The organism is Serratia sp. NFX21, assembly GCF_048517035.1.
GTDB classification, from domain to species: domain Bacteria; phylum Pseudomonadota; class Gammaproteobacteria; order Enterobacterales; family Enterobacteriaceae; genus Serratia; species Serratia quinivorans.
Genome location: NZ_CP183196.1, coordinates 2799182 through 2854964, shown reverse-complemented (window position 1 = coordinate 2854964; position 55783 = coordinate 2799182). Strand labels below are relative to the sequence as shown.

The following is a 55783-nucleotide window of genomic DNA, read 5'->3' as shown; positions in this document are numbered from 1 at the left end:
CTGCCGGTGATGTTCGCCATCGCCATTCCGCTGGGCATGGCGCGTGAAAACAAAGGGGTCGCCGCGTTCTCCGGCTTTGTCGGCTTCGCGGTGCTGAATCTGGCCACCAACTTCTATCTGACCACCACCGGTATTTTGCCCACTACCGATCCGCTGGTACTGAAAGCCAACAACATCCAAAACATTCTCGGGATCCAGTCGATTGATACCGGCATTCTGGGTGCGGTGATCGTCGGGATTATCGTTTATCAATTGCATGAGCGTTTCCACAACATTCGCCTGCCGGATGCGCTGGCATTTTTCGGCGGCACCCGTTTTGTGCCGATCGTCACTACCCTGGTACTGGGTCTGTGTGGTCTGGTGATCCCGCTGATCTGGCCGTGGTTCGCCGCCGGCATTACCGGTCTGGGCTGGGTGATCAACAGCGCCGGTGCCTTTGGCCCGATGCTGTTTGGCACCGGTGAACGTCTGTTGTTACCGTTCGGCCTGCAACATATTCTGGTGGCGCTGATCCGCTTTACCGAAGCGGGCGGCACGCTGGACGTCTGCGGCCATAGCGTGAGCGGCGCGCTGACCATTTTCCAGGCGCAACTGTCTTGCCCGACCACCACCGGCTTTGCTGAAAGCGCCACCCGCTTCCTGTCCCAGGGCAAGATGCCGGCCTTCCTCGGCGGTCTGCCGGGTGCGGCGCTGGCGATGTACCACTGCGCCAAGCCGGAAAACCGCCATAAGATTAAGGGCCTGCTGATCTCCGGCGTAGTGGCCTGCGTGGTCGGTGGCACCACCGAACCGATCGAGTTCCTGTTCCTGTTTGTCGCGCCTTTCCTCTACCTCATTCACGCCGTCCTGACCGGGCTGGGCTTCACCGTGATGGCGCTGCTGGGCGTGACCATCGGCAATACCGACGGTAATATCATCGACTTCGTGGTGTTCGGCATTCTGCATGGCACCGCCACCAAGTGGTATCTGGTGCCCGTCGTCGCAGCCATTTGGTTCGCTGCCTACTACGCCATTTTCCGTTTCTCCATTCAGCGCTTTAATATCAAAACGCCGGGCCGCGAGAGCGAAACCACCGCCAGCCAGAGCGCATCTGCAGGCCCGGTCGGCAAATCCGGCTATAACGTACCGGCCATTTTGGCGGCGCTGGGCGGCAGTGAGAATATTGTTTCGCTGGATAACTGCATTACCCGTCTGCGCCTGTCGGTCGACGACATGAGCAAGGTGGATGACGCCGCGCTGAAGGCCAATCGCGCCATCGGCGTGGTGCATCTCAACGAGCACAATCTGCAGGTGGTGATCGGCCCGCAGGTGCAATCGGTGAAAGATGAATTAGACTCACTGATAGCGGCAGCGCCTCCTGCTGCGGCCCTGCAGGGAGCGTCAAATGTTTGATTTTTCCACCCCGGTTGATCGCCACGGCACCTGGTGCACGCAATGGGATTATATCGCTGACCGCTTTGGCAGCGATGACCTGCTGCCGTTCACCATCTCCGATATGGATTTCGCCACCGCCCCCTGCATTCTCGAGGCGCTGCAACAGCGCCTGCAGCATGGCGTGCTGGGCTACAGTCGCTGGCAGCATGAAGATTTCCTCGGCGCGGTGCGCCACTGGTATCAGCAGCGCTTCAATACGCCCATCGACACCCAGATGGCGGTGTATGGCCCGTCGGTGATCTACATGGTGGCGCAGTTAATCCGCCTGTGGTCGGCACCGGGGGAATACGTCGTCACCCACACCCCGGCCTATGACGCGTTTTATAAAGTGATCCTCGGTAATCAGCGCCAACTGCTGGCCTGCCCGTTGCACAAAGACGGCAACGACTGGCAGTGTGATATGGCCCACCTGGAGGCGTTGCTGGCACGGCCGCAAACCAAAATTCTGTTGCTGTGCAGCCCGCATAACCCGACCGGTAAGGTGTGGCGCACAGAGGAATTACAGCAAATGGCCGAGCTGTGTGAACGCCATGAGGTGCGGGTGATCAGCGATGAGATCCATATGGATATGGTCTGGGGCGAGCAACGCCATACGCCGTGGAGTCAGGTTGCCAGCACGCCCTGGGCACTGCTGACCTCCGGATCCAAAACCTTCAATATCCCGGCGCTGACCGGGGCCTACGGCTTTATCAGCGATGATGCCACGCGCGACGCCTACAACCAGCAGCTCAAGGCCCGTGACGGGCTGTCTTCCCCGGCGGTGTTGGCGGTAGTGGCGCATATTGCCGCTTATCACCACGGCGAACCCTGGCTGGACGCGCTGCGCGATTACCTGCAGGACAACCTGACCTACGTCGCCGAAAGGCTCCATCAGGCGTTCCCGCAACTGGCCTGGCAACCGCCGCAATCGACCTATCTGGCCTGGATCGATCTGCGCCCGTTGGGCATTGACGACCAACAGTTACAGCAGGTGCTGATCGAGCGTGAGAAGGTCGCCATTATGCCGGGATTCACCTACGGCGAAGAAGGCCGTGGCTTCCTGCGGCTGAACGTCGGTTGTCCGCGCAGCAAGGTAGAGGCCGGTATGGATAAGCTGATTAACGGACTGAAATTTGTGTTGGACGAGGTTTAATCCACAGAGGCAGGCGAAAGCCTGCCTTTCCAGATGCTTACAACGCCACCTGCGGAATATCGTCCAGACGGTAATAAACGCCTAATCCTCGCTCATTGGCCAGCCGCACGTCATTATCTGCCCCCGCCGACGCCCCCTCAATACGATAGACCGCCTGGCACTGAGCAATCAGCCGATGAGCCACCGGATAGAGATACTCCTCGCAAATGGCATCGCCATGTTGGGTTGAACCGGCCGCCGCCGCCAGTGGTAACGCCAGCCATTCGCCAATCACCGGGACATGACCGCGCTGGTAGACCTCCAGCGCCACCTGCTCCAACCGCTGTAAATTAGCAGCAATCCGCTGCGCGTCGCCATCGGTGCCGCTCCGATAAGGGCCGGCAATCAAAATCAGTTGAGCTTTCATAACACATTCCTCAGGGTGTGATTCAGGGCGACAAACTGCAACAGCATGATGGTTTTGGCATCGACGATGGTCCCCTGCGCAATAGCGCTCAAGGCCTCTGTCAGTGGCAGTTCAATCACCTCCAGGTCTTCGCCTTCCGCTTCCACCCCGCCGCCATCACTGACCCGGTCGGCGGCATGGTATTCACCGACAAAGAAATGCAACTTCTCGGTGACGGAGCCTGGGCTCATATAGGCCTCAAATACCTTTTGCACGTTCTGCACGATATAGCCGGTTTCTTCTTCCGCTTCGGCGCGGATACGCTCTTCCGGCGAAGCGTTGTCCAACAGACCGGCGGCAGCCTCGATCAGCATGCCGTCGTGGCCGTTGACGAACACCGGGAAGCGAAACTGACGCGTCAGCACTACCGTCTGCGCCTGCCGGTTAAACAGCAAAATGGTCGCGCCATCACCGCGATCGTAGGTTTCGCGACTTTGCCGCTGCCATACGCCATCGCGGCGTAAAAAATCAAAGGTGGTTTTTTTCAGCAGATACCAGTCATCGGACAACACCCGGGTTTCGATAATGCGAACCCGTTCTTTGGTGGTTATCATGTTGGTCAACTCCAGGGCCAGGAAAGGAAATTGATACTATCGTGCAGTTTCGTGTATGATCAAGGTATTTCGTGCAATGAAAATTTAACGGGAAAACACCATGCTCACCAGCCAACGTAAAAAAATCATTCTGGAAAAACTGGCCGAGGACGGACAGGTTGTGGCCAAACAGCTCAGTGAGATGTTCGGGTTATCCGAGGATACTCTGCGGCGTGACTTGCGTGAGCTAGACAGCGAAGGACTGTTGCAACGGGTACACGGCGGTGCGCTGCCGGTCTCCCCGGCGATTGCCACCTTTGCCGAGAGAAACGGCCAGGAATCCACCGCCAAGCGGGCGATTGCCAAAGCCGCGGCGGCCATGATCGCCCCCGGGCAGGTGGTGATTATTGATGGCGGTACCACCTCCGCCGAGTTGGTGAAACACCTGCCACCCACGCTGGAAGCCACCATCGTCACCCACAGCCCCAGCGTGGCGGTCGGCCTGGTTGATCACCCCAAAGTTGAGGTGATCCTGATTGGTGGGCGGTTGTACAAACATTCGATTGTCAGCGTGGGCGCGGCGGCGGTTGAGGCGATGTCGCACATTCGCGCCGATCTCTACTTTATGGGCGTGACCGGCGTACACCCGACCGCCGGCCTGAGCACCGGCGATCTCGAAGAGGCCTATATCAAACGCGCTCTGGCAGCGCGCGCAGCCGAAACCGTAGTGTTGGCCTCTGCCGCCAAGCTGAATGCCGCCTCACAGTATGCGATTGGCGATCTCAGCCTGGCACAGAGCATTATTGTCGAGCGTTCGACCGACGCCACGCTGATTGCCCCGCTGGAACAGGCCGGGTTGACGGTAATCAAAGCCTGAGTGGCCTGCGCAATTAAATGACCTAATAAATACGTGGCTATTAAAACTTCCGCGTATTTATTACGGTTAATCTCCGCACGTCGGATAAAAATGCGAGAACAATCACACTTCATTAAACTTATTTCCTCCTGGCGAGTCACTTTCCCCTTGGCAAATAATTTCATAACAACTCAAATGTAACGTGATGATTATTAATAAATAGTGTTTAAATCCCGGTTATAGCCCCCAAATAAAAACGAGATCTCCCTCTCAAAAACCTCACCCATCATCAGCATGTCAAGGTCATTCACGAAAATATTTGTGATTGTTTTGTGATATCGCCTGCAAATTTTAGCGATGCCAAAAATGACAATGAGCTCCACGGAACAGATTGGGAGCAGGCATATGAAAATCGGTGTGGTAATAAGCGGCGGCGACGTCACCGGTATCAATAACTTTATATTCCAGGTCGCGAGACTGACGCAGGCAGATATCATTCTGTTTAACGGCGGAATACCCGGATTATTGGCTAATCATCATCAAGCTATCAGTCATCGTGACCTGGTTGATTACGCTATTTCACCAATGCCAATAATGTCTTCCGGCCGCACGGCCAAAAAACTGGTCGCCAGTGAATATGAAAGCATCAGCAAACAGCTTAAGGCTTTGCACATTGACGTGCTTATTATGGCCGGTGGCGACGGTTCGCTGCAGTTTTTAAATACCCTCAGTGAATTTGGCGTTAACTGTTTTGGCGTAGGCATGACCATCGACAATGATGTTTTTGGCAGCCTTTACAGCATTGGTTTTTCCACCGCCTGCGAACAGGTGATCAAAGAGGTTTCCAAACTGCGTAACACCGGGCGCGCCCTGCCCGGGCGGGTGTTTATGATTGAACTGCTTGGCGGTTACTGCGGGGAACTAACGCTGCAGGCGGCGATCAAATCCAATGCAGACTTTGCCCTGATCCCGGAATGCCAACATGCCTTAAGCCAACTGGCAGATAAAATAAGCCAGCGACTGGAACAACAAAATAGCGTTATTATTTTATGTTCAGAAGGCTATACCAAAGAATATTCACCGGGTTTTCAGGGTGCCATCGACACCATGATTAAACAGCTTGAGCCAAAAATTGGTGTGCGCATCCGTAAAACCATTATGGGGTATGGCCTGCGCAATGGTGAGCCTACCTGCGAAGAGATTTATCAGGGCACTATTATGGCCAGCGAAGTGGTTCGCTGTATTCACTCCGGCATGAAAAACAAGGCGGTCATTATTAATTCCGCTAACCAACCCATCCCTATTGATTTAATCAGCATGCAAAAACGTTTGGTTGATACCGAAGGACACCATTATAAACTCGCCAGGCAATTAAATATAATCTGAGGAGAGACTCATGCTTAAAATACTGTGCGTATGTGGCTGTGGCCTCGGCTCCAGCTTTGCCATCGAAATGAGCGCAAGAGCGGTGCTGAAAAAATTAGAGATTGAGGCAGATATTGATCACACCACTATCTCTGAGGCCAGCGCCTTTAAATCAGACATTATTCTGACCCAAAAAACCTTCGCCGACATTTTAAATGCCGACGCCAGCGAAGAAGAAAAGAAACGGGTGATTATTCTCCACCGGCTCACCGATAAGGCGGAAATTGAGCAAAAGATTGTGGCCTTTTTGAAAGAGCGCGATATGAAGGAAGCCCACCATGAATAGCCTGATTGACTTTATCGTCAAGGACCTGCTCGGTCAGGCTTCGATCCTGATCGCCTTTATTGCCATGCTGGGGCTGATACTGCAGAAAAAATCCACCGGGAAAGTGGCCGAGGGCACCTTTAAAACCCTGTTGGGCTTTCTGATTATGATGGCGGGCATCAACATTATCGTCGGTGCCCTGACCTATTTGAACAGCATATTCACCCACGGCTTCGGCATGACCGGCTACATCACCGACGTCGCCGCCATTGCCGGCCTGGCCAACCGCGAACTCGGCTCGGAAGTGGCGATGACGCTGATGGTGATATTCGCGGTGAATATCATTATTGCGCGTATCACCCCGTTCAAATACATCTTCCTGACCGGGCAAGCCTTGCTATGGATGGCCACCATAGGGGCGGTGATCGGCTATAAAGCGGGGCTAACCGGCCTGCCGCTGATCCTGACCGGCGGCATATTTGGCGGCGTGATGGCGGTGTTAATGCCGGCGTTGGCGCAGCCGGTGGTGCGCAAGATTACCGGTTCGGATGATGTCGCTTTGGGGCATTTCTGCACCATCGGCTATCTGGTGCAGGCGGCGGTCGCCAAGGTGGTCGGTAAAGGATCCCGCTCAACCGAAGATCTGGAGCTGCCCGACAACTTCAAGTTCCTGCAGGACACCTACCTGTCGATGGCGGTGGTGATGATCCCGATGTATCTGATCCCCGCACTGGCCGCCGGCCCGCAATACATCGCCCAGTATGCCGGCGGCATGAATTATCTGATGTACTCCTTTATGCAGGCCATCCAGTTTGTTGCCGGGGTATTTATCCTCTACAGCGGCGTGCGTCTGCTGCTCAATGAGTTGGTCCCGGCCTTTCGCGGCATCGCCATGCGCATCGTACCGGACGCCAAACCGGCACTGGACTGCCCGGTACTCTTCCCCTACGCCCCTAACGCGGTGATCGTTGGCTTCCTGGCTACCACCCTGGGTTCCATCATCGGCATGATCGTTTTCCCGATGTTCGGGCTGGCGATGATCCTGCCCGGCCTGCTGACCAACTTCTTCGCCGGGGGCACCGCTGGCATCTTCGGCAATGCGCTTGGCGGCCGACGCGGCGCCATGATCGGCGGCGTGGTCCACGGCCTGTTTATCACCTTCCTGCCCGCCATTCTGGTGCCAATGCTGGAAAGCTACGGCTTTGTCGGCGTGACCTTCAGCGACTCCGACGTCATCAGTAGCGGCCTGGTGATGGGGCATGCCTTCCAGGGTAACTGGCTGTTCATCGCTCTGTTCATCATCTTCGTCACGCTGATTGCGTGGTTTGTTAACGGTAAATCAACCAAGCACCATGAGGAAAAAGTCCATGAAACTCTATAACTTCAACGAGCTGTTGTCCGTAGCCAAAGCCCGTGATTTCAAGGCAATAGGTTCATTCAACCTCCACTGTCTGGAGATGCTGCCGGCCTTTTTCAAAGCGGCCAGGGACACCCACAGCCCGCTGATGATCCAGATTTCAACCGGCACCGCCGAGTATCTGGGCTACAAACTGCTGGTTGATTCGGTACGCTCACTGGCAGAGAGTGAAGATGTGCCCACCTGCCTGCATCTGGATCACTGCTCGGATATCGCCTCCATCGTGACCGCGATCGACGCCGGTTTCAGTTCGGTGATGTACGACGGTTCTCACCTGGAAATGGACGAAAACATCGCCAATACCCGCAAGGTGATCGACATTGCACGCCAGCGCAACGTTTCGGTTGAGGCCGAATTGGGCGCTATCGGCGGCTCGGAGGACGGCAAAGCGGTGGCGGAAGAAGACATCACCTTTACCACGGTGGAAGACGCCAAACGCTTTGTCGATGAAACCGGGGTCGACATGTTGGCCGTCTCGGTCGGCACCGTTCACGGCATGTACACCGGCAAGGCACATATCCAGCATCAGCGGCTGGCGGAAATCACCGCGGCCACCCGTACCCCACTGGTCCTGCACGGCGGTACCGGAGTCAGCGATGAGGACATGCGACGAGCAGTGGCAGGCGGCATTGAAAAGGTCAATGTGGGCACCGAGATGAACGTGCAATGGGTCGGCCGCTGCATGCAAACATTCGAAAAGGGCAAGGTGAATGACAGCGTGCGCAAATTCCTGATCCCGGCCAATAATGCCGTCACCCAGGTATTAACGGAAAAGATCGGCCTGTTTAGATAATCACTGCCCCGTTTTCTTTTTAATATAACCCTACAACCCTGGTGCCCCGGCGCCCGTCGGGGCTGGAGAATACTATGCTTAATTTTATGAAATTACAGCGAAATAAAAAGGCCGCACCTGATGCGCAAAGCGATGCTGAAGCCAATGATATATCAGCCGAAATAACATTACTGGAGCAGCAATTGGCCGCCGCGCCGGCAAACGGCGAAATTCATAAAACATTAATGCTGGCCTATAATCGGGCATTAAAGATTTATGCCAAAAATAAAAATCACCGCCAGGAAATCGATGTGGTTTTTATCAAAATGGACGAGCTGCGCAATATTATCAGGAAGTCTCTTTGAGGGAACATGATGACCATTAAACAACTGTTGATCGAGGCCGGAGCAATACAGGTCGGCGTGCAGGAAACGGACTGGAAAAAGGTGATTGAGTTGGCGGCACAGCCTTTGGTCGAGAACGGCTATATTCACCCTTCCTATCACCAGGCGGTGATCAGTAATACGCTGGCCCATGGCGCTTATTATGTGTTTGATGAGGGGATTGCCATCCCCCATGCCCGGCCGGAATGTGGCGTGATCAAAGATTGTTTCAGCATGGTGCTGCTGGACCAGGCCATCGCCTTTCAGGACAGTGAAAAGGCCGATATTGTCATCCTGTTCGGCGCAACGGACAGCAACCGGCATATTGAAGAAGGCATCCGGGCGATTGTCGAGTTACTGGACAACAAACAGCGGCTCGATAAACTGCGCGCCGCCAAACTCTGGCAAGAGGTGGTAGAAATCTTATGACTGCGCTAACTGACAGCAGCGACAAAACCGTTATTTTGGTCAATGGCATTCCGGCTTCTGGCAAGAGCACCCTCGCCCGTGCGCTGGCGCAGCACTTTGGCCTGCCTTATTTGAGCCTCGACGGCATCAAGGAACCCTTTATGGCGCAGCTGGACAACGTGGATCGTGAGCTTAACCGTCGGCTAGGTTACGCCGCCTATCAGGCCATTTGGTCTATGGTGGCGCAGGCACCGCAGCGCTGTATCTATGTGATTGACGCCTGGTATGGCTTTCAACCCAGAGAGTTGCTGCGCAAATACCTGCGCGAAGCGGGCGTGACTCAGGTTTTGGAAGTGTGGAATCAGATCTCCGCGGAGTTGGCGGCCGAACGCTATGCTGCCCGCCTCGGCCAGCGATCGGCAGGCCACCCCGGCGCAGAATATTTGCCTGAGCTGCGGGCGCTGGCGGAACGTGCCATGCCGATGGCCATCGGTCCGGTGATCCGCGTTGATCAAGCGCTACCGCTGGAGATCGGCAAAATTACGCATTGGCTGGCGCTGCATGGCGTAGCCGATAACAACGATGAAAATATCACTAAACTGAGGGTCGGCTGATGGGGTCAACCCACAGTTTACCTGCCGGGTCGCGGGGGCGATTTTTCTCCCGCCTTCGCCTGAAAGTGCGGCACCAGTCGCAATTAATGTGATTACAGTCACTTTTTTATGCAACGACATGGCAATTTTCATCATTTTGTTTTTATACTGATCTGCACTTTACCTACAACAAAATAACGAGTGCACATCATGATTGACTCCCGCCTTCCGCTGACCGACATCCACCGTCACCTCGACGGTAACATTCGTGCGCAAACCATCCTCGACCTGGGCCGTCAGTTTAACCTTGCCCTGCCAGCCGACGAACTGGAAGCCCTGCGTCCGCACGTGCAAATCACCCATGCCGAACCGGATCTGGTCAGCTTTTTGCAAAAGCTCGACTGGGGAGTGGCGGTGCTGGGGGATTTGGAAGCCTGCCGCCGGGTAGCCTACGAAAACGTTGAGGATGCCGCTAACGCCGGTCTGCACTACGCCGAACTGCGTTTCTCGCCGTATTACATGGCGATGAAGCACCAGTTACCGGTGGCCGGGGTGGTGGAAGCGGTGATTGATGGCATTCGTTCCGGCTCCCGCGATTTGGGCATTGATGTGCGCCTGATCGGCATCATGAGCCGTACCTTCGGCGAGGCCGCCTGCTTGCAAGAGCTGGAAGGTCTGCTGGCACACCGTGACGGTATTACCGCGCTGGATCTGGCCGGTGACGAACTCGGCTTCCCGGGTGGCCTGTTCCTCAACCACTTTAGCCGCGCCCGTGACGCCGGGTTGCGTATCACCGTGCACGCCGGTGAAGCCGCCGGCCCGGAAAGCATCTGGCAGGCGATCCGTGAGCTGGGCGCAGAGCGCATCGGCCACGGGGTGAAAGCCGTTGAAGATCCGGCATTGATGGACTTCCTGGCGGAACACGGCATTGGTATCGAGTCTTGCCTGACCTCCAACATTCAGACCAGCACCGTGCCTTCTCTGGCGCAGCATCCGCTGGCGAAATTCCTGCGTCACGGCGTCATGGCGTCGATCAACACCGACGATCCGGCGGTTCAGGGCATAGAAATTGAGCACGAATACCTGGTAGCGGCACCACAGGCCGGGCTGACGCCGACTGAGATCCGCACCGCTCAGGAAAACGGCCTGAAAATGGCGTTCCTCAGCGAGCAGGAAAAGCAGGCGCTGCGCGATAAAGTCCGCGGCTGATTGAATGGAATAACGGGCGCTCTTACGCGTAATACTTACCAGTTGAGGCGATATTGTTCCCTCTCCTTTGGGAGAGGGTTAGGGTGAGGGGATGCATGCAGAATTGATGCAAAGCCCCTCACCCCGGCCCTCTCCCCATGGAGAGGGGGACGCCCACTTAAGCCACGACGTAGATTCTTATTACGCGATTTCGCGCCCATTTTTTACTTGGCTGTCTGCACCTCTGCGCGCTGTTTGGCGGTTTTGCGCGCATAGCGCTGGGCCAGCACGGCACACACCATCAATTGCACCTGATGGAAAATCATCAGCGGCAATACCATCGCACCCACTGCCGCCGCCGGGAACAGCACGTTAGCCATCGGGATACCGTTCGCCAGGCTCTTTTTCGAACCGCAGAACACTATGGTTATCTCGTCGGCGGTGTTGAATCCCAGCCAACGAGCGACATAGGTGTTGATAACCAGCACCACCGTCAGCAGTACCAAAGACATCACCAGGATGGTCAGCAACGACCAGCCGTCAATCTTGTGCCAAATGCCCTCTACCACCGCGGCGCTAAAGGCGGTATACACCACCAGCAAAATCGATGACCGGTCAGTGAGATTAATCAGTTTGCGGTGGCGATCGACCCATTTGCCGATCAGCGGCCGTGCCAGATGGCCCACCACAAACGGCACCATCAGTTTCAAAATGATCGAACCGATGGCGTGTAATACGTCAGTATCACCGCCCTGGGTGTGCATCAGTGCGCCCACCAGCAGCGGCGAGAGGAAAACGCCGAGGATGCTGGATGCCGAAGCGCTGCATACCGCCGCCGCCACGTTACCGCCCGCAGCCGAAGTGAAGGCAATCGCCGACTGAACCGTCGCCGGCAGCGCACACAGGTAAAGGAAGCCCATATAGACCGTCGGCGTCATCAGCCCCGGCACCATCAAATTCATCGCCAGCCCCAGCAGTGGGAACAGCGCAAAGGTACTGAGGAACACCACCAGATGCAGCTTCCAGTGGCCCATGCCGGCGATAATCGCCTCACGCGACAGCTTGGCGCCATGCATAAAAAACAGCAGCGCGATGGCAGCGGTGGTCAGACGATCAAAGAAGGTTTTCCATATCCCTTCGCAGGGGAAAACCGAGGCGACGATCACCACCAGAATCAAAACCAGCAAAAATTTATCAATGCGCAGACGTTGCAACCAGGACATGGAACCGGATCCTTCGAGGAGTAAGGCGGGTTCGGTCAGCCGAACCCGGATAGGAAAGCACGGCGGTTAGGCTACCGGCAGCGCTCTTTGCTGTTTTGCCGATTCCAGGCCCAGTTCGATCAGTTCCATCACCTGGATGGCATCGGCGGCCGGTACCGGGTTTTCACCCACACCGTTAATCGCATCACGCACAGCCGCGTAATAGGCTGGGTAGTTGCCCGGAATACTCAGCAGCGGTTTTTCCGCCAGCACGCCATCACGTGACAACGTCACCACACCGTCGCGCATATCATAACCCCAGTCGGCCTGCGGTAGACGCTCACCTGCTTTTAGCCGATCTTCCTGCGGATCCAGGCCAAATTTGATAAAGCTGCCCTGGGTGCCATGCACGATATAACGCGCGGATTCCGCCGCCGCCAGCATCGTAGCGTGCAGGACCACCCGACGTTTGCCGTAGTTGAGCACCGCGTGGAAATAGTCCACCGACTGCGCGCCTGGACGCAGTTCGGCCAAATCAACAAACAGCGTTTCCGGCTTGCCGAACAGTTGCAGCGCCTGATCGATCAGATGCGGCCCCAAATCGTACCAAATGCCGCTACCTGCGCCGCCCAACTCACGCCAGCGCTGACGCACTTCTGGCCGGAAGCGATCGAAATGAGATTCGAAATAAACCACCTCGCCGAGCGCGCCTTCTTTCAGCAGCGTCTTAAGCGTCAGAAAATCACTGTCCCAGCGGCGGTTGTGGAATACCGACAACAGCCGGCCGCTCTGCTCCGCCTGTTGTTTTAACGCCTGAGCCTGTGACAACGTCACGGTAAACGGTTTATCCACCACCACATGTTTACCGGCGGCCATGGCCTGCTGTGCCAGCGGGAAGTGGGTATCGTTGGGGGTAGGAATGACGATCAGATCGATAGAAGGGTCGTTAAACAGCGCCTGCGGATCGCTGACTACCGTCATCGACGGCCAGTCTGCGTGCACTTTCCCGGCATCGCTGCTGGAAACGGCGGCCAACTCTACGCCGGGAGTGCCAACGATCAGTGGCGCATGAAAGGTTTTGCTGGCATAGCCGTAACCGACCAGCCCAACCCGAAGTTTTTCTGCCATGGTGTTTCCTCTTACTGGCTCGCAATAGACCCATCAGATTTGACACCATGATGCAGGCGGGAACAAGAAGTAAATTTAATGTTAACTTGAGGCCGCCACATAAGGCTGTTCACGTTGATTTCTGGCCGGATAGTTTATCTCCAGGCTGCGGCGGCGGAAATCGCTCGGGCTAACGCCCACCCGCTTGCGAAATACCCGGGAAAAGTACAGCTGATCGTCATAACCCACCACCCGACCTATGGTGGCGATCGACTCCTGCGTAGTCTGCAACAGCAGCTTGGCGCGGATCACCCGCTGATCTTCGCGCCAGCGCAGAATATTGATACCCACCTGCTCGCGGAACAAATGCGCCAACCGCGATGGTGACAAACAGACATGGCGCGCCACCTCATCAATCCGCAGCTCTCCGGCCAGGTTGCCGGTGATAAACTGGCAGGCCTCAATGACTCGCGGATCCATAATTTTCTGTGGGCTGAGCGGGTCTTCCTCCATCGCGCGCAACAGCAGACGCTCCAGCAGGTTCATCCCCAGCTCTTCGGCAAAGCGGCGACCGGAACGCTGAGTCTGTTCGATATTGGCAAACAGCCGATCGAACTCCAGTAACAGGTTATTGTTCGGCAAGGTCAGCCGCCCCACTTCATGGGTTTTGCTGTGCCATTCCAGCCAGTCGGCCCAGTAGGCGCGCGGACGGAAATACACCCAGCGGTGATACCAGCAATCGCTGTCCGGCGAACGGCCGTAGTAATGCGCCGCTTTGGGCGGAAACAGCAGCAGATCGCCAGGATTGCAGTAAAGGGTATCTTCACCGTCAAACACCTTGCCCTGGCCCTTGATGGTCAGGTTTAGAATATAGCCCTTCATGCCTCCGGGGCGGTCGATAAAGAAATCCAGCGGACCGTCCGCCATGATCGGCGTCAGCCCCGCCACCAGATAAGCGTTAAAGGTGTAACCCGGTAATAGCGGGTTCGGTTGCGGTTCCTGTGCCATGCGATGATACATCGGTCCTCCCGGCAATCTTATAGCTTAGATATCAATCCTAGCTTAGCGGCCCGGTGGATAACTGCCCGGGCCGATAACAGAACTGTGAACAGGGTTGGCAATTTAAACGCTGCGCTTGGCCTGCTGTTTGTAACGGTCGAAAATCACCGCCGCCAGCAGGATCACGCCGCGCACCACATACTGCGAGAACGGCGAGATATTCAGCAGGTTCATGGCGTTTTCCACCGTGCCCAGGATCAGAATACCGGCGATAACGTAGGAAATTTTACCGATGCCGCCTTTCAGTGACACACCACCCAGCACGCAGGCGGAGATCACGATCAGCTCATAGCCAATTGAGGTCATCGGCTGGCCACTGGTCATGCGCGAAGCCAGAATGATACCGGCGGCGGCGGACACCAGCCCGGACAGCATAAAGATCACGATTTTGGTGCGTACCACCGGCACCCCGGCCAACCGCGCGGCCTCTTCGTTACCGCCAATCGCCAGCGTATTGCGGCCAAAGGTGGTCTTGTTGAGCAGGAAGCCAAACAGGATCAGACAGGCGACGGTGATCCAGATCGGCGCAGGCAGGCCCAGCCAGTTGGCGTAACCCAGGGCGAAGAAGCGTTCGTCCTCAATGCCCACCGCTTTACCGTCGGAGATAATATAGGCCAGCCCGCGGAAAATCTGCATGGTGGCCAGGGTGGTGATCAGCGCGTTGATTTTCAGCCGGGCGATAACGAAACCGTTAATCAACCCGGAGACCATGCCCAGTAACAGACCGGCGGCCACGCCGATCCACAGGCTTTCGGTCATGTTGATCACCACCGCGGTGGTCACCCCGGCGCAGGCAATCACCGAAGCGACCGACAGGTCAAAGTCACCGGAGGCCAGGCAGAACAGCATGCCGCAGGCCACCATGCCGGACATCGAAATCGCCAACCCCAGCCCTTTCATATTGATAAAGGAACCAAAGTTGGGCACAAACAGCGCGCAGGCTAAAAACAGCACCGCAAACACCACCAGCATGCCGTAGCTGTCCCAAATTCGCGCCAGCCCCAGGCCGTTGCGTTTTTTCACAGAATGGGTCGTTATGGTCGACATCTCTTTCTCCTTCACAATTAGGCCACCGCCGCAGCGGCATCTGGGGCTATATCGGGGGTGCGCAGCATCGCCAGGCTGAGGGCTTTTTCCTCACTGGCCTCGTCATGCCGTAATTCGCCGGACAGTGCGCCTTCACGCATCACCAGGATACGGTCAGCCAGCCCCAGCACCTCTGGCAGGTCACTGGAGGCGAACAGCACCGCAATGCCGCGCTGCGCCAGTTGGTAAATGACGTGATAAATTTCATGCTTGGCACCGACGTCGATGCCGCGTGTTGGTTCATCGAGCAAGATCACTTTCATCTCTTCCGACAGCCAGCGGCCCAGAATGGCCTTCTGCTGATTGCCGCCGGACAAATTCATAATCAACTGCTCAGGGCCAGGCGTTTTGATATTCAATGCACGAATATGATGATCGGCATTGCTGGCCTCCCACCCTTTGTTGATCAGGCAACCGGCGCGCAGGCTGTTGCGCCTTGCGCTGATGTTGATGTTGTCACGCACCGAGTGCACCGGGATGATGCCGTCCGCCTTGCGATCCTCCGGGCACAGCATGATACCGGCGCGGATCGCGTCAATTGGTGAACGAATGGCGATCGCCTGTCCATCCAGCATCAATTGGCCGGCACTGACCCGTGTGGCGCCAAAAATCCCCTTCATCAGTTCACTACGCCCGGCTCCCACCAGGCCGAACAGCCCGACGATCTCTCCGGCCCGCACGCTAAGATCGATCGCCGTTTTGACGCCCGGCGCTTTCAGCCCCTTGAGCTCCAGACGCACTGGCCCCAGCTCACGTGGCTGGTAGCCATAGACGTCACCCAGATCGCGCCCGACCATCGCCTGCACCAACTGCGCGTTATCCACCTGCTGCATATCGTCAAAGGTGCGCACGTAGCGGCCATCTTTAAACACGGTAATGGCGTCGCTGAGGGCAAATATTTCTTCCATACGGTGCGAGACATACAGGATCACCCGCCCTTCGGCACGTAATTCCCGGATCACCCGGAACAGTTGCTCAATCTCTCTGGCGGACAGTGAACTGGTGGGTTCGTCAAAGGCGATCACCTTGGCGTTGCGCGCCAGCGCCTTGGCGATTTCCACCATTTGCCACTGGCCGATCGACAGGTATTTCAGCGGCGTATCCGGATCAATATCCAGGCCGAGGTGTTCCAGTTGCAAGCGGGATTCATAGCGCAGCAGTTTTCTGTCCACCAGCCCGCGTTTGGTCGGCAACTGGCCAAGATAAATGTTCTCAGCCACCGTCATTTCCGGCACCAGATGCAGTTCCTGATAGATAATCGCCACCCCGGCATTCAACGCATCGGTGGTGTTGGCAAACTGCACCGACCGTCCCTGCAGCTGAATTTCCCCCTGGGTTGGCGCGTAATTGCCACTGAGAATTTTCAGCAGCGTGGATTTCCCGGCGCCGTTTTCCCCCATCAGCGCGTGGATCTGCCCGGCCTGGCAGCTAAAGCTGATGTCATCCAGCGCCTTCACGCCCGGGAAGGTTTTACCTATGCCTTTAAACGCCAAATACGGCAATGCGGCGGTCATGGTGTGCTCCTCCTGCAGTCAAAAATGCCGCCCGACAGAGTGCCGTGGGCGGCTCGCTTATTACATCAGGCCTTTTTTCTGCAGTTCGGTTTTAAAGTTGTCGCGGGTGATCAGCACCACGTCGGTCACTTCGGTGAACTTTTGCGGCTCTACGCCCTTTTCGACCCAGTCATGTAGCATCTGGATACTCTTGTAACCATGGATATCCGGGCTTGGCAGCAGCGAACCGTAGAAACCGGTGGCCTGTGCCTTGGACAGCTCGCTGACCGCATCCACGCCGTTGATGCCGATGCCGATCACGTTCGGCGCTTTAAAGCCCTGGCCTTCGGTGGCGCGCACGCCGCCCAGCACGGTGTTGTCGTTCATGCCGACAATCAGCCAGTTTTTCACTTCAGGATGCTGCACCAGCATTGAGTTGGCGGCGTCAAACGCCCCAGGGATATCGTTGGATTTGGTCGGCACGCGATAAATTTGTTTCTCCGGGAAGCCGGCCGCTTTCAGCGCGTCTATCGAACCACCGGTGCGACGACGTGCGGTGTCCAGCTCATCGGCGGTGATCGCCATTACCGCGGTGTCCGCTAATTTCCAACCGCGCTTATTCTGCTCTTTCCACAATTCCTGCCCCTGACGCTCACCGATTTTGGTGGCGGCCATCATCACTAACGGCACGCTGTCCATAGGTTTGCCCTTGGCGGTGACAAACTGGTCATCCACCGCAATCACTTTCAGGTTGTAACTGCGTGCCTTGGCGACAATCGCCGAGCCGAGTTTCGGATCTGGCGTACAGATAACAAAGCCTTTGGCCCCGCTGGCCGCCAGGCTGTCGATGGCATTGAGGGTTTTCTCCCCGTCCGGCACGGCGATTTTTATCACTTCAAAACCGAGATCCTTACCGGCCTTGTCGGCAAACTTCCATTCGGTCTGGAACCAGGGTTCCTCCGGCTGCTTGACCAAAAAGCCCAGCTTCATGGTCTCGGCGATAGCTGAATGTGACATAACGGCCGCCAGACTCAGTGTCACCAGCGCCTTAGTGAATTTATGCATGATGCTCTCCGCTATTTTGTTCTCTGTGGCGACGAAAGCCGCTCGCCGTGAAAACGTTATCATTAGGGTGTCTGCTGTCGGCGCGTCGCTTATCTCGCGACATTCACCCACAACAAGAGTAAGACGGCTTAAGTTTTAGCGGGTATTTGTTACTGAAATGTAGAGCGCTATCACATCCGTGGAATACAGCAGATATGTGCATATATTTAGCGAATTCCGCCAAGCGATAACTTATGACAGCCGTCACAAAACCACTGCGGGAAGCAGAAAAGTGCATACTTCCAGCTAACGGCTCCTCACCTGCCCAGCGCTTCGGCTCCTATGGTTGTCACAGCGTATTAACACATCAGGAGTCAACATCATGACGGCAGGTGCTATTGCCCTGGGATTGGACTTCGGCAGCGACTCGGTGCGGGTGCTGGCGGTCGACTGCCATAACGGCGCGGAACTCGATACCGAAGTGGTTTATTACCCCCGCTGGCAGCGCGGCGAATTCTGTAACGCGGCGGAAAACCGTTTTCGCCACCATCCGCTCGACTATATAGAAGCCATGGAACAGGCGATCGTCACTCTGGTGCAGCGCATGCCCCCGCAACAGCGGCTGCAGGTGATTGGCATTGGCGTTGACTCCACCGGTTCTACACCGGCGCCGATCGACGAGCAAGGCCAGGTGCTGGCACTGCGTCCGGAATTTGCCGATAACCCCAACGCCATGTTTGTTTTGTGGAAAGACCACACCGCCATTGAAGAGGCTGACGCCATCAACCGGCTGTGCCGCAGCGGCGAGTTTCCCGATTATTCCCGCTATATCGGCGGCGTTTATTCCTCTGAGTGGTTTTGGGCCAAGATCCTGCATGTCACGCGCCAGGACGCCGAAGTACGCCAGGCCGCCTCCTCCTGGGTTGAACTGTGCGACTGGGTACCGGCGCTGTTGTCCGCTACCACCGCGCCACATCAGTTAAAACGCGGGCGCTGTAGCGTCGGTCACAAAACGCTGTGGCACCCGGACTGGGGTGGCCTACCGCCCCAAGCCTTTTTTGCCGCGCTCGATCCTCTGCTGGTTGAACACCTGCCCTGGCCGCTGTTTGAAGACTGCCATACCGCCGACCTGCCGGTAGGTACCCTGAGCGCCGAATGGGCGGCACGCCTCGGGCTACCCACCACGGTGGTGCTGTCCGGCGGGGCCTTCGACTGCCATATGGGGGCCGTCGGTGCCGGTGCCCAGCCTTATACCCTGGTGAAGGTGATCGGCACCTCCACCTGCGACATTCTGATTGCCGATCGTCAGCGAGTCGACGGCCGCGCTATCGAGGGGATCTGCGGTCAGGTCGACGGCAGCGTAGTGCCGGGAATGATTGGCATGGAGGCCGGGCAGTCGGCCTTCGGCGATATGTATGCCTGGTTCAGCCGTCTGCTGAGCTGGCCGTTGCATGCAGCGGCAAAAAACCAACCTGAACTGCAACCGCAGCTACAAAAGATTGAAGCCGGCCTGCTGGCGGCACTGACCGATGCCTGGGTGGAAAACCCGTCACTGGATCATTTGCCGGTGGTGCTGGACTGGTTTAACGGCCGCCGGACCCCCTACGCCAACCAGCGGCTGAAAGGCGTGATCGCCGATCTGAACCTCGGCACCGATGCTCCGACGCTGTTCGGCGGCTTTATCGCCGCCACCGCCTTTGGCGCCCGCGCCATTATGGAATGCTTTGAACAGCAGGATATTCCGGTCGATAACGTGCTGGCGCTGGGCGGCATTGCGCGTAAATCTCCGGCAATTATGCAGGCCTGCGCCGACGTGATGAACCGACCGCTGCAAATTGTGGCCTCCGATCAGTGCTGCGCGCTGGGCGCGGCGATCTTTGCCGCCGTGGCCGCCGGCCGTTTCATCAGCGTGCCCGAAGCCCAGCGCCAGATGGCCTGCGGCATCGAACGAACCCTGCAGCCCGATCCGCAGCGCGTCGCTCGCTACCAACAACTTTATCAACGCTATCAACAATGGTGCCAGGCCGCCGAGCCGCGCTACGCCCCGACCTCCGGTTCAGCAAATTAAGCCTATACCCAATACAGAGGAGTCTTTTTTAATGAATGCATTCAAGCAGCGCGAAGTCTGGTTCGCCATTGGCAGCCAACATCTGTACGGCCCGCAAACCCTGCAACAGGTCAAGGCACACGCCGAACAGGTGGTGGACAGTCTCAACCGCGAAGCCGGCCTACCGGTAAAACTGGTGCTGAAACCGCTGGTCACCACGCCGGATGAAATCACCGCCCTGTGCCGTGACGCCAACTATCAACCGCAGTGTATTGGCATCCTGGCCTGGCTACACACCTTCTCACCGGCCAAAATGTGGATCGCCGGTCTGTCCGTGCTGCATAAGCCGCTGTTGCAGTTCCATACCCAGTTCAACGCCCAGGTGCCCTGGGACAGTATGGATATGGACTTTATGAACCTCAACCAAACCGCCCACGGCGGCCGTGAGTTCGGCTTTATCGGCGCCCGTATGCGCCAGCAGCACAGCGTGATTGCCGGTCACTGGCAGGATCCTGAGGCACACCGGCGCATTGGCCAGTGGATGCGTGTCGCCAGCGCCAAACAGGCCGGCCAGCAACTGAAAGTGGCGCGTTTTGGCGACAACATGCGCGAAGTGGCGGTGACCGATGGCGACAAGGTCGGTGCGCAGATCCAGTTTGGTTACTCGGTCAATGCCTATGGTATTGGCGATTTGGTCCGCGTCATTAACGAAGTCAGCCGTGGCGATGTAGATACGCTGATTGAAGAGTATGAGGCCAGCTATGTGCTGAGCGATGCGGCCAAAATCAACGGCGCAAAACGCGAAAATCTGATCGATGCGGCACGTATCGAGCTGGGCATGAAACGCTTCCTCGAACAGGGCAACTTCCAGGCCTTCACCACCAACTTTGAAGACCTGCACGGCATGAAACAGCTGCCGGGGTTGGCGGTACAACGCCTGATGCAACAAGGCTACGGCTTTGGCGGCGAAGGCGACTGGAAAACCGCCGCGCTGCTGCGCATCCTGAAAGTGATGGCCGATGGGTTACACGGCGGCACCTCGTTTATGGAGGATTACACCTATCACTTCCAGCCGGGCAACGATCTGGTGGTCGGCTCGCATATGCTGGAGGTCTGCCCGTCGATCGCCAAGGAGCCCAAACCGCTGTTGGATATCCAGCCGCTCGGTATTGGCGGCAAGGCAGATCCGGCGCGGCTGATTTTCTCTACTCCGGCCGGTCCGGCAGTCAATGCCAGCCTGATCGACATGGGCGATCGCTTCCGTCTGCTGGTCAATCAGGTGGACACCGTGGAACAACCGCACCCGCTGCCCAAGCTGCCGGTGGCGCGCGCCATCTGGCGGGCCCAACCCACGCTGGCGACCGCCGCCGAAGCCTGGATCCTGGCGGGCGGCGCCCACCACACGGTGTTCTCCCAGGCGCTGGACGCCGATATGCTGCGGCTGTATGCCGAAATGCATAACATCGAGTTCTTGCTGATTGACCAGGACACCACCCTGCCGGCATTCAAAAACGAGCTGCGCTGGAACGAAGCCTACTATCAACTTAACCGCCGTTAATCGCCCGGCTACCGGTGGCAAAATCGCCTGCCGGTAGCCAAACGTGCTGCCACGCCGCCTTGCTCCCGACCATCCGCTTGATATTGATGACGAAGCCCGCATTACCCGCTAAGCTATGCGGCTGTCACATTGGATCATGTCTTACCCAGGAAGCCGTTTATGTCTCAAGCTGATTACACCCGTATCGGCGGTTGGTTGCTGGCCCCGATGGCCTATCTGATTGTCACCCTGCTTAGCGCCAGTCTGATGCTGCTCCTGTATGGCATGGCGATTTTCGTGCCAGAATCGCGCGAATATCTGCTCACCAACGCCCAGGCGTTTAGCATGCAGTGGTATTTCTCGGTGCTGACCACTCTGGCGATGTGGTGCTTTACCCTGTGGCTGCTGTGGCTGTTCTGCCACCGTTCGCAGCGGTTCCCCAAATTGTTCCTGCTGTGGCTGCTGATTACCGTTTTGCTGGCGGTGAAAGCCTTTGCCTTTGCGCCGGTGCCGGATGAATTGGCGGTACGCAGTCTGGGTTGGCCTCTGTTGATGGCCGCGTTGCTGGTGCCTTATATGAAGCGTTCCAAGCGAGTCAAAGGCACCTTTACCGAGAGCTAAGCTATCCTGTGGCACGTTTTGTGCGGATAATTGTGTAAATTTTCGCCAAAAACAGGCAAAAAGGGTAATAACCCTGCTATCCCTATGTTGTGGTCAGGCCGCCAATTCCCGATAATAGGCGGCTTTTATTTTTTTAGGCATCGCAATGACCGAATACCTGCTCCTGTTTGTCGGCACCGTACTGGTGAATAACTTCGTCCTGGTGAAGTTTCTTGGCCTGTGCCCATTCCTCGGCGTTTCCAAAAAGCTGGAAAGCGCCATTGGCATGGGGATGGCCACCACTTTTGTTATGACGTTGGCCTCGGTCAGCGCCTGGGTGATTAACACCTTTATTCTGGTTCCGTTGGATCTGGTGTATCTGCGCACGCTGTCATTTATTTTAGTGATCGCCGTGGTGGTGCAATTTACCGAGATGGTGGTACGCAAAACCAGCCCGGCCCTGTATCGCCTGCTGGGTATTTTCCTGCCGCTGATCACCACCAACTGTGCGGTGCTCGGCGTCGCACTGCTCAACGTCAACCTCGGCTACAATTTCCTGCAGTCTGCGGTATACGGCTTCAGCGCCGCCGCGGGCTTCTCATTGGTGATGGTGCTGTTTGCCGCCATCCGTGAACGTCTGGCGGTAGCCGATGTGCCTGCGCCCTTCCGGGGCTCTTCCATCGCACTGATCACCGCCGGGCTGATGTCGCTGGCCTTTATGGGCTTTACCGGGCTGGTGAAATTCTAATGACCGCGTTATGGATTGCGATTGCTGCGTTAAGCGCCCTTGGCCTGCTGTTCGGTCTGGTGCTGGGCTATGCCGCGCGCCGCTTTGAAGTGGAAGAAGATCCGGTAGCCGAACAGGTCGACGAGATCTTGCCACAGAGCCAGTGCGGCCAGTGCGGTTACCCCGGCTGCCGTCCTTATGCCGAAGCCGTCGCCAACGGTGAGATGATTAACAAATGCGCTCCGGGTGGCGAGCAGGTGATGCTGAAGCTGGCAGAATTGCTCAACGTCGAACCGCAGCCGCTCGGTAGCGAAGCCGCCGCCGAACCTGTGCGCCAGGTGGCCTACATTGACGAAGCCAACTGCATCGGCTGCACCAAATGCATTCAGGCCTGTCCGGTGGACGCCATTGTCGGCGCTACCCGCGCCATGCATACCGTCATTACCGATCTTTGTACCGGCTGCGACCTGTGCGTTGCGCCGTGCCCTACCGACTGTATTGAAATGAGACCGGTCGCCACCACTACCGCCAACTGGAAGTGGGACATGAAGACGATACCGGTGCAAGTGATCCACGTGGAGCAACATGCTTAATCTGTTCGCCGCCTTCAAAAAAGACCGGATTTGGGATTTCGACGGCGGGATCCATCCGCCGGAAATGAAGACCCAGTCCAGCGGTGTCCCGCTGCGTACCGCCCCGCTGCCGGATAAGTTTATTATTCCGTTGCAACAGCATCTGGGGCCGGAAGGTGAACTGTGCGTCAAGGTCGGCGACGCCGTGCTGAAAGGCCAGCCGCTGACCGTCGGCCGGGGCCGTACCGTACCGGTGCACGCACCAACCTCCGGCACCATCAGCGCCATCACACCGCATATCACCGCTCACCCTTCCGGGCTGGCAGAACTGTGCGTGATTATTCAACCTGACGGCGAAGACCGCTGGTGCGAGCGTGCGCCGGTAGCCGACTACCGTCAACTGACCGCCAGCGAGTTGATCCAACGTATTCATCAGGCCGGCATCGCCGGGCTGGGCGGCGCCGGTTTCCCGACCGCCAGTAAGCTGCAGGGCGGCATGAACGGGGTGGAAACCCTGATTCTCAACGCCGCCGAGTGCGAGCCCTATATCACTGCCGATGACCGCTTGATGCAGGAACATGCCGATCAGGTGATTGAAGGCACGCAGATCCTGCGCCACCTGCTGCAACCCAAGGTCACGCTGATTGGCATCGAGGACAATAAGCCCGAAGCAATCGCCGCGTTGAAACTGGCGCTGCGCGGTCAGCCAGGTATTGCCCTGCGGGTGATCCCGACCAAATACCCTTCTGGCGGCGCCAAACAGCTCACCAAGATCCTGATTGGCAAGGAAGTGCCGCACGGCAAGCACTCTTCCGCTATTGGCGTGCTGATGCAAAACGTCGGTACTGCCTTTGCCATTAAACGTGCGATTGTCGACGGCGAGCCGCTGATCGAACGCGTGGTGACGCTGACCGGTGATGCTCTAAGCCTGCCGGGCAACCTGTGGGCGCGCATAGGCACACCGGTACAACACCTGTTGAAATTTGCCGGTTTCCAGCCTCAGGCTCAGCAAATGGTCGTGATGGGTGGTCCGCTGATGGGCTTTACCCTGCCCGCGCTCCACGTCCCCATCGTTAAGATAAGCAACTGTATTCTGGCCCCCTCGGTCAGCGAAATGGCACCACAAGAACAGGAACAGTCCTGTATTCGCTGTGGCCTGTGCGTTGATGCCTGCCCGGCGGGCCTGTTACCGCAGCAACTTTACTGGTTCAGCCGCGGCGAAGAACACGAAAAGGCCCGCAATCATAATCTGTTCGATTGCATTGAATGTGGTGCCTGCGCCTTTGTCTGCCCGAGCAATATCCCGCTGGTGCAGTACTACCGCCAGGAAAAGGCCGAGATCAAGGCCATCGATCTGGAAGCGGCACGCACGGCTGAAGCCAAGGCGCGTTACGAAGCCAAGTTGGCGCGTCTGGAACGTGAAAAACTGGCGCGTGAAGAGCGCCATAAGAAAGCGGCAGTCAAACTGACCGATGGCGACCAGGATGCGGTTCAGGCGGCCCTGGCGCGAGTTCGCAGTAAAAATGCTGTACCGGCGACCGGCACCATCAGCGGCGACGCACCGGACAACAGCGAGATGATCGCGGCCCGCGAAGCCCGTAAAGCGCAGGCTCGTGAACGACGTGCCCAGCAGGAAACTGCTATAGCACCGGTAGCAACATCGGCTAGCGAAGATGAAGACCCACGCAAGGCCGCAGTTGCCGCTGCGCTGGCACGAGTCAAAGCCAAGAAAGCGGCACAGCAGACGACGGTGGATGAACCCCCGGCAGAGGCACCGGCGGCAGTGACGGAAGAAGATCCACGCAAGGCCGCAGTCGCAGCAGCCATTGCCCGCGCCAAAGCCAAGAAAGCGGCGCAGCAGGCCGCAGCGGTGGAAACTCCTGCTGAATCACCCGCAGTGGTGACGGAAGAAGATCCACGCAAGGCCGCAGTCGCAGCAGCCATTGCCCGCGCCAAAGCCAAGAAAGCGGCGCAGCAGGCCACAGCGGTGGAAACTCCTGCCGAATCACCCGCAGTGGTGACGGAAGAAGATCCACGCAAGGCCGCGGTTGCTGCTGCACTGGCGCGAGTTAAGGCCAAGAAAGCGGCGCAGCAGGCCGCAGCGGTGGAAACTCCGGCCGAATCACCCGCAGTGGTGACGGAAGAAGACCCGCGCAAGGCCGCAGTCGCGGCAGCCATTGCCCGCGCCAAAGCTAAAAGAGCGGCGCAAAGTCTGACCACGGCGGATACGGATAAAGAGTGACGGTGAGAGGTGCCTTGCAGGGCGCAAGGCACTTTTTAATCGATAGAAATCAGATAGGTATAGTCAACGTCAATCTGGCGCATCTTGGAATCCAGACTCCTCGCCTTAGTTTGAATAATCTCCATCTCCACGCTCCCCTTCACCTCATGACGCAACCCTGGCATCACGTGGGTAATCAGATAAGCGAAAAATTTTGTACACTCCATGGCGCTTCCCTGATGGTTGATAGAGATATATTCACGCCCGACAATAGGGATGGTGTCGATATGGTGGCCCGACAAAATATCCTGTTTGTTCTCAGGATCCACCGCCATGATGTGGGTAGCCGAATATTGACTGTCATCCGTGCTGCGGACGGAATGGATGCTGTACACCCGATGGCAGTCCACACTCAGGCCACGGAAGAAGTCGGTAAAAATCTCGTCCTTCATCGCCATACAGGACGAATGTTCGATCTCCGTTTCCGAAGAGAAATCCAACTGCCGCGAGAACCCCACCAGTTGCATGTTCGGCAGCGTCAGGCGCTTCACCTCAGGGTAAAAATCGGCCGCAAAATCGGCGTCGAAACTAAAACGCGGCATCAGGTTCTTCACGTCCCAATGTTCCATCGAGCGGTAACGATTGGGGGTGGTTTCGAAGCGCTGTTTGAACATGCGGGTAAAGGTTTGCTGCGAGTCGAAGCCCAGTTCGTCTGATATATCGATGATGGAACGGTGGGTAATGCGTAACGCCACCGCAGCTCGCGTCAGAATGCGTGAACGGATATAGGTGGCGAGTTGAATGCCGGTGATGCGTTTGAACTTGCGTTGCAGGTGCCATTTGGAATAGCCGGAAATGCGCGCGACTTCGTCCAGGTTTGGCCGTTTCTCCAGATGTATCTCAACCCACTCAATTAACTCTTCAATAAAAAATACATCTTCATTTGTCATTAATTTACATTCACTAACTCAATAATACTCGGGATAATAACCCACATAGATTATGTAAAAGTTGTTATTTTGTGCGAAAAAACGAACCAAAAAAAACCATATCAATCCAGAGGTTATTGCCTGCCACCGGCCATAAATACCGGCAGTTTCGATCTTGCACTACCAATCTAGCCCGATTATATAACCAACAAAAATCCGATCGCGCCATAGGTCGGAGAAATTTAGGATTACATCCAGTGCTAAAAGGCTAATAGCCCTACAATTAAGACGTATTACCCTCCGGGTGATTCAGGTAGAATGCAGCGCTATAATTTTTCCTGCGTCTCCGCTGAGAGGCGCGTTGAACCTGCCGATGTCCGGCAAAGATAGGTGTAGTTCTCTATGAAGTTCAGGCCGGTACAACCCACAGCCAGCAAAGGCTTGCACATCGCCAGTTCCCCCTTCACCCATAACCAGCAAAGCACCAGCCGTATCATGCTGTGGGTGATGTTGGCCTGCATTCCCGGTATCGCTGCGCAGGTATGGTTTTTTGGCTATGGCACGCTGGTCCAGACCGCACTGGCGATGATCGTCGCCCTGCTGGCGGAAGGGATCATCCTTTCTCTGCGCAAATTGCCGGTGCGCACCCGGCTGGCGGATAACTCGGCCCTGCTGACCGCCCTGTTGCTCGGCATCAGTCTGCCGCCACTGGCCCCCTGGTGGATGATTGTCATCGGCACCTTCTTCGCCATCGTTATTGCCAAACAACTGTATGGCGGCCTCGGGCAGAATCCGTTCAATCCGGCCATGGTCGGTTATGTGGTGTTGCTGATCGCCTTCCCGGTTCAGATGACCAGTTGGTTACCGCCGGATGAACTGCGGGCTACCGCGCTGTCGTTCCAGGATACCCTGTTGGCTATTTTCAGCGGCCACACGACGCAGGGCGCCACCATCCATGAACTGCAAATGGGTATTGACGGCATCAGCCAGGCCACCCCGCTCGACGGTTTCAAAACCGGCCTGCGCAGCGGTCATAGCGTTGAGCAGGTGCTGCAACAGCCGCTGTTCGGTGGCGCATTGGCCGGTATCGGCTGGCAATGGGTTAATCTCGGTTTCCTGGCCGGTGGCCTGTTTATGCTGGGTCGTCGTCTGATCCACTGGCAGATCCCCTTCAGCATGCTGGCGGCCATCGCCCTGTGTTCCGGTTTGGCCTGGTGGCTTGACCCGGCGCAGCAGGCCTCGCCGCTGATCCACCTGTTCTCCGGTGCCAGCATGCTGGGCGCATTCTTTATTGCTACCGATCCGGTCAGTGCCTCCACCACGCCGAAAGGCCGCCTGATTTACGGCGCATTGGTGGGCGTGCTGGTGTGGCTAATTCGCGTTTACGGCGGTTATCCGGACGGCGTAGCCTTTGCGGTGTTGCTGGCCAACATTACTGTCCCACTGATCGACCACTACACGCAGCCGCGCGTGTACGGTCACCGCTAAGGAGCCATGATGCTAAATTCAATGAGAAAGCATGGCACCACGTTGGCGGTGTTTGCCGCTGTGACCACCGGCCTGACTGCGGTAGTCCACAGCCTGACGCAGAACACCATCGCCCACCAGGCCGCACTGCAGCAAAAGGCGCTGCTTGATCAGGTGGTGCCGCCAGAACATTACGACAACAATATGCAGACCGAGTGTTTCCTGGTCAGCAACCCGGCGTTGGGCAACGATGCGCCACATCGCCTGTATCTGGCGCGTAAAAATGGCCAACCCACCGCCGCTGCACTGGAAACCACCGCGCCGGACGGCTATTCCGGCGCCATTCAATTGCTGGTCGGTGCCGATTTCAACGGTACCGTGCTGGGTACCCGGGTGGTGGCACACCATGAAACCCCTGGCCTCGGCGATAAAATCGAACTGCGTATATCGAACTGGATCTCGTTTTTCAGCGGTAAAAAAATTGATGGCCCGGACGATAAACGTTGGGCGGTGAAGAAAGACGGCGGTATGTTCGATCAGTTCACCGGCGCCACCATCACGCCGCGTGCGGTGGTCAATGCCGTTCGACGCACGGCGTTGTATATGGAAACGCTGCCGCCTAAACTTGATAGCTTACCTGCCTGTGGAGCCAGCGAATGAGTGAAGCCAAAGATCTGATTGTCCAGGGGCTGTGGAAGAACAACTCCGCGCTGGTGCAATTGTTGGGGATGTGCCCGCTGCTGGCCGTGACCTCTACCGTCACCAACGCCCTCGGGCTGGGGCTGGCGACCACGCTGGTGTTGATACTGACCAACACCTCGATATCCGCAGTACGCCGCTGGGTGCCGAATGAAGTCCGTATCCCGATTTACGTAATGATCATCGCTGCGGCGGTGAGCATTGTGCAAATGCTGATCAACGCCTATGCCTTCGGCCTTTATCAGTCGTTGGGGATATTTATCCCGCTGATCGTCACCAACTGTATCGTGGTTGGCCGCGCCGAAGCGGTAGCCTCAAAAAAACCGGTCGGTCTGTCCGCACTGGACGGCCTGGCGATTGGCCTGGGGGCTACCGGCGTGATGGTGACGCTGGGTGCGATGCGTGAGCTGCTGGGTAACGGTACCCTGTTCGACGGTGCCGATATGCTGCTGGGCAGTTGGGCCAAGGTACTGCGGATTGAGGTGGTTCACTTCGACAGCCCGTTCCTGCTGGCGATGCTGCCGCCGGGGGCCTTCATTGGTCTGGGCCTGTTGTTGGCGGTAAAATACCTGATTGACGAAAAAATGAAGGCGCGCACGGCCAAGGCATTATTGGCCGAACCGGCGCAGGGACAAGGACAGGCAGAAAAAGCGTAATGAATAAGCAGAAACGGCTGGAAATTCTTACCCGACTACGCGACAACGATCCGCATCCGACCACCGAGCTGGTGTACACCACGCCGTTTGAGCTGCTGATTGCCGTGCTGCTGTCCGCTCAGGCGACCGACGTCAGCGTCAACAAGGCCACCGCCAAGCTTTATCCGGTGGCCAACACGCCGGCCGCCATGCTGGCTCTGGGCGTCGACGGCGTTAAAGGCTACATCAAGACCATCGGCCTGTTTAACAGCAAGGCCGAAAACGTGATCAAAACCTGCCGCATGCTGCTGGAGTTGCACGCAGGTGAGGTGCCGGAAGACCGTGCGGCGCTGGAGGCCTTGCCCGGCGTCGGTCGCAAGACCGCCAACGTGGTGCTCAATACCGCCTTTGGCTGGCCGACCATTGCCGTCGATACCCATATCTTTCGCGTTTGTAACCGCACTAATTTCGCGCCGGGCAAAAATGTCGATCTGGTTGAAGAGAAGCTGCTGAAGGTCGTACCGGCCGAATTCAAGGTTGATTGCCACCACTGGTTTATCCTGCACGGGCGCTATACCTGCATCGCACGAAAACCCCGCTGCGGCTCCTGCATGATTGAAGACCTGTGCGAGTTTAAAGAGAAAGTTTATCCCGACGCCTGATTGCCATGGGCGCAACCTGGCGCCCCTCTCTCAGCCCCGCCACTGACCTCTTTTTTATCGGAAATGTGATATCAAGCAGCAGTAACCTTGGTGTTCTCACGGATTTTAGTGAAAAACTCACTTCCCGCTTATTTTCAAGCGGAAAATTAGTCAAATATTGCGGCAAGTCTCACGTTTTGACGATCACATTGTCGTCACAACCGCCAGCCCTGTTTTCTCAAATTTCTATAATTTTACAAAACCCGCCATATGCACAACATTCCAATGGATTATTCACCCCACCTATTGATATGAACCATAAAAAGCCGATGCAGCAGAATATATCCCTGTTTGAATTCCGTATAGCTTTTAATCAAAACAAAAACTCGGCAAAGTAAATAAAGTTGAAAGTTAATGCTGCATAACATTTGCAACATGGTCGTTTCACTTCGTGAGCGTTATATGTAACAGGATATGACAAACGTATTGCCTCGTTGACAAAGATAGTGAACATTAACCGCCGTCATCCCATCCTATAACAACGCAGAAGGATGCAGTCCTGCATCACCTTTTGCAATTTCCCGTCTTTCTGAGTCGGGGCAGTGAAAAATCAGAGGTACCAGTGTCAACAGCAAACAACAACAGCGAACACCCTGAAAGCGTTAGTCTCAATGCCTTCAAACAGCCCAAGGCGTTTTACCTGATCTTCTCTATTGAGCTCTGGGAACGTTTTGGTTATTACGGTCTGCAAGGCATCATGGCGGTTTATCTGGTCAAGATGCTGGGCCTGAGCGAAGCCGACTCGATCACCCTGTTCTCCTCCTTCAGCGCGCTGGTCTATGGCTTCGTTGCCATCGGCGGCTGGCTTGGGGATAAAGTACTGGGCTCCAAGCGCGTGATCGTGCTGGGTGCGCTGGTGCTGGCCGTCGGCTATGCCATGGTGGCCTACTCCGGCCATGAGATCTTCTGGGTATACCTGGGTATGGCGACCATCGCCGTGGGCAGTGGCCTGTTCAAGGCTAACCCGTCCTCCCTGCTGTCAACCTGCTACGAGAAAGACGATCCGCGTTTGGACGGTGCATTCACCATGTACTATATGTCCGTCAATATCGGTTCTTTCCTGTCCATGCTGGCCACGCCGTGGTTGGCGGCCAAATATGGCTGGAGCGTCGCGTTCTCTCTGAGCGTCGTCGGCATGCTGATCACCCTGGTCAACTTTATGGTGTGTCACAAGTGGGTGAAACAACACGGTTCCAAGCCTGACTTTAAACCGCTGCAGGTTAAAAAACTGCTGATGGTGCTGGTGGGCGTGGTGGCGCTGGTCGCACTTTCAAGCTGGCTGCTGCATAACCAGATCATTGCTCGCTGGGCGCTGGCGATTGTTTCCATCGGTATCGTGATTGTATTCGCCAAAGAAACCTTTGCGCTGCACGGCGCGGCACGTCGCAAGATGATCGTTGCCTTCCTGTTGATGCTGGAAGCCGTCGTGTTCTTCGTGCTGTACAGCCAGATGCCAACCTCGTTGAACTTCTTCGCCATCCACAACGTTGAGCACAACATTCTCGGTCTGGCGTTTGAACCCGAACAGTATCAGGCACTGAACCCGTTCTGGATCATGCTGGCCAGCCCGATTCTGGCGGCGCTGTATAACAAGATGGGCGACCGTCTGCCGATGCCGCACAAGTTCGCCTTCGGTATGATCCTGTGCTCCGGCGCCTTCCTGGTGTTGCCGTGGGGAGCCAGCTTCGCCAATGAGCAGGGTATCGTTTCGGTGAACTGGCTGATCCTGAGCTATGCGCTGCAGAGTATCGGCGAACTGATGATCTCCGGCCTGGGCCTGGCGATGGTCGCGCAGTTGGTGCCACAACGTCTGATGGGCTTTATCATGGGTTCCTGGTTCCTGACCACCGCCGCCGCCGCGCTGATTGCCGGTAAAGTGGCAGGTCTGACCGCCGTGCCTGGCGACGTCAACGATGCGCACGCTTCACTGGCTATCTACAGCCACGTGTTTATGCAAATCGGTATCGCTACCGCCGTGATCGCCATCCTGATGATGCTGACCGCGCCGAAGCTGCATCGCATGACGCTGGACACCGCAGAAGATACCGAGAAGAAAGCTCAGGCGGCCGCTATCACCAACTGATTGCTGACAACGGATTCAGACAGGTAAAAGAAAGCCGGGGCATTAATTTGCCCCGGCTTTTTTATGTCATCAGGCTGTGGATTTTGCGCTCAAATTGTCCCACATAAACTCACTGACCAGTGCACCGTGGAATGCGGCCTGTTTCTTGTCCGCCGCGGCACTGTGCCCGCCTTCGGTATTCTCATAGAAATAGGTCTGCGGATACCCCATCTGCTGCATGCGTGCCGCCATTTTACGGGCGTGCGACGGGTTGACCCGATCGTCACTGGTGGCGGTGTAAAACAGCACCGGCGGGTAGGACACTCCGGCTTTGATATTGTGATACGGCGAGAAGGTTTTGATGTAGGCCCATTCTTCCGTCTTGCTCGGGTCGCCATATTCGGCAATCCAGGAGGCACCGGCGGAAAGCTGGGTATAGCGCTGCATATCCAGCAACGGCACTTCACAGACGATGCAGCCGAAAAGTTGCGGGTACAGCGTCAGCATATTGCCCACCAGCAAGCCACCGTTACTGCCACCCCGTGCGCCCAGATGTTGTGACGATGTCACTTTTCGTGCGATCAAATCTTCAGCCACGGCGGCAAAGTCCTCATAGGCGCGATGCCGGTTTTGCTTTAACGCCGCCTGATGCCAGGCCGGGCCATACTCGCCACCGCCACGAATATTCGCCACCACGTACACCCCACCGCGTTCCAGCCAGGCCGGGGCCTTAGCCCCCATGTAGCCCGGCAAGAGCGACACTTCAAACCCGCCATAGCCATACAGCAAGGTTGGGTTACTGCCGTCAAGTTTGATGCCCTTGGCTGAAATTTGGAAATACGGTACGCGCGTGCCGTCTTTAGACTCGGTGAAATGCTGACTGACCTGATAACCGCTGGCATCAAAGTCCTGTGGTCCCTGCTTGAGCAATTCTGCCTCACCGCCGTCGAGATTGCCCAGATACAGCGAAGTCGGTTGCAGGAATCCGCTGATCGTCAGGAAATAGTCGTTGGTTTCGTCATCGACGCCACCGGCGGAAATAGTGCTGATCGCCCCTGGCTTGCCCAGCGGCTTGCGCTGCCAGGTTTTGCCCTGCGGTGTCAGGACTTCCAACCGGTTGACCACATTGTCCATGATGCTGAGGATCAGGTGGTCGCGAGTACCACTGTAACCGCTCAGCGCCGCCTGCGCGGTCGGGGCAAATAACACCGTTAGCTCACGCTTGCCCGCCAGATAATCATCAAAATGGGCCGCCAGCAGTGAGCCAGAAGGATAACGAGTCCCCTCAACCTCCCAATCACTGCTCGGTTTAATCAATATCCACTCGCGGTGCGTGCTGAATTCGGCATCGGCGGGGATATCAATTTTGACCTGTTGATCTTGCGCGGTCAGCAGATAGGTTTCACGGCGGTAGAAGTCCAGACTGCGGCCCACGTAGTTGCGTTCAAACCCCGGCGTCTGGTCATGATAAGCGAACACCGTCATATCCTGCGGTTGCGCTTCATACAAGGTCTGGGCGGCGCTCAGTGGCGTACCCCGCCGCCAGCGTTTGGCAATACGCGCATAGCCGGACTGAGTCATTGAGCCTGCGCCGAAATCAGTGGCGATAAACAGCGTGTCTTTATCAATCCACGAGGCCTGGCTTTTCGCTACCGGCAGCACAAAGCCGTCTTTGACAAACTCTTTGTTAACCAGATCAAACTCACGGATTTCGGTAGCGTCACCGCCGTCCGGCGACAGTTCCAGCAGGCAATAGCGATACTCCGGCGCTAACGACTGCGAGCCGTGGAATACCCAATCTTTGCCCTCGGCCTTGCCTAACGCATCGATATCCAACACCGTTTCCCAGGCTGGCTTGGCCTTGCGATACTCCTGCAGCGTAGTGCGCCGCCATAAGCCACGCGGATTGGTTTGATCCTGCCAGAAGTTGTAATAGTAATCGCCGCGCTTGGCGACCCACGGAATTTGGCTCTCTTTATTGAGAATATCCAGCACCTGTTTTTCCACCCGTTGGAAGCCTTCGCCCTGGGCGAAACGCGCGGTGGTACGCTGGTTTTCCTGTTTAATCCACGCCTGTACGGCCTTGCCCTGCAGCTGTTCCAGCCATAAAAATTCATCGGTGGAGCTGGCGCCATTTTCTGCCGCCATCGCCAGGCGGATACTGCTCGGTAATGAAGTCATCGCGAATACGGCTCCTGCGGTTTGTGCGCCGAGTTTAAGAAACTGGCGTCGGTTGCGGTGGGTAATAGGCAAACTCAAGCTCCCTTTGATAGTTAATAAGAATCATTTTCAATAAACTAGGCGTTTGGCGAAGCCGAGTCAAAGCCTGCGCCCATGCCGTTGAGTCAAAATTTAGGATAATGGATAAGATCGTGAATGCGCACCGTCTGTTGACTGTCATTGCGATAGGCATGTGGCCTGTCGGCCTGAAAGCGCATCGCCTCACCGCAGGTCAAGTGATGCCATTGGCCGTCAACCGCCAGTTCCAGTTCACCGCTGATGACAATCACGTGCTCAATCACTCCGGCCTCGTGGGCCGAAGACTCGCTGAGCGCACCTGGCGCCAGATCGATAACGAACATGTCAAAACCCAGCTGCCTGTCGAATGGAAACAGCGGCACCACCCGCATATCGGCGTTGCCTTGATTGAACACCGGAGCATCGCCGTAGCGATGTAACGTGGCTTGCTGTTGCAGCGGCGAGATCTCCATAAAGGCGGAAAAAGCCACGTTAAAGCCGGTGGCGATTTTCCATAAGGTTGCCACCGTCGGGCTCGATTCCCCCCGTTCGATCTGCCCCAGCATCGCCTTGCTGACGCCGGTGTTTTCAGCCGCCTGCGCCAGACTCCAGCCGCGCTGGCTGCGTAGAGAACGAAGCGTTTGGGCCAAATGGCCAGACAGTTCCTGCATGTTTTTCTCCCCTGATAGTGCGGCTGATTATAGCCACTTGTGCGCTATAACGCACGGTGCTATGCTCGTCGCTTATCGTGCGTTATAACGCACAACCTTTACCGGAGTGAACCATGCGCCCTGCCATCTCTCTGCGTCATCTGTCTCTGCCTGCCGTTATGGCCGGGTTTGTTGCGGTATTGGTCGGCTACACCAGTTCGGCGGCCATTATCTTCCAGGCGGCTGCCGCTGCCGGTGCTACCCCCTTGCAGATCGGCGGCTGGCTGAGCATGCTGGGACTAGGGATGGGCATTACCTCGCTCGGGCTTTCGCTGTATTACCGCACGCCGATCCTGACCGCCTGGTCGACCCCCGGTGCAGCGCTGCTGGTCACCAGCCTGCCCGGCACGCCGATTAACGAAGCGATTGGCGTATTTATCTTTGCCTCAGGGCTGATCCTGCTGTGCGGCGTAACCGGGCTGTTCGCCCGGCTGATGGATTATATTCCGCAGGCTATTTCGGCGGCGATGTTGGCGGGGATTTTGCTGCGTTTTGGCCTGGATGCGTTTGCCTCGCTACAGGTCAATTTCGCACTCAGCGCCGGAATGGGACTGGTGTATCTGGTGACGCGGCGTTATCTGGCGCGTTATGCCATTGTACTGACGCTGCTGGCCGGGCTGGCGATTGCGGCGCTGCAGGGCAACATTCATCTTTCACCACAACCGCTGGCATTCGCCATGCCGGAATTTATTACGCCGCATTTTAGCTGGTCGACACTGCTGGGGATTGGCGTGCCGTTCTTCGTGGTCACCATGGCGTCACAAAATGCCCCCGGTATTGCCACGCTAAAGGCGGCCGGCTACAGCGTGCCCACTTCGCCACTGATTAGCTGGACCGCGTTGACCGCGCTGCTGCTGGCCCCCTTCGGTGGATTCTCGGTGTGTATTGCCGCCATTACTGCCGCCATTTGTATGGGGCCAGACGTACACCCCAATCCACAGCGCCGCTATATGGCTGCCGTCGCCGCCGGGGTGTTTTATCTGTTGGCCGGCCTGTTTGGCGGCGTTATCAGTATGTTGTTCAGCGCATTGCCCGTGGCCCTGATCCATACCATTGCCGGGCTGGCCCTGCTGGGCACCATCGCCGGCAGTTTGCAACGCGCGCTGCAGGATGAAAAGCAACGCGACGCCGCACTGATCGCCTTTTTGATCACTGCATCCGGCGTGACGCTGCTCGGCGTCGGCTCGGCATTTTGGGGGATTATTGGCGGCGCAATCGCCCATATCATCCTGTCGTTACCGCAACGCGCCAGTCGTTCAGGGGACTAACCAGCAAGTCGGGCTATAAATCGATCCCATCCGGCAATTTCTCCCCCCTTTGGCGATCTTCTGCTTAACTGAGAGAGGGACGAATGTTGCCCTCCAGGGATCGTTAAGGGAGTTTCTATGCCATCTTCAGCGCAGATTGACCTGATTCAACGGATAGACGCCGCATACCGCCACTGGACAGGTGACGGATTACCCGGCCCACAGGCCGCAGTCGGCGAACGCTTGGCCTGGCTGCATCAACAGGCACCCTACAGCCTGCTGGCCCACACCGGCGGCGGCGACCCGGTGTTTATTTATGCCAATCACTGCGCACAACAATGCTTTGGCTATTCCTTTGATGAGTTTATCGCGCTGCCTTCCCGGTTAAGCGCTTCTCCGGCAGACCGCGCGGAGCGTCAGCAATTGCTGGACAAGGTCACTGAGCAAGGTATTGCACAGGGATATCGCGGACTGCGGGTCGATAAATTCGGCGACACCTTCACCATTTATGACTGCGAGGTGTGGCAGATCCCAGACGGAGGCCAGGCCGCACTGTTCTGGCCACAGCCGAAACGCCGACCGGGCTGGTATGGCCAGCAGGAACATGCAAATCGATAATGGCCGGGACGCGCTACTGATTAAGTTACATTGTCACGAGATAACCTATGAATGAGCAAGCCACGCTGTTAGCTCAGCGTTTGATCCGTAATTTCGAACAGGTTGAAAAAACGCACGACGCACGCCCGCCACTGTACGACAGCCTTGGTGCGCGTTTGGGTACCGGCACCGCCGCCGGTAAGCTGGGTGCCTCTATCGACGTAGTGGCACCGGGCATGCGTTCCTGCCCTTATCACTTCCACTATGCGCAGGAAGAAATGTTTATCGTGCTGGAGGGAACCGGTACCTTGCGGGTTGCCGGAGAACAACTGCCGATCAAAAGCGGTGACGTGATTTTTATCCCACCGGGGCCGGAATATCCGCATCAGATCATCAATACGTCGCAAGCGCCGTTGAAATATCTTTCCATCAGTACCCGCGAACAGCCCGAACTGGTGGAGTATCCGGACTCAGGCAAGTTCCAGGCGACGGCGCTGCGTGAAGGTAAAGCGGTGCGCTATGTGCAACGCCCCTCAGCCTCGCTCGATTACTGGCAAGATGAACCCTGAGTCCCCTTCCGGGAGCGAAAGCCCCAACGCACGGGCGGCCTGTTCTGCGACGCGAAAATCGATATCCGCCGCCTCGCCGTCTTCCATAAACCAGGCCGCGGACAATCCGGCCCAGGCGAGGATCCACCGCAGCAGCCGCTGGCGATCCAGTCCGGCCAACCGGCAGACCTGCTCGACCCGACAAAGAAAAATGTCGGGATCGGTGGCGATACCGTAGTTGGGATTGCAGAAGATATTGGCGTAATCGAAAGCACGCTCGCCATACAGACGTTTGGGATCGATCGCCAACCAACCGCGCTCAGCGAAGTCCAGCACGTTATCATGATGAATATCGCCGTGCAGCACCGTCTGTTCGCGCGGGCTGGTCAGTAACTCAGCCGCCACGCTGGCACTGAGACGCAACATGCCGCCATGCGCCTGCGCCGCCGGCCACAGTGAGTTGAACCACTGGTCCAGGGGAATAAGCTCCGGCAAAGGCTCGGCACGCGGCGCATGCAGGCGGGCAACCACCTGGCACAAAATCGCCGTGGCCTGTCGATCTTCGCCATCGCGTACCATCTGCGCCAGCGAGAGGCGGCCTTGCGCACGCTCCAGCAAAATGCCGTCGTCATGCCAGGCCAGCACTCGAGCAGCACCATCGCCCTGCCACCAGCACATCAATAACCCGCCGAACTTCTCTTCCTGTTCACGGGCAATTTTCAACATGGCGGCGGCCCCCTGATAGCGTACCGGTATCAGCAGGCTGCTGTGAGTTTCAAATGCCTGACCGTCGGGCTGCAACTGCCAGCGTTGCATATAGGGAATTAAGGCCTGATTCATTACCCTGAAAGGTCCTTCACAGTTATAAATAAATGTTAGTGATATTATTAAAAAACAATAAATCTCTGCGTACTTCCGATGTTCGTCTCACTATCCTAACCAAGTTTGTATATTTTTTTAATTAATCTCTCGGGGTTTTTACCATGACATCATTGAAGCGCATTAATTATCCGCAATTACCGACGCCGGGCGGGCCCTATGTCCATGCTGTGTGCCATGGCAATACGCTGTACATTTCCGGCCTGACGGCATTTGCCACCGAAGCGCAAGGGCAAACCACGCAACAACAGACGCAGGCCATTCTGGAGCAGTTGGCGACCATCACCGCCGACGAGGGAACGAATCTAAAAGCGCTGATTAAAATCACGGTCTTTTTAACCGATATCGGCGATCTGCCGGCCCTGCGGCCGGTGCTGTTTGATTATTTTGATGGGGCGCTGCCGGCCTGTTCGCTGGTTGCGGTCAGCGCACTGTTCTCACCGCTGGTCAGCGTGGAGATCGAGGCCGTAGTGGCATTATGAGATTGGGGCTACAGCCCCCGATGAAAACCGACCCGGCGCACGTTTGTCTTTTCCACCTTCGGGAAACTTCTGCTAATTTACCACTAAGAAATTTATTACCGACGAGACGTTATGCAGCAAAAGCCGGTTATGCACGAAGCCAGACAGTTAAAGCGCCTCAACGCCGCCACGCGACGGCAATCCCATATGTATAAATGGATTGCCTTTATCGCAGCGACGGACGCCGTGCTGGTGTATTTTTATGACCGGGATATGCGCAACATTACCTTTTCAGGCTCCGTCGCGCTGGTATGCGGCTATTTGTGGATCCGCGATCGCAACAAGGCGCGCGGTTACCGACGGGAGTACGATCGCAAATTTGGCAAACACAGCGGCCTTTAGCCCTGCATGGCCTCCAGCACTTTTGCACTGTCAACAATTTGCACAAACTTGATGATTTTCCCGGCGCGCAGCTGATAAATATGCGCAAAGGATGCGGTAAATGATTTGCCGGTCGCGCCATAGGTGCCATGGTAGAAGCCCTGGGCAATCACGTTTTCACCGGCATCATAAAAATGGTCGACATCGGCGCGGTAGCCCTGCCATTCCGTTCCCAGACGTTGATGAACATTTTTGAAGATCGCCTGCGGGCCAATGTAGGTACCGGCATAGGGAAAACCTGCGGCTTCGGTCCACTCCGCGTCGGGCGCTAGTGCCGCCAACAGGTTACGACCATTCTCTTCGGCACTGCCGCCTTCATAGGTAGCGCGTACAATTTCAAGATTCGTTGGCATGGGGTTTCTCCGATAGCATTAGCAGGATATTCCGGTCACACCCCGCAGACACAGGCTTACACCAAGCGGGAATGACCGGAACAAGGCTATTGTAAGTTGCTTATTCCGGCACAAAAACCGTGATTATGGCAATAGTCTGTTGCAGTACAGTAAACAATCTTTTTACCGCGCCGTCATAACGGCCTCATCGACGGCTGTTATGGTTTTAGGTTTCCACCCATAAGGAGCATAGCGTGCATTTTTCAACCCTGGCGCAAGCATTGTTGCAGCCGTTTTCACCGCATCAGGAATTGGCCCAGGCCCTGTTGCCACTGACACTCGATTCCGATGATGGCTCACATGACGTGGCTCATTTACACCGGGTGTGGAAAAATACTCGCAATATCAGTCAGCAAGAAGGCGGTGACCGTCGCATTCTCTGTGCGGCCGTGCTGTTGCATGACTGCGTGGCGGTGGAAAAAAACTCGCCACAGCGCCACCTGGCTTCACGCCTGGCGGCGGAAAAAGCCACCCTGACGTTGACGCAACTGGGTTGGGAGCCGCAGGACATCGCCAAAACCGCCCATGCTATCGAGGCTCACAGTTTCTCCGCCGCCATTACCCCGGAAACGCTGGAGGCCAAAATTCTTCAGGACGCTGACCGCCTGGACGCCATCGGCATGATTGGCGTGGCGCGCTGTTTCTATATTGGCGGGCGCATGCGCAGCGCGCTGTACGACGCTGCCGATCCGCTGGCGCAGCAACGCCAATATGACGATAAGCGTTTTTGTCTGGATCACTTCGAAACCAAACTGTTCAAGCTGCAGGAAGGCTTCCAAACCGCTACCGGCAAGAAAATGGCGCGGGAGCGCACCGACCGCATGCGGCGTTTTCTCAGCGAGTTGCAGGAAGAAATGTGACAGGTTGCTTCACCCTACCCGGCATTTCCGTTACGGCATCGGCATCTTCGGGCCTCTAATTGCTGTACACTGGCTGCCATCTTCACTGACCAGGCTATAACGATGAAAAAACTGACGCTGAAAGACATGACGGAAAGCGAACAACGTGAAGTAAAAACCGAGCTGGACAAGGCACGTAAAAACCTCGGCAGAGCATTAACCAACGCCGAAAATAACAAGATCAAGGACGAAGTGGTGGCGCGAATTACCGCCGCCCGCGCGAAAATTGAAAAAGCTACCCGCGCCGAGCGTAAAGCCAACCGTATTCAACCCACTGGCGAAACTTTCAACTGGACAGCCTCTATCAACAGCACTCGCCGTCCGCGTTAACCCCAGAAAACCCTGCCAAGACGTAATGCTTTTCAGTTTAGGTGATATTGTTCCCTCTCCTTTGGGAGAGGGTTAGGGTGAGGGGATACATACCAACGCGAAAGCCCCTCACCCCGGCCCTCTCCCTCGGGAGAGGGGGACGCCCACTTAAACAACGTCGTACATTCTGATTCAGAACGTTGCTTAACTGACCGACAGTAGGCCAAGGCGGGTTTTTATATTTCCTCCTTTTTATTAGCCAAACTCATCCGTGCCGCTTAATCATGATTAACCCTGTTATCAAGCGGTTGTAAATTGACAGCCTCATGCAGAATATTCATTATCAGCGCATCGTCCCTCGCTTGTTTTCTTATCTGGCTTCTTATTGCTCGTACTGAAGGAACTTATTATGGCCTCATTTTCCGGTATTTGGGTGGCGCTGGTTACCCCATTTAATCATCATGCAGTCGACCTGCCGGCCACCCAACGGCTGGCTCAGCATCTTATTGCCTCCGGCGTCGATGGACTGGTGGTCTGCGGCACTACCGGTGAGGCTGCCGCGTTAAGCCAGGACGAACAATTGGCGGTGCTCGACGCAGTGCTGGCCGTCACTCCAGCTCATCAGGTGGTGATGGGCCTGTCCGGTAATAACATGGTCGACACTTTGCAAATGCAGCAGGCCATCCAGCTGCGTGATATTGCCGGCGTATTGATCCCGGCCCCCTATTATATTCGCCCATCGCAATGCGGCCTGGTGGACTACTTTACCCAGCTTGCCGACGCCTCAAGCGTACCGGTGATCCTGTATAACATTCCGCAACGCACCGGTATTACGATTGAACTGGCCACCCTGCGTCAGATCGCGCGTCATCCGCGGGTAAAAGCGATTAAGGAATGCAGCGGTAATCCTGACACCATGATGGCGCTGATTAATGACGGTGAAATCGACGTGCTGACCGGTGAGGATAACCTGATCCTGACTACGCTGTGCCTGGGTGGCACCGGTGCAATCTCGGCTTCCGCGCACATTCATCCACAGCGCTTTGTACAACTGGTGCAACAGGTCGCAGAAGGCGATTTGATTGCCGCCCGCGCCAACTTCTATGCCCTGCTACCGATGATCCACCAGATGTTCAGCTTCCCTAACCCGGCGCCGGTAAAAGCCGCACTGGCGCAGCAAGGGCTGATCCGCAATGAACTGCGCTCACCAATGCAAGCCGTGCCGCAAGCGTTGCAGCAGCAAATTGCCGCTACCCTGGCGCAGTTGCAACCGCAAGCCGCATTGATAAGTTAAATTTGTCGATTAAGGCGCTGTAATTTTGACGTTATAGGACTAGGATCAGAGGTTAAGCATACCTGTCACTCATCACTATCAAGGAGCTTTCGATGAAACTGTTCTATAAAGCCGGCGCCTGTTCTCTGTCCCCCCATATTGTATTGCGCGAAGCAGGCCTGGACTTCACCGCAGAAAAGGTCGATCTGGCGCTGAAAAAGACCGAAAGCGGTGCGGACTATCTGACCATCAACCCGAAAGGACAGGTCCCGGCGCTGCTGCTGGATGATGGTAGCCTGCTGACCGAAGGCGTGGCAATTGTGCAATATCTGGCGGATCGCGTGCCGGATCGCGCTCTGATCCCCGCAGCAGGTACGCTGTCGCGTTATCATGCCATTGAATGGCTGAACTATATTGCCACTGAGTTGCACAAGGGGTTCAGTCCGCTGTTTAACCCGAAAACGCCTGAAGAATACAAAACCATCGCGCGGGAAAAACTGGACACGCAGTTCGACTATCTGGATTCGGTGCTGGCGAAGCAGCATTTCCTGTTGGGCAACAAGTTCAGCGTGGCGGATGCCTATTTGTTCACCATTCTGCGCTGGGCCATCGCCCTGCAGTTTGATATCAAAAAGCGCAGCCAGCTTTCGGCCTATTTTGATCGCGTGGCCGCGCGACCTGCGGTGGACGCAACGTTGAATGCGGAAGGCTTGAAATAATACCTGCGCCCCGGCGGCGAGAATACGCCGGGGCGCTCTGCCGGCAGAGTTACAGCATGACCGCTTTAAACTCGCAGCCCGGCTGCACAATACGCTCCTGAGCCGCCACCACCTGCAGCTCATACTCACCCATCGCCTGGGTCGTCAGCATCACTTCATACACCGCCGCCGTGACGTGCTCGAGTGCTTTGTCCAACGCCTCACCCTTGAGCAAATTAACCAGCAACAGACCACTGGTCAGGTCGCCTACACCCACCGGTTGACGCTCGCCGAAGTCCACCAGCGGACGGCTGATGTGCCAGGCCTGACTAGCCGTGATCAGCAACATTTCGAAACAGTCGATATTATAACCGGCACGGCTCAGATGCTTGACCAGCACCAGCTTCGGCCCTTTGGCAATCAGCTCGCGTGCGGCGCTTACCGCCTGCTCCACGTTGGTCACAGTACGCTGGCTCAGCAATTCCAGCTCCAGCAGATTGGGCGCAATCATGTCACTGCACGGCAACGCCTGCTGACAATGAAACTCCGCCACGCCCGGTGCCACGATGCAACCTTTTTCCGGATGACCCATCACCGGATCGCAGAAATACCAGGCGTTCGGATTGGCCTGCTTAACCTGACGCACAATCTCAAGAATATGGTTGCCCTGCTCCGGCGAACCGATATAACCGCTCAGCACCGCATCGCAGTGCTTGAGTTGATCTATATCCGCAATACCCTGGGCAATCTCGGTCAGATGGCTGGCCGGCATCACGCAACCGGTCCACTTGCCGTACTGAGTATGATTGGAAAATTGCACGGTGTTCAGCGACCAGACGTTAACGCCCATGCGGCGCATCGGAAACTCTGCCGCGCTGTTGCCTGCATGGCCAAACACCACATGGGATTGAATAGAAAGAATGTTTTTCATCAAAAACCTGCTCTGAGGCCTTAAAAATAAAGGGGCCGCTGAGGGCCCCTTTGCTGCAACTTTGTTTACTGCCAATCAACCAGGCAGTAATGCTTTTTGCCGCGACGCAGCAGCGTGTAGCGACCGAACAGGCGATCGGCATCGCTGAAGTTGTATTCGGCGTTGGACTGTTTCTCACCGTTGATGGTCACCGCATTGGAACCGATCATGGTGCGCGCCTGACCGCGTGAAGGCACCAGTTCGGCGTTAACCAACGCCTGCTGCAGATCGGCGTCGCCATCGAGCTTGATGGTCGGCATGCCGTCCTGTGCCAACTGGGCGAAGTCTGCTTCGGTCATTTCGTGCAGCGCGCCAGAGAACAGGCTCTGGGTGATACGCTTGGCCGCAGCCAGACCTTCCGCACCGTGTACCATACCGGTCACTTCTTCTGCCAGAACATACTGGGCGCGTGGCGCTTTACCGCTGTTCTTGTCTTCTTCTTCCAGCGCGTTGATCTCGGCCAGATCCATAAAGGTGAAGAACTTCAGGAAGCGGTACACGTCGGCATCGGCGGTGTTGATCCAGAACTGGTAGAACTTGTACGGGCTGGTTTTTTCTGGTGCCAGCCAGACTGCGCCACCTTCGGTCTTGCCGAATTTGGTGCCGTCAGCCTTGGTGATCAAGGGCACGGTCAGGCCGAATACCTGTTGCTGGTGCATGCGACGGGTCAGGTCGATACCGGAGGTGATATTGCCCCACTGGTCGGAACCGCCGATCTGCAGTTCAACCTGATGACGGTTGTACAGCTCGGAGAAGTCGAAGCCCTGCAACAGGTTATAGGAGAACTCGGTGAAAGAAATGCCCGAGTCGTCACGGTTCAGACGCTGCTTCACCGCTTCCTTGTTGATCATCTGGTTGACGGAGAAATGCTTGCCGATGTCACGCAGGAAGGTCAGCACGTTCATGCCGCCAAACCAGTCGTAGTTGTTGGCGGCAATTGCGCTGTTGCTACCACAGTCGAAATCGAGGAACGGAGAAACCTGTTTGCGGATTTTATCCACCCACTCATTCACCGTTTCGGTGGTATTGAGCTTGCGCTCAGCCGCCTTGAAGCTCGGGTCACCGATAAGGCCGGTGGCACCGCCAACCAAGGCTACCGGCTTGTGGCCTGCGAGCTGGAAGCGCTTCAGGCACAACAGAGGAACCAGATGGCCCAAATGCAAGCTGTCAGCGGTCGGATCGAAACCGCAATACAGTGCAATTGGCCCTTGCGCCAGTCGCTCTGCTAACGCTTCTTCATCCGTAACCTGGGCAACGAGGCCCCGCTCTTGCAGTTGTTTAATCAAGTTGCTGCTTGCCATCAATGACTCCATGTATAAACGAATGCACCTTTGTCGGTACACGACCTTTCGCCCACTGGCGAAATATTAAATTCAGAATAACGCATAGAATAAAGCGCCGGCGACATCAGTGCCAGCGCTTAAGGGGGATTTTCACCGATCAGGGTGCCAGTCGGTCAATTTTCCAGTCATTCCCGTCCCGTTGATACAGGAAACGGTCATGCAGACGGTTGGCACCGCCCTGCCAAAACTCGACGGAGTCGAAATTAACCCGGAATCCACCCCAGAAACTCGGCAATGGCACTTCGCCCTGTTGGAATTTTTGCTTCAGTTCGAGGAATTTGCTCTCCAGCACGCCGCGCGCTGAAATACGCGATGACTGCTGCGATACCCAGGCGCCGATCTGACTGTCCTTCGGCCGACTGGCAAAGTATTTCATGACTTCGAACGTGGACAGGCGCTCCGCTTTGCCGAGGAAAATGACCTGACGATCAAGCATGTGCCACGGGAACAACAGGCTGATGTGCGGGTTATTCGCCAGTTGCTGCGCCTTGCGGCTGCCCAGATTGGTGTAGAACACCAGCCCTTTGTCATCAAAATGCTTGAGCAACACAATGCGCTGGTAAGGTTGGCCGTTTTCATCCACCGTCGCCACACACATGGCGGTCGGATCCGCCAGGCGGGCGTCACAGGCCTGTTTCAGCCAATGCTCGAACAGTTCCAGGGGATTGGCGGACAGATCGTTACGGCGTAGGCCACCACGGGTATATTCGCGGCGCAGGTCCGCAACATCAAATTCATTATTTTCAATCATTCGGTTATCAACCAACTGAAAAATCGTGATTCTATTCTGCGCCTGCGGCGTCAGGATCTCAATCGCTCTGACGCCGCAACGACCGGATCAATTCGTCAGCGTACAGTCGCTCATAATCACTTTGCCATTACGCTCAAGATAGGCGTTTTGGCCCTTCGACCAAAAGGTGTACTTATCATCGCTGTATTTTGCACCGGACATGGCCAGTACCTGTTTCAGCTTCAGTTGCTCACCGTCCATCAGCAGGCTGACGGTGCTTTCCTTACCGTCCAGTGACACCGTCAACGGCGTGGTGCCGCACTGGTAATGCAAGGTTTGGCTGTTTTGCGGCAGAACATAGCTGCAGCCGGCCAGCACCAATGTGCCGGCGGCAATAATGATTTTTTTCATGCTGTTGCTCCTTAGGGAAATCCATCGATTTCTATCCTAACAGAGCTAACGGCCCCCCAAAGGCAAAACCGGATAAATCCCACCCAGCAGGGTTTCACAACTGGCACCGGTCACCGAAGGCAGATTGCCGGGCTGCCCGGACAAGGTGCGAAACGCCAACCAGGCGAAGGCCAGCGCCTCCATATCGTCGCCGCTAATGCCGAAATCATCCGTCAGGCACACCTCGGTTCCTGGCAACAACGCAGACATTCGTGCCATCAGCAACATATTCCGTGCCCCACCGCCGCAAACCAGCAGACGTTCACAGCCGCCCGCCAACTGAACCTGTTCGCAAATGGTGACCGCCGTCAGTTCCGTCAACGTGGTTTGCACATCAACCGGGCTGACTGCCGCCAGACCCGCGAGCTGACGCTCCAGCCAGGCCGCGTTGAAATATTCACGCCCAGTGCTTTTCGGTGCCGGTAGCGAGAAGTAAGGATCGGCCAGCATCTGTTGCAACAGCGGCAAGCAAACGCGCCCCGCCATCGCCCAGCCACCATCCTTATCGTAAGGCTGTGATTGATGACGCCATATCCAGGCATCCATCAGCATATTGCCCGGCCCGGTATCAAAGCCACGCACCGCAGCCCCCGGCAACAGCATCGACAGATTGGCTATGCCGCCGATATTCAACACCATGCGGCGCTCTACCGGGTGCGACAGCAGTGCCTGATGGAAAGCCGGTACCAACGGAGCTCCCTGACCGCCGTAGGCCATATCACGTCGGCGAAAATCGCCAACGGTGGTGATATTGGTCAGTGCGGCAATGCGATTATTGTCGCCCAACTGCATAGAAAAACGCGCATCCCCTTCGGGTTCATGCCAAACCGTCTGGCCATGACAACCAATGGCGGTAATGTCGTGCGCAGCCACACCGGTTTGCTTCAGCAAGCCCAGTACCGCCTCGCCAAACAGCGTGCCAAGCTGCGCATCCAGCCGCCCGACCGCAGAGAGCGTGGTCTGCTGGCCCTGGCACATCCCGAGAATATCCTGCTTCAGTTGGAGCGGCATCGGATGGCTGTAACTGGCCTGTTGCGCCACCATACGTCCGTCAATCGCAGCAAGCACCACATCGACCCCATCCAGACTGGTGCCAGACATAACACCTATATAGCGGCCTGACTTCATAGCGACATCCTTTACCCTTTACGGGGAAGCAAAATTTTGACCTGACAAATAAACCAGAATTGCCACATTAACGCCATGAAATATGTTGTATTTTTTCACCTCTGTGAGCGATGCGCCTGTTTTTAACCCATGCCGAATATTGATAAGTACGGCTAAACAGCGCTTCAACACGCAATGGAATTTCTTCCAACGCTGTTATAAAGCTAAACCACCGTTTATTATTGGTTGAACAGAACAAAGCTAAGCTGCGTGCAGTAGCGGGTTATGGTGATATGCGTGCGTTTAAGCCATACTTTGTCTATCATTTTTATGAATCTGGCCTGGTAAGGTTTCCCAGGTTATGGACTACTACCAACAGGAGTTTTATATGATCAAGCGTCTTCTCGTCGTTGCCATCGCCGCAGTTACGCTGGCAGGGTGCGCCAATGATTCCATGTCCGGCGACGTTTATTCCGCTTCGCAGGCCAAACAGGTGCAAACCGTGACTTACGGCACGCTGGTTTCTGTGCGCCCGGTCAAGATCCAGGGTAGTGAAACATCGAACACCATTGGTGCCATCGGCGGTGCCGTGCTGGGTGGTTTCCTTGGTAACACCGTCGGCGGCGGCACAGGCCGTAGCCTGGCGACGGCAGCCGGCGCTGTAGCAGGCGGCGTAGCAGGTAACAGTATCGGTGAAGCTGCCGGTCGTACTTCAGGCTATGAGCTGGAAATCAAGACCGACCAGAAAGAGAACATCGTGGTGGTTCAGAAGGCGGGCGACACCAAGTTCAGCCCAGGGCAACGCGTTCGTATGGCTCGCACTGGCGACACCATCACCGTGTCCCCACTGTAAGCTGAACTTAGCGGGTAAAACCGGAGGCTTTAGGCCTCCGGTTTCATTTCCGATGCTGTGAAATCTAATCGTATAAAGAAGAAGTTCTTATTGTTTATTTTGCAGTTCAGTAATGTTTTGTTCCAACTTGCCAATCAAACCTACCAACAATTGCACTTCGTCAGTGGTAATCCCACTCAAAATTTCACCACGCGTCGAACTGATCACGCTGTCCACCTCCCTGATAATGGGATCGGCAGCTTCAGTCAGCTTGATACGCTTCGCACGCCGGTCGTTGGCGCAGGTGTGGCGAGTAATCAGCCCCTTTTCTTCTAACTGGTCCAGAGTACGAACCAATGACGGTTGCTCAATGCCGATCGCCTTGGCCAGCTGGATTTGCGACTGCTCCGGCGGTAAACGATTGATACTGTGCAGGGTTACCCAATGTGTTTGCGTCAGCGCCAGCGGCTTGAGCCGATGATCGATCAGCGCGCGCCAAACACGAACTAATCGTGCTAAATCGGAACCTAATGTTGACTCCACTTACCCCTCCTTATAATTAGCATGCTAACATACCCTCCCAGAGTTTAGACTATTTTGAGTAACTAACATTAAAAACACAAATGTATATAATGTATATTGTGGAATTAGCCACCATTTTGGCCAGTTATTGTTTATTCTCTATGCAAAGACTCAACATATTCACTCATCGGGATTGTTAATGTGAATACTTCATGGCTCCATGCCTCGTCCCCGCTACCCGATTTGGTGCTGGGCGCCTCGCTTTATTTTCCACCCATATTTAAGGCTGTGTTGCTTGGCCTGGTTTTATGGCTACTGGTACACCACCTGTTGCGAGACTGGATTTATTCCGGCGAAATTTGGCATCCCATGCTGATGGATTTGTCTATTTTCGTCATTGCCGTCAGCGGCGCCCTGTGGCTTTTAGCAAGTTGGTAACCGATGACACATAAAACATTAAAATATTTTTCTACGGTAATCGTCTGCGCCATTGCCATCTGTGCCGGCTGGTGGTTGTGGAATTATTATATGCAATCCCCGTGGACCCGTGATGGAAAGGTACGCGCAGAACTCGTCAATATCACACCAGAAGTTTCTGGAAGATTAGAGAAAATAACCGTTCATGACAATCAGTTCATACCTGCGGGAAGTCTGATTTTTGCGATCGACCCTGTGCCATACCAGATTGCGCTCGACAATGCTGAGGCTGCACTGGCAAAAGCACAGTCCGATATGGCCAAAACCGACCATGAAGCGGCTCGCCGTCGCAGCCTGCCAAAAAATGTTATTTCTGCAGAAGATATGGATGAGTCAAATTTAGCAGCCCAGGCAATGAAAGCGGCCTATAAAGCCGCTCAGGCCAATCTGGAACAGGCCAAATGGAATTTAAGTAAAACTAAAATTTATGCCCCTACCGATGGCTATATCACCAATTTACAAGCCCGGGTCGGAAACTATGCCAGTGCCGGGACTCCGCTGGTCGCACTGGTCGACGTACATTCTTTTTATGTCCTCGGCTATTTTGAAGAAACCAAGCTAAAGCATATAAAAGAAGGCAATAAAGCGGATATCGTTTTATATAATGGCAACACTCAGCTCCGGGGCGAAGTAGAAAGCATTGGCCGCGCCATTTACGATCAGAGCGTTGAAAGCAGCAGTGATTTATTAATGGACGTGAAGCCCAACGTGCCTTGGGTACGGCTGGCACAGCGCGTACCGGTGCGGATAAAACTGCTGGATGTGCCTGCTGATTTACCCTTGGTCGCCGGCACCACCTGCACCATCTCCATTCATCAGTAAGGCTTACCAGTGAACCTGCCTTTTTTGGAATGGAACCGTACCCCCTGGGGGAAAGCCAGCGCTGGGCAATGGCGTTATGCGCTGCGCAATTCGCTGGCGATGTGCCTTTCGTTATGGGTAGCGTTCGTCCTCAATCTTGACGAGCCTTACTGGGCACTCACCTCAGCGGCGGTGGTCAGTTTCCCCACCGTCGGTGGCGTGATCAGTAAAAGCATCGGGCGAGTTTTCGGCAGTCTGGTCGGTGCTGCCGCGTCAATGGCCATCGCCGGTCATTGCCTGAACGATCCCTGGCTGTTCACGCTGTTCATTGCCGCCTGGATCGGCCTGTGCACTTACATCTCCAATCATTATCAAAACAACGTCTCCTACGCCTTTGCATTGGCGGGCTATACCGCCGCCATCATCGCCTTTAGTACGGTCAACGTCACCGACACCCAGCAAATCTTTGATATCGCCCAGGCGCGCGTTTGCGAGGTGATTACCGGTATTCTGTGCGGCGGCCTGATGATGATGATCCTGCCCAGCACTTCGGACGGTGAAGCACTGTTGACCTCTCTGCGGCGCATGCACCTGCGGTTGCTGGAGCACGCCGCAATGCTGTGGCAACCCGAGATCACCGTACAGATGCGCACGTCACATGAAGGGGTCATCGGCCAGATCCTGACCATGAACCTGCTGCGTATTCAGGCCTTCTGGAGCCACTACCGGCTGCGTCGGCAGAATAACCTGCTCAACTATATGCTGCATCAACAACTGCGCATTACCAGCGTGATCTCCAGCCTGCGGCGCATGCTGCTGAACTGGCCGGATCGCCCGGCCAACCTGGCGACCGTTTTGGATCAGTTGCTAAACGAGCTACGCAATCCCGATACCGATAAATACCGGCTGGCCCGCATCCTGCTGCAGATAGCGCCGCAGGATCCTGCCGATTACCGCCACCGCGCCTTTTGGCTACGCCTACGCCATTTCTGTTGGTTGTACCTTAACTGCAGCCGATGGTTGCAACGGTTGGAGAACGCCACCCCGGTCAGCGAGATACAGCCGCCACGTGTGACTTCTCTGGCTCGTCATACCGACAGTTACGAGGCCGCCTATAACGGCCTGCGCACTTTTCTGTGCATTATTCTCGGCTGTGCTTACTGGATTAACACCCAGTGGGACGCCGGCAGTTCGGCACTGACGCTGGTTGCCATCAGTTGCGTGCTCTATTCCTCCACACCGTCCCCTATCAACAGCATCACCACCCTGCTCAAAGCGGTAACGCTGCTTTCGATCGTCTGTTTTTTGGTGAAGTTTGGCCTGATGATTCAGATAGATGATTTGTGGCTGTTCTGCGCCTTCCTGTTCCCGGTGCTGGTCACCATGCAGATGCTCAAGCTGCAGAATCCCTCCTATGCTGCACTCTGGGGGCAACTGATCGTGTTTATGGGCTCGTTTTTGTCCGTCACCAATCCGCCAAGCTACGATTATCAGTCGTTTATCAATGACAGCATCGGCAAAATTGTTGGCGTGCTATTAGCCGGTATGGCGTTCCAGATCTTGCGGCCGAGCTCAGACAAACGCAAAAGCCGGCGCATTATCCGCGCCCTACGGCGAGACTTTATCGATCAGCTGAGTAAAAAACCGCAGCAGAGCGAGAGCCAGTTTGAATCGCTGATTTATCACCGCATCAGCCAATTGAATCAAAGCCAGGATCAAGAGGCACGCAGTTGGTTATTGCGCTGGGGCGTGGTGCTGCTCAACTGCAGCCATATCGTTTGGCAACTGCGCGACTGGCAGACCCGGTCCGATCCGCTCTCGGCGGTACGCGACGTCTGCATTCACTGTTTGCGGGGCATTATGACGGAGAAAGGCGTACAGCACCGTTCGCTGGACGCCAGCCTGCAGGAGCTGCAGCGCATGAGCAATGCGTTGGCGCACCACCCGGAACAGGCGGCGCGCGATCTTGCCGGATTAATTTGGCGGCTTTACTGTTCGTTGCAACAGTTACAGCAGGCCATCACCCCGCCTGACAGTACCGCGGCAACCGCGAGTTAAGCGTCTTTATCACTTAATGACGCCGCAGGCGAAACGCTCCCCTCCGCCCCCCAGCGGTTTCGGGCTATCGGCGTGGTTATCGCCCCCGGCGTGCACCATCAGCGCCTTGCCGGTTATTTCACTGATTTTTTTCAGCCGCGGCGCCAATACCGGATCCTTGGCCATGCCGTCGTTGGTCACGTAAATCGCCGGCAGATCCCCCAAATGGCCGTCGGCATAAGGGCCAAGGTGTTTACCGGTTTTTTGCGGGTCAAAATGTCCGCCCGCTGCCAGCGCCGCAACCGCCTTGCCCTCTTTCATCCCCGGCTCGCAACTGCCGTTCTCATGAACGTGAAAACCGTGCACGCCAGCCGGTAACGCTTTGAGCTGTGGGGTAAACAGCAGGCCGTAGGGCGTTTCGCTGATCGTCACTTTGCCAATTTCCTGACCAATTCCCTGCCCGGTCACCAGATTCATGTCAACATCCACCGTCGCCGCCTGAGCAGCTCCGCAAGCCATCAGACCGAAGGCCGCATACCAATAATGTTTCATTAATCAATCTCCTTGGATTTCCTGTGAGTATTGAGTATACGAGAATCTGTGACGCCGACGCTCAAAATGCGCACAATTTTGCCGATCAAATTCGCATTCTGAATAATTCATACTAATAATAATTCTACCGACATCGGTCCTCTGACCAGCTGTCGTTCGGTATATCCTCTCTACCAGCACAAGCTGCAATAGCTATTCAAAGATCACCCCGGCACTGCAGCTAATTCATAAGGAACTGATATGGGAATCTTTAATTATCAAGAGCTCGACGAGGCAAAATCCAAGGCGTTATTCACTGACGCCCTGGCGATTTCCACCTATGCCTATCACAATATCGATAACGGCTTCGATGAGGGCTACCACAATACCGGTTTTGGGCTGGGCTTGCCCTTCACGCTGGTGACGGCGTTAATTGGTAGCACGCAATCACAGGGTGGGTTACCCGGCATTCCCTGGAACCCCGACTCGGAAAAGGCGGCGCTGGCGGCGGTAAATAACGCCGGTTGGTCATTGATAGGGGCCGACCAATTGGGTTATAGCGGTAAAACCGACGCGCGTGGTACCTATTACGGTGAAACGCTGGGTTATACCACCGCTCAGGCTGAAGTATTGGGTAAATATGACAGCGAAGGTAATCTCACCTCCATTGGTATTGCTTTTCGTGGCACCAGCGGCCCACGCGAATCCCTGATTACCGATAGCATTGGAGATTTGATTAATGACCTGCTGGCGGGGTTTGGCCCTGCCGGTTATGCCGATAATTACAGCCTGAAGGCCTTTGGTACCCTGCTGGGGGATGTCGCCAAATTCGCCCAGGCACACGGGCTGAGCGGCGATGACGTGACCATCAGCGGCCACAGTCTCGGCGGGATGGCGGTGAACAGCATGGCGGCGCTCAGCGACGACAATTGGGGCGGCTTCTATGCGCAATCAAGCTATGTGGCTTTCGCCTCGCCAACGCAATACGAGACCGACGGCAAGGTGATTAATATCGGCTATGAAAATGACCCGGTATTCCGCGCGCTGGACGGCACCACGTTAACCCCGGCAACTTTTGGCGTGCATGATGCGCCGCAGGAGTCCGCCACCAATAATATCGTTAATTTCAACGATCACTACGCCTCTGCCGCCTGGAATATTCTGCCCTTCTCAATCCTGAATATTCCAACCTGGCTATCCCATCTGCCATTCTTTTATCAGGACGGCTTGATGCGGGTGCTGAATTCAGAGTTTTATTCGCTGACCGGCAAAGACTCGACGGTGATTGTCTCCAACCTCTCGGATGTCACCCGTGGTACTACCTGGGTTGAAGATCTCAATCGCAATGCCGAAAAACACAGCGGCCCGACCTTTATTGTCGGCAGTGACAGCAATGATTTAATCAAGGGCGGCACCGGCAACGATTATCTTGAGGGGCGCGCCGGTAATGACACTTTTCGCGACAACGGTGGTTTCAATATAATTTCCGGCGGCGAAGGCAATAACACCCTGGATCTGCAGCAGGCATTGAAAAATAGCGAGGTCGCCTACGACGGCAACACGCTCTACCTGCGTGACGCCAAAGGCGGCATCACTCTGGCCGAGGATATTGGCACACTGCGCACTAAAGAAACCTCCTGGATAATCTTCAGCAAAGAGCTGGATCATCAGGTTACCAGCGCCGGATTAAAATCGAGCGAAGGGCTAAAAGCCTATGCTTCGTCGCTCAACGGCGGCGCGGGCGATGACAACTTGCAGGCGCGTGCCAATGATAAATGGCTGTTCGGCGACGATGGCAACGACACCCTGCTTGGCCATGCCGGCGGCAATTTAACCTTCGTCGGCGGCGCCGGTAACGACGTCATACACAGTCAGGGCGGCAGCAACACCTTCCTGTTCAGTGGCGACTTTGGTCAGGACCAGATTTACGGCTATCAGGCGCAGGACAAACTGGTCTTTATGGGGACCGATGGCAGTAGCGAAGGCGGAAACTTCCGAGATTTCGTTTCTGAAGTGAACGACAATCTGGTGTTTAACTTTGGCGGCAATACGGTCACGCTGGTCGGACTGGGGCTAAACAGCCTGTCGGACGGCCAGGTGGTGCTGGCCTGATGCCCCGAAGAATCAAAAAGTAAAACCGGGCAGTCACCGCTGCCCGGCTTCTTATGATTATAGTGATTTAAGGTACGTCGTAACCCAGGGCCGCCTTGCGAATACGGAACCACTGCTGACGACTCAACGTCAACTGCTGTGCCTGCAGCGCCGAACGCACGCGCTCAATCTTGCCGGAGCCAATAATCGGCAGAGGAGACGACGGCAAACGCATCACCCAGGCGTACACCACCTGTTCGATAGACTCGGCGCCAATCTCCAGCGCCACCGCCTGCAGCTCATCGCGCAGTGGCTGGAATTCGGCGTCGCTGAACAGACGGCCGCCGCCCAAACAAGACCAGGCCATCGGCTTGATGCGCAATTGCTGGCACTGATCCAGCGTGCCATCCAGAATAGCCGGCTGATGGATCGGCGAAATCTCCAGTTGATTGGTCACCAGTGAGAACGGCAGACGCGACTGCAACAGCGTGAACTGCGTCGTGGTGAAGTTGGATACGCCGAAATGGCGTACCTTGCCGCTTTTATGCAGCGCCACAAAGGCTTCGGCCACCTCATCGGCATCCATTAACGGATCCGGACGGTGGATCAGCAGCAGATCGAGGTAATCGGTATGCAGATGCTCCAGTGAGCGTTCCGCACTGTTAACGATATGCTCACGGTCAGTAATGTAGTGGCCAATCGGGTTACCCGGTTTGGCGGTGGTGGCGATACCGCATTTGGACACCAGTTCCATCGACTGGCGCAGTGAAGGCTTCAGGCGCATCGCTTCACCAAAGGCTTGTTCGCAGGCATAGCCGCCGTAAATGTCCGCATGGTCAGCGGTAGTGACACCCAGCTCAATATGCTGCTCAATAAACGTCAGCAACTGCTGTGGTGACATGCCCCACTCCATCAAACGCCAGTATCCGCAAATCATGCGGGAAAATTCAGGCCCCTGCGGCGCGAGTTGTACACGGTTTACCATTGTTGAAACCTCATGACATTGTTTAATGCCAGCATACACAAGCGGATAACACGGTGGGAAGCGGAAAGCCGCGCTTACGTGCGGCAGATCAGAAATGACTTAGAACAACGACGGTTGTTCCGGCAAGGGCTCATCCGGCTGTTTACTGGCTCGCTGCAGGCGCAGCAAGCGTTGGT

The 55783-nt window shown here is 56.0% G+C and carries 59 protein-coding genes (2 of these 59 cut by a window edge); 37 read left to right on the top strand and 22 right to left on the bottom strand.

Translation table 11 applies throughout. The features are described from left to right. Nucleotides 1–1392, top strand: partial view of a maltose/glucose-specific PTS transporter subunit IIBC gene (malX, locus tag ACNT1W_RS13610; RefSeq protein ID WP_259189158.1) — the 3' portion only. The gene continues 228 nt to the left of window position 1, outside the view; only the last 1392 of its 1620 coding nucleotides appear in the window; its start codon lies off the left edge, out of view; its stop codon occupies nt 1390–1392. Then, the gene (locus ACNT1W_RS13605) at nt 1385–2566 is read left to right on the top strand and encodes a MalY/PatB family protein (RefSeq protein WP_419245694.1); all 1182 of its coding nucleotides are present in this window, start codon (nt 1385–1387) and stop codon (nt 2564–2566) included. The genes malX and ACNT1W_RS13605 overlap by 8 nt, the downstream gene beginning before the upstream one ends. Before the next feature lie 37 nt (nt 2567–2603). Here the strand turns inward: ACNT1W_RS13605 and ACNT1W_RS13600 are convergent, their stop codons facing one another. Further along, entirely contained in the window at nt 2604–2972 is a 369-nt protein-coding gene (locus ACNT1W_RS13600; protein ID WP_261422304.1) for an NUDIX hydrolase, read from the bottom strand. Beyond that, nucleotides 2969–3565 carry an NUDIX domain-containing protein gene (locus ACNT1W_RS13595; protein ID WP_375190039.1) on the bottom strand — a complete coding sequence of 199 codons (597 nt, stop codon included), beginning with the start codon at nt 3563–3565 and terminating at the stop codon, nt 2969–2971. The genes ACNT1W_RS13600 and ACNT1W_RS13595 overlap by 4 nt, the downstream gene beginning before the upstream one ends. A gap of 100 nt (nt 3566–3665) precedes the next feature. Between ACNT1W_RS13595 and ACNT1W_RS13590 the strand changes: the two genes are divergently transcribed. The 9 genes from ACNT1W_RS13590 to add all read left to right on the top strand — a co-directional run bounded on the left by ACNT1W_RS13590 (nt 3666) and on the right by add (nt 10872). Continuing rightward, entirely contained in the window at nt 3666–4421 is a 756-nt protein-coding gene (locus ACNT1W_RS13590; protein WP_012144989.1) for a DeoR/GlpR family DNA-binding transcription regulator, read from the top strand. Nucleotides 4422–4805: 384 nt separating this feature from the next. Continuing rightward, nucleotides 4806–5786, top strand: coding sequence for a 6-phosphofructokinase (locus ACNT1W_RS13585; protein ID WP_012144988.1), 981 nt, complete (start codon nt 4806–4808; stop codon nt 5784–5786). Between the two features lie 10 nt (nt 5787–5796). Further along, entirely contained in the window at nt 5797–6111 is a 315-nt protein-coding gene (locus ACNT1W_RS13580) for a PTS sugar transporter subunit IIB (protein WP_012144987.1), read from the top strand. After that, entirely contained in the window at nt 6104–7471 is a 1368-nt protein-coding gene (locus ACNT1W_RS13575) for a PTS sugar transporter subunit IIC (protein ID WP_012144986.1), read from the top strand. Before ACNT1W_RS13580 ends, ACNT1W_RS13575 begins: the two co-directional genes overlap by 8 nt. Beyond that, nucleotides 7458–8300, top strand: a complete 843-nt coding sequence (locus ACNT1W_RS13570; RefSeq protein ID WP_115184764.1) for a class II fructose-bisphosphate aldolase — start codon at nt 7458–7460, stop codon at nt 8298–8300. The genes ACNT1W_RS13575 and ACNT1W_RS13570 overlap by 14 nt, the downstream gene beginning before the upstream one ends. A 74-nt stretch (nt 8301–8374) precedes the next feature. After that, the gene (locus ACNT1W_RS13565; protein WP_261129085.1) at nt 8375–8644 is read left to right on the top strand and encodes a hypothetical protein; all 270 of its coding nucleotides are present in this window, start codon (nt 8375–8377) and stop codon (nt 8642–8644) included. A gap of 9 nt (nt 8645–8653) precedes the next feature. Then, complete coding sequence (locus ACNT1W_RS13560) at nt 8654–9091, top strand: PTS sugar transporter subunit IIA (RefSeq protein ID WP_026142359.1); 438 nt, start codon at nt 8654–8656, stop codon at nt 9089–9091. After that, nucleotides 9088–9684: an AAA family ATPase gene (locus ACNT1W_RS13555; RefSeq protein ID WP_012144982.1), complete on the top strand. Its 597-nt coding sequence runs from the start codon at nt 9088–9090 to the stop codon at nt 9682–9684. The genes ACNT1W_RS13560 and ACNT1W_RS13555 overlap by 4 nt, the downstream gene beginning before the upstream one ends. Before the next feature lie 189 nt (nt 9685–9873). Further along, nucleotides 9874–10872: an adenosine deaminase gene (add, locus tag ACNT1W_RS13550; RefSeq protein ID WP_419245693.1), complete on the top strand. Its 999-nt coding sequence runs from the start codon at nt 9874–9876 to the stop codon at nt 10870–10872. Between the two features lie 203 nt (nt 10873–11075). Here add and ACNT1W_RS13545 read toward each other — a convergent pair whose 3' ends face one another. The 6 genes from ACNT1W_RS13545 to ACNT1W_RS13520 all read right to left on the bottom strand — a co-directional run bounded on the left by ACNT1W_RS13545 (nt 11076) and on the right by ACNT1W_RS13520 (nt 17863). Beyond that, the gene (locus tag ACNT1W_RS13545; RefSeq protein ID WP_419245692.1) at nt 11076–12074 is read right to left on the bottom strand and encodes a bile acid:sodium symporter family protein; all 999 of its coding nucleotides are present in this window, start codon (nt 12072–12074) and stop codon (nt 11076–11078) included. A 66-nt stretch (nt 12075–12140) separates the two neighbouring features. Beyond that, nucleotides 12141–13181 carry an oxidoreductase gene (locus tag ACNT1W_RS13540; RefSeq protein WP_012144979.1) on the bottom strand — a complete coding sequence of 347 codons (1041 nt, stop codon included), beginning with the start codon at nt 13179–13181 and terminating at the stop codon, nt 12141–12143. Nucleotides 13182–13262: 81 nt separating this feature from the next. Continuing rightward, nucleotides 13263–14180, bottom strand: coding sequence for an arabinose operon transcriptional regulator AraC (gene araC / locus ACNT1W_RS13535; RefSeq protein ID WP_012144978.1), 918 nt, complete (start codon nt 14178–14180; stop codon nt 13263–13265). A gap of 102 nt (nt 14181–14282) precedes the next feature. Continuing rightward, nucleotides 14283–15266 carry an L-arabinose ABC transporter permease AraH gene (gene araH, locus ACNT1W_RS13530; protein WP_012144977.1) on the bottom strand — a complete coding sequence of 328 codons (984 nt, stop codon included), beginning with the start codon at nt 15264–15266 and terminating at the stop codon, nt 14283–14285. Nucleotides 15267–15283: 17 nt separating this feature from the next. Next, nucleotides 15284–16819 carry an L-arabinose ABC transporter ATP-binding protein AraG gene (gene araG / locus ACNT1W_RS13525; protein ID WP_419245691.1) on the bottom strand — a complete coding sequence of 512 codons (1536 nt, stop codon included), beginning with the start codon at nt 16817–16819 and terminating at the stop codon, nt 15284–15286. A gap of 60 nt (nt 16820–16879) precedes the next feature. Continuing rightward, nucleotides 16880–17863 (bottom strand): arabinose ABC transporter substrate-binding protein, encoded by a 984-nt coding sequence (locus tag ACNT1W_RS13520; RefSeq protein ID WP_012144975.1) that lies wholly within the window; start codon nt 17861–17863, stop codon nt 16880–16882. Nucleotides 17864–18224: 361 nt separating this feature from the next. Here ACNT1W_RS13520 and ACNT1W_RS13515 point away from each other — a divergent pair, with 361 nt between their 5' ends. The 6 genes from ACNT1W_RS13515 to rsxC all read left to right on the top strand — a co-directional run bounded on the left by ACNT1W_RS13515 (nt 18225) and on the right by rsxC (nt 25567). Continuing rightward, complete coding sequence (locus tag ACNT1W_RS13515) at nt 18225–19910, top strand: ribulokinase (RefSeq protein WP_419245690.1); 1686 nt, start codon at nt 18225–18227, stop codon at nt 19908–19910. Nucleotides 19911–19941: 31 nt separating this feature from the next. After that, complete coding sequence (gene araA / locus ACNT1W_RS13510) at nt 19942–21447, top strand: L-arabinose isomerase (RefSeq protein WP_329905817.1); 1506 nt, start codon at nt 19942–19944, stop codon at nt 21445–21447. A 159-nt stretch (nt 21448–21606) separates the two neighbouring features. Further along, the gene (locus tag ACNT1W_RS13505; RefSeq protein WP_012144972.1) at nt 21607–22047 is read left to right on the top strand and encodes a DUF2569 domain-containing protein; all 441 of its coding nucleotides are present in this window, start codon (nt 21607–21609) and stop codon (nt 22045–22047) included. Between the two features lie 145 nt (nt 22048–22192). Then, nucleotides 22193–22774, top strand: coding sequence for an electron transport complex subunit RsxA (gene rsxA / locus ACNT1W_RS13500; protein WP_004938443.1), 582 nt, complete (start codon nt 22193–22195; stop codon nt 22772–22774). Further along, nucleotides 22774–23346, top strand: a complete 573-nt coding sequence (gene rsxB, locus ACNT1W_RS13495; protein ID WP_012144971.1) for an electron transport complex subunit RsxB — start codon at nt 22774–22776, stop codon at nt 23344–23346. Before rsxA ends, rsxB begins: the two co-directional genes overlap by 1 nt. Next, nucleotides 23339–25567 carry an electron transport complex subunit RsxC gene (gene rsxC / locus ACNT1W_RS13490; protein WP_419245689.1) on the top strand — a complete coding sequence of 743 codons (2229 nt, stop codon included), beginning with the start codon at nt 23339–23341 and terminating at the stop codon, nt 25565–25567. Before rsxB ends, rsxC begins: the two co-directional genes overlap by 8 nt. 35 nt (nt 25568–25602) lie before the next feature. Here rsxC and ACNT1W_RS13485 read toward each other — a convergent pair whose 3' ends face one another. Further along, nucleotides 25603–26496, bottom strand: a complete 894-nt coding sequence (locus ACNT1W_RS13485; protein WP_012144969.1) for a helix-turn-helix domain-containing protein — start codon at nt 26494–26496, stop codon at nt 25603–25605. Nucleotides 26497–26877: 381 nt separating this feature from the next. Here ACNT1W_RS13485 and rsxD point away from each other — a divergent pair, with 381 nt between their 5' ends. From rsxD to dtpA, 6 genes are all read left to right on the top strand, one after another. After that, nucleotides 26878–27963, top strand: a complete 1086-nt coding sequence (gene rsxD / locus ACNT1W_RS13480; protein ID WP_261098592.1) for an electron transport complex subunit RsxD — start codon at nt 26878–26880, stop codon at nt 27961–27963. A 9-nt stretch (nt 27964–27972) separates the two neighbouring features. Beyond that, a complete protein-coding gene (gene rsxG / locus ACNT1W_RS13475; protein ID WP_012144967.1) occupies nt 27973–28602 on the top strand; it encodes an electron transport complex subunit RsxG in 630 nt (209 codons plus the stop codon). Continuing rightward, the gene (locus tag ACNT1W_RS13470; RefSeq protein ID WP_012144966.1) at nt 28599–29297 is read left to right on the top strand and encodes an electron transport complex subunit E; all 699 of its coding nucleotides are present in this window, start codon (nt 28599–28601) and stop codon (nt 29295–29297) included. Before rsxG ends, ACNT1W_RS13470 begins: the two co-directional genes overlap by 4 nt. Continuing rightward, nucleotides 29297–29938, top strand: coding sequence for an endonuclease III (gene nth, locus ACNT1W_RS13465; RefSeq protein WP_012144965.1), 642 nt, complete (start codon nt 29297–29299; stop codon nt 29936–29938). The genes ACNT1W_RS13470 and nth overlap by 1 nt, the downstream gene beginning before the upstream one ends. A 5-nt stretch (nt 29939–29943) precedes the next feature. Further along, on the top strand, nt 29944–30315 hold the full coding sequence (locus ACNT1W_RS13460; RefSeq protein WP_259189087.1) for a hypothetical protein: 372 nt from the start codon (nt 29944–29946) through the stop codon (nt 30313–30315). Nucleotides 30316–30539: 224 nt separating this feature from the next. Next, the gene (gene dtpA, locus ACNT1W_RS13455) at nt 30540–32060 is read left to right on the top strand and encodes a dipeptide/tripeptide permease DtpA (protein ID WP_012144964.1); all 1521 of its coding nucleotides are present in this window, start codon (nt 30540–30542) and stop codon (nt 32058–32060) included. A gap of 69 nt (nt 32061–32129) precedes the next feature. On the opposite strand, the gene ACNT1W_RS13450 is transcribed toward dtpA, so the two are convergent. After that, complete coding sequence (locus tag ACNT1W_RS13450; RefSeq protein ID WP_419245688.1) at nt 32130–34220, bottom strand: prolyl oligopeptidase family serine peptidase; 2091 nt, start codon at nt 34218–34220, stop codon at nt 32130–32132. A gap of 164 nt (nt 34221–34384) precedes the next feature. Beyond that, a complete protein-coding gene (locus tag ACNT1W_RS13445; RefSeq protein ID WP_112363809.1) occupies nt 34385–34948 on the bottom strand; it encodes a helix-turn-helix domain-containing protein in 564 nt (187 codons plus the stop codon). Nucleotides 34949–35061: 113 nt separating this feature from the next. On the opposite strand from ACNT1W_RS13445, the gene ACNT1W_RS13440 reads away from it, so the two are divergent. From ACNT1W_RS13440 to ACNT1W_RS13430, 3 genes are all read left to right on the top strand, one after another. After that, a complete protein-coding gene (locus ACNT1W_RS13440) occupies nt 35062–36255 on the top strand; it encodes a benzoate/H(+) symporter BenE family transporter (RefSeq protein WP_112363808.1) in 1194 nt (397 codons plus the stop codon). Between the two features lie 117 nt (nt 36256–36372). Further along, nucleotides 36373–36852: an MEKHLA domain-containing protein gene (locus ACNT1W_RS13435; protein ID WP_218217726.1), complete on the top strand. Its 480-nt coding sequence runs from the start codon at nt 36373–36375 to the stop codon at nt 36850–36852. A 47-nt stretch (nt 36853–36899) separates the two neighbouring features. Further along, nucleotides 36900–37400, top strand: a complete 501-nt coding sequence (locus tag ACNT1W_RS13430; protein WP_012144959.1) for a cupin domain-containing protein — start codon at nt 36900–36902, stop codon at nt 37398–37400. Here the strand turns inward: ACNT1W_RS13430 and ACNT1W_RS13425 are convergent. After that, nucleotides 37365–38219, bottom strand: coding sequence for an aminoglycoside phosphotransferase family protein (locus tag ACNT1W_RS13425; protein WP_261098594.1), 855 nt, complete (start codon nt 38217–38219; stop codon nt 37365–37367). The genes ACNT1W_RS13430 and ACNT1W_RS13425 overlap by 36 nt on opposite strands. A gap of 143 nt (nt 38220–38362) precedes the next feature. Between ACNT1W_RS13425 and ACNT1W_RS13420 the strand changes: the two genes are divergently transcribed. Continuing rightward, the gene (locus ACNT1W_RS13420) at nt 38363–38740 is read left to right on the top strand and encodes a RidA family protein (protein ID WP_017892687.1); all 378 of its coding nucleotides are present in this window, start codon (nt 38363–38365) and stop codon (nt 38738–38740) included. 111 nt (nt 38741–38851) lie between these two features. Beyond that, nucleotides 38852–39121, top strand: coding sequence for a hypothetical protein (locus ACNT1W_RS13415; RefSeq protein WP_419245687.1), 270 nt, complete (start codon nt 38852–38854; stop codon nt 39119–39121). On the opposite strand, the gene ACNT1W_RS13410 is transcribed toward ACNT1W_RS13415, so the two are convergent. Then, nucleotides 39118–39513: a nuclear transport factor 2 family protein gene (locus tag ACNT1W_RS13410; protein WP_115184774.1), complete on the bottom strand. Its 396-nt coding sequence runs from the start codon at nt 39511–39513 to the stop codon at nt 39118–39120. The genes ACNT1W_RS13415 and ACNT1W_RS13410 overlap by 4 nt on opposite strands. 233 nt (nt 39514–39746) lie before the next feature. On the opposite strand from ACNT1W_RS13410, the gene ACNT1W_RS13405 reads away from it, so the two are divergent. The 4 genes from ACNT1W_RS13405 (at nt 39747) to gstA (ending at nt 42752) form a co-directional block, all read left to right on the top strand. Then, nucleotides 39747–40412, top strand: coding sequence for an HD domain-containing protein (locus ACNT1W_RS13405; RefSeq protein ID WP_112363804.1), 666 nt, complete (start codon nt 39747–39749; stop codon nt 40410–40412). A gap of 102 nt (nt 40413–40514) precedes the next feature. After that, on the top strand, nt 40515–40781 hold the full coding sequence (locus ACNT1W_RS13400) for a DUF3811 domain-containing protein (protein ID WP_012144954.1): 267 nt from the start codon (nt 40515–40517) through the stop codon (nt 40779–40781). A 388-nt stretch (nt 40782–41169) separates the two neighbouring features. Then, nucleotides 41170–42054 carry a 4-hydroxy-tetrahydrodipicolinate synthase gene (gene dapA, locus ACNT1W_RS13395; RefSeq protein WP_012144953.1) on the top strand — a complete coding sequence of 295 codons (885 nt, stop codon included), beginning with the start codon at nt 41170–41172 and terminating at the stop codon, nt 42052–42054. Nucleotides 42055–42146: 92 nt separating this feature from the next. Further along, nucleotides 42147–42752 (top strand): glutathione transferase GstA, encoded by a 606-nt coding sequence (gene gstA / locus ACNT1W_RS13390; protein ID WP_261098596.1) that lies wholly within the window; start codon nt 42147–42149, stop codon nt 42750–42752. A gap of 49 nt (nt 42753–42801) precedes the next feature. Here the strand turns inward: gstA and pdxY are convergent, their stop codons facing one another. The 5 genes from pdxY to anmK all read right to left on the bottom strand — a co-directional run bounded on the left by pdxY (nt 42802) and on the right by anmK (nt 47352). Next, a complete protein-coding gene (pdxY, locus tag ACNT1W_RS13385; RefSeq protein WP_012144951.1) occupies nt 42802–43662 on the bottom strand; it encodes a pyridoxal kinase PdxY in 861 nt (286 codons plus the stop codon). A 65-nt stretch (nt 43663–43727) separates the two neighbouring features. Then, complete coding sequence (gene tyrS / locus ACNT1W_RS13380) at nt 43728–45002, bottom strand: tyrosine--tRNA ligase (protein WP_012144950.1); 1275 nt, start codon at nt 45000–45002, stop codon at nt 43728–43730. A gap of 139 nt (nt 45003–45141) precedes the next feature. After that, nucleotides 45142–45795 (bottom strand): pyridoxamine 5'-phosphate oxidase, encoded by a 654-nt coding sequence (gene pdxH, locus ACNT1W_RS13375; RefSeq protein WP_099061829.1) that lies wholly within the window; start codon nt 45793–45795, stop codon nt 45142–45144. Nucleotides 45796–45882: 87 nt separating this feature from the next. After that, nucleotides 45883–46185 (bottom strand): MliC family protein, encoded by a 303-nt coding sequence (locus tag ACNT1W_RS13370; RefSeq protein ID WP_017892676.1) that lies wholly within the window; start codon nt 46183–46185, stop codon nt 45883–45885. Between the two features lie 45 nt (nt 46186–46230). Beyond that, nucleotides 46231–47352: an anhydro-N-acetylmuramic acid kinase gene (gene anmK / locus ACNT1W_RS13365; protein WP_012144947.1), complete on the bottom strand. Its 1122-nt coding sequence runs from the start codon at nt 47350–47352 to the stop codon at nt 46231–46233. A 367-nt stretch (nt 47353–47719) separates the two neighbouring features. On the opposite strand from anmK, the gene ACNT1W_RS13360 reads away from it, so the two are divergent. Continuing rightward, nucleotides 47720–48184 (top strand): glycine zipper 2TM domain-containing protein, encoded by a 465-nt coding sequence (locus ACNT1W_RS13360; protein ID WP_026142354.1) that lies wholly within the window; start codon nt 47720–47722, stop codon nt 48182–48184. Nucleotides 48185–48271: 87 nt separating this feature from the next. Here ACNT1W_RS13360 and slyA read toward each other — a convergent pair whose 3' ends face one another. Then, nucleotides 48272–48706, bottom strand: coding sequence for a transcriptional regulator SlyA (slyA, locus tag ACNT1W_RS13355; RefSeq protein ID WP_012144945.1), 435 nt, complete (start codon nt 48704–48706; stop codon nt 48272–48274). Nucleotides 48707–48886: 180 nt separating this feature from the next. Here slyA and ACNT1W_RS13350 point away from each other — a divergent pair, with 180 nt between their 5' ends. The 3 genes from ACNT1W_RS13350 to ACNT1W_RS13340 are packed head-to-tail and all read left to right on the top strand — an operon-like array spanning nt 48887 to nt 52021. After that, nucleotides 48887–49123, top strand: a complete 237-nt coding sequence (locus ACNT1W_RS13350) for a DUF1656 domain-containing protein (RefSeq protein ID WP_012144944.1) — start codon at nt 48887–48889, stop codon at nt 49121–49123. Between the two features lie 3 nt (nt 49124–49126). Beyond that, on the top strand, nt 49127–49984 hold the full coding sequence (locus ACNT1W_RS13345; protein ID WP_115184780.1) for an HlyD family secretion protein: 858 nt from the start codon (nt 49127–49129) through the stop codon (nt 49982–49984). A 9-nt stretch (nt 49985–49993) separates the two neighbouring features. Then, nucleotides 49994–52021, top strand: coding sequence for an FUSC family protein (locus tag ACNT1W_RS13340; RefSeq protein WP_261408022.1), 2028 nt, complete (start codon nt 49994–49996; stop codon nt 52019–52021). A gap of 9 nt (nt 52022–52030) precedes the next feature. Here ACNT1W_RS13340 and sodC read toward each other — a convergent pair whose 3' ends face one another. Further along, nucleotides 52031–52552, bottom strand: a complete 522-nt coding sequence (sodC, locus tag ACNT1W_RS13335) for a superoxide dismutase family protein (RefSeq protein WP_012144941.1) — start codon at nt 52550–52552, stop codon at nt 52031–52033. Between the two features lie 240 nt (nt 52553–52792). Here sodC and ACNT1W_RS13330 point away from each other — a divergent pair, with 240 nt between their 5' ends. After that, a complete protein-coding gene (locus tag ACNT1W_RS13330) occupies nt 52793–54643 on the top strand; it encodes a polyurethanase (RefSeq protein WP_419245686.1) in 1851 nt (616 codons plus the stop codon). 67 nt (nt 54644–54710) lie between these two features. Here the strand turns inward: ACNT1W_RS13330 and ACNT1W_RS13325 are convergent, their stop codons facing one another. Continuing rightward, nucleotides 54711–55607: an aldo/keto reductase gene (locus ACNT1W_RS13325; protein WP_115184783.1), complete on the bottom strand. Its 897-nt coding sequence runs from the start codon at nt 55605–55607 to the stop codon at nt 54711–54713. Nucleotides 55608–55706: 99 nt separating this feature from the next. Beyond that, nucleotides 55707–55783, bottom strand: the final stretch of a protein-coding gene (locus ACNT1W_RS13320; protein WP_012144938.1) for a DUF1289 domain-containing protein. It continues 163 nt past the right edge of the window; only the last 77 of its 240 coding nucleotides appear in the window; the start codon falls outside the window, past its right edge — the gene reads right to left on this strand; its stop codon occupies nt 55707–55709.

Coding starts and splice junctions, on each gene's coding strand:
- ACNT1W_RS13330 (WP_419245686.1), top strand. CDS start 52,793: ATGGGAATCTTTAATTATCAAGAGCTCGACGAGGCAAAATCCAAGGCG.
- ACNT1W_RS13400 (WP_012144954.1), top strand. CDS start 40,515: ATGAAAAAACTGACGCTGAAAGACATGACGGAAAGCGAACAACGTGAA.
- ACNT1W_RS13570 (WP_115184764.1), top strand. CDS start 7,458: ATGAAACTCTATAACTTCAACGAGCTGTTGTCCGTAGCCAAAGCCCGT.
- ACNT1W_RS13580 (WP_012144987.1), top strand. CDS start 5,797: ATGCTTAAAATACTGTGCGTATGTGGCTGTGGCCTCGGCTCCAGCTTT.
- sodC (WP_012144941.1), bottom strand. CDS start 52,552: ATGAAACATTATTGGTATGCGGCCTTCGGTCTGATGGCTTGCGGAGCT.
- ACNT1W_RS13470 (WP_012144966.1), top strand. CDS start 28,599: ATGAGTGAAGCCAAAGATCTGATTGTCCAGGGGCTGTGGAAGAACAAC.
- araG (WP_419245691.1), bottom strand. CDS start 16,819: ATGACCGCCGCATTGCCGTATTTGGCGTTTAAAGGCATAGGTAAAACC.
- anmK (WP_012144947.1), bottom strand. CDS start 47,352: ATGAAGTCAGGCCGCTATATAGGTGTTATGTCTGGCACCAGTCTGGAT.
- ACNT1W_RS13420 (WP_017892687.1), top strand. CDS start 38,363: ATGACATCATTGAAGCGCATTAATTATCCGCAATTACCGACGCCGGGC.
- ACNT1W_RS13505 (WP_012144972.1), top strand. CDS start 21,607: ATGTCTCAAGCTGATTACACCCGTATCGGCGGTTGGTTGCTGGCCCCG.
- ACNT1W_RS13430 (WP_012144959.1), top strand. CDS start 36,900: ATGAATGAGCAAGCCACGCTGTTAGCTCAGCGTTTGATCCGTAATTTC.
- tyrS (WP_012144950.1), bottom strand. CDS start 45,002: ATGGCAAGCAGCAACTTGATTAAACAACTGCAAGAGCGGGGCCTCGTT.
- araC (WP_012144978.1), bottom strand. CDS start 14,180: ATGTATCATCGCATGGCACAGGAACCGCAACCGAACCCGCTATTACCG.
- ACNT1W_RS13450 (WP_419245688.1), bottom strand. CDS start 34,220: ATGACTTCATTACCGAGCAGTATCCGCCTGGCGATGGCGGCAGAAAAT.
- gstA (WP_261098596.1), top strand. CDS start 42,147: ATGAAACTGTTCTATAAAGCCGGCGCCTGTTCTCTGTCCCCCCATATT.
- ACNT1W_RS13575 (WP_012144986.1), top strand. CDS start 6,104: ATGAATAGCCTGATTGACTTTATCGTCAAGGACCTGCTCGGTCAGGCT.
- add (WP_419245693.1), top strand. CDS start 9,874: ATGATTGACTCCCGCCTTCCGCTGACCGACATCCACCGTCACCTCGAC.
- ACNT1W_RS13605 (WP_419245694.1), top strand. CDS start 1,385: ATGTTTGATTTTTCCACCCCGGTTGATCGCCACGGCACCTGGTGCACG.
- ACNT1W_RS13600 (WP_261422304.1), bottom strand. CDS start 2,972: ATGAAAGCTCAACTGATTTTGATTGCCGGCCCTTATCGGAGCGGCACC.
- ACNT1W_RS13560 (WP_026142359.1), top strand. CDS start 8,654: ATGACCATTAAACAACTGTTGATCGAGGCCGGAGCAATACAGGTCGGC.
- araH (WP_012144977.1), bottom strand. CDS start 15,266: ATGTCGACCATAACGACCCATTCTGTGAAAAAACGCAACGGCCTGGGG.
- ACNT1W_RS13515 (WP_419245690.1), top strand. CDS start 18,225: ATGACGGCAGGTGCTATTGCCCTGGGATTGGACTTCGGCAGCGACTCG.
- ACNT1W_RS13415 (WP_419245687.1), top strand. CDS start 38,852: ATGCAGCAAAAGCCGGTTATGCACGAAGCCAGACAGTTAAAGCGCCTC.
- rsxD (WP_261098592.1), top strand. CDS start 26,878: ATGAAGTTCAGGCCGGTACAACCCACAGCCAGCAAAGGCTTGCACATC.
- ACNT1W_RS13545 (WP_419245692.1), bottom strand. CDS start 12,074: ATGTCCTGGTTGCAACGTCTGCGCATTGATAAATTTTTGCTGGTTTTG.
- ACNT1W_RS13520 (WP_012144975.1), bottom strand. CDS start 17,863: ATGCATAAATTCACTAAGGCGCTGGTGACACTGAGTCTGGCGGCCGTT.
- rsxG (WP_012144967.1), top strand. CDS start 27,973: ATGCTAAATTCAATGAGAAAGCATGGCACCACGTTGGCGGTGTTTGCC.
- ACNT1W_RS13435 (WP_218217726.1), top strand. CDS start 36,373: ATGCCATCTTCAGCGCAGATTGACCTGATTCAACGGATAGACGCCGCA.
- ACNT1W_RS13460 (WP_259189087.1), top strand. CDS start 29,944: ATGGGCGCAACCTGGCGCCCCTCTCTCAGCCCCGCCACTGACCTCTTT.
- rsxC (WP_419245689.1), top strand. CDS start 23,339: ATGCTTAATCTGTTCGCCGCCTTCAAAAAAGACCGGATTTGGGATTTC.
- ACNT1W_RS13440 (WP_112363808.1), top strand. CDS start 35,062: ATGCGCCCTGCCATCTCTCTGCGTCATCTGTCTCTGCCTGCCGTTATG.
- araA (WP_329905817.1), top strand. CDS start 19,942: ATGAATGCATTCAAGCAGCGCGAAGTCTGGTTCGCCATTGGCAGCCAA.
- ACNT1W_RS13360 (WP_026142354.1), top strand. CDS start 47,720: ATGATCAAGCGTCTTCTCGTCGTTGCCATCGCCGCAGTTACGCTGGCA.
- rsxA (WP_004938443.1), top strand. CDS start 22,193: ATGACCGAATACCTGCTCCTGTTTGTCGGCACCGTACTGGTGAATAAC.
- ACNT1W_RS13325 (WP_115184783.1), bottom strand. CDS start 55,607: ATGGTAAACCGTGTACAACTCGCGCCGCAGGGGCCTGAATTTTCCCGC.
- ACNT1W_RS13555 (WP_012144982.1), top strand. CDS start 9,088: ATGACTGCGCTAACTGACAGCAGCGACAAAACCGTTATTTTGGTCAAT.
- ACNT1W_RS13540 (WP_012144979.1), bottom strand. CDS start 13,181: ATGGCAGAAAAACTTCGGGTTGGGCTGGTCGGTTACGGCTATGCCAGC.
- ACNT1W_RS13425 (WP_261098594.1), bottom strand. CDS start 38,219: ATGAATCAGGCCTTAATTCCCTATATGCAACGCTGGCAGTTGCAGCCC.
- pdxY (WP_012144951.1), bottom strand. CDS start 43,662: ATGAAAAACATTCTTTCTATTCAATCCCATGTGGTGTTTGGCCATGCA.
- pdxH (WP_099061829.1), bottom strand. CDS start 45,795: ATGATTGAAAATAATGAATTTGATGTTGCGGACCTGCGCCGCGAATAT.
- ACNT1W_RS13445 (WP_112363809.1), bottom strand. CDS start 34,948: ATGCAGGAACTGTCTGGCCATTTGGCCCAAACGCTTCGTTCTCTACGC.
- ACNT1W_RS13410 (WP_115184774.1), bottom strand. CDS start 39,513: ATGCCAACGAATCTTGAAATTGTACGCGCTACCTATGAAGGCGGCAGT.
- ACNT1W_RS13370 (WP_017892676.1), bottom strand. CDS start 46,185: ATGAAAAAAATCATTATTGCCGCCGGCACATTGGTGCTGGCCGGCTGC.
- ACNT1W_RS13345 (WP_115184780.1), top strand. CDS start 49,127: ATGACACATAAAACATTAAAATATTTTTCTACGGTAATCGTCTGCGCC.
- dapA (WP_012144953.1), top strand. CDS start 41,170: ATGGCCTCATTTTCCGGTATTTGGGTGGCGCTGGTTACCCCATTTAAT.
- ACNT1W_RS13595 (WP_375190039.1), bottom strand. CDS start 3,565: ATGATAACCACCAAAGAACGGGTTCGCATTATCGAAACCCGGGTGTTG.
- ACNT1W_RS13565 (WP_261129085.1), top strand. CDS start 8,375: ATGCTTAATTTTATGAAATTACAGCGAAATAAAAAGGCCGCACCTGAT.
- ACNT1W_RS13585 (WP_012144988.1), top strand. CDS start 4,806: ATGAAAATCGGTGTGGTAATAAGCGGCGGCGACGTCACCGGTATCAAT.
- rsxB (WP_012144971.1), top strand. CDS start 22,774: ATGACCGCGTTATGGATTGCGATTGCTGCGTTAAGCGCCCTTGGCCTG.
- ACNT1W_RS13590 (WP_012144989.1), top strand. CDS start 3,666: ATGCTCACCAGCCAACGTAAAAAAATCATTCTGGAAAAACTGGCCGAG.
- nth (WP_012144965.1), top strand. CDS start 29,297: ATGAATAAGCAGAAACGGCTGGAAATTCTTACCCGACTACGCGACAAC.
- ACNT1W_RS13485 (WP_012144969.1), bottom strand. CDS start 26,496: ATGACAAATGAAGATGTATTTTTTATTGAAGAGTTAATTGAGTGGGTT.